49 protein-coding genes, 1 rRNA gene and 1 other annotated feature (1 of these 51 running past the window's edge) are annotated in these 57,671 nt (G+C 44.4%); of the genes, 29 read left to right on the top strand and 21 right to left on the bottom strand.

Annotation, left to right across the window (positions count from 1 at the left end):
* A protein-coding gene (locus tag ACQEXT_RS06240) for a tRNA1(Val) (adenine(37)-N6)-methyltransferase (RefSeq protein ID WP_426951092.1) crosses the window boundary here: on the bottom strand, nt 1–646 show its 5' portion. 62 nt of this gene lie to the left of the window's left edge; 646 of the gene's 708 nt are visible here — the first part of the coding sequence; its start codon is at nt 644–646; its stop codon lies off the left edge, out of view.
* A gap of 316 nt (nt 647–962) precedes the next feature.
* Between ACQEXT_RS06240 and brnQ the strand changes: the two genes are divergently transcribed.
* From brnQ to ACQEXT_RS06215, 5 genes are all read left to right on the top strand, one after another.
* Nucleotides 963–2,276, top strand: a complete 1,314-nt coding sequence (gene brnQ / locus ACQEXT_RS06235; RefSeq protein ID WP_138972127.1) for a branched-chain amino acid transport system II carrier protein — start codon at nt 963–965, stop codon at nt 2,274–2,276.
* Nucleotides 2,277–2,437: 161 nt separating this feature from the next.
* Nucleotides 2,438–3,536, top strand: a protein-coding gene (gene prfB / locus ACQEXT_RS06230) for a peptide chain release factor 2 (protein ID WP_138972126.1) whose coding sequence is annotated in 2 segments (ribosomal slippage) — nt 2,438–2,512 and nt 2,514–3,536 — 1,098 coding nt in all. Because the reading frame shifts where the segments join, the coding sequence is not laid out codon by codon here.
* Between the two features lie 38 nt (nt 3,537–3,574).
* Nucleotides 3,575–5,092 carry a lysine--tRNA ligase gene (gene lysS, locus ACQEXT_RS06225; protein WP_426951091.1) on the top strand — a complete coding sequence of 506 codons (1,518 nt, stop codon included), beginning with the start codon at nt 3,575–3,577 and terminating at the stop codon, nt 5,090–5,092.
* A 306-nt stretch (nt 5,093–5,398) separates the two neighbouring features.
* A complete protein-coding gene (gene vpsR / locus ACQEXT_RS06220; RefSeq protein WP_426951090.1) occupies nt 5,399–6,733 on the top strand; it encodes a cyclic-di-GMP-binding transcriptional regulator VpsR in 1,335 nt (444 codons plus the stop codon).
* Nucleotides 6,734–7,235: 502 nt separating this feature from the next.
* Nucleotides 7,236–7,487: a DUF1127 domain-containing protein gene (locus ACQEXT_RS06215; protein ID WP_138972123.1), complete on the top strand. Its 252-nt coding sequence runs from the start codon at nt 7,236–7,238 to the stop codon at nt 7,485–7,487.
* Between the two features lie 37 nt (nt 7,488–7,524).
* Here ACQEXT_RS06215 and ACQEXT_RS06210 read toward each other — a convergent pair whose 3' ends face one another.
* The gene (locus ACQEXT_RS06210) at nt 7,525–8,559 is read right to left on the bottom strand and encodes an NADP(H)-dependent aldo-keto reductase (RefSeq protein ID WP_331417574.1); all 1,035 of its coding nucleotides are present in this window, start codon (nt 8,557–8,559) and stop codon (nt 7,525–7,527) included.
* 128 nt (nt 8,560–8,687) lie between these two features.
* Here ACQEXT_RS06210 and ACQEXT_RS06205 point away from each other — a divergent pair, with 128 nt between their 5' ends.
* On the top strand, nt 8,688–8,999 hold the full coding sequence (locus tag ACQEXT_RS06205; RefSeq protein ID WP_138972122.1) for a DUF6482 family protein: 312 nt from the start codon (nt 8,688–8,690) through the stop codon (nt 8,997–8,999).
* Here the strand turns inward: ACQEXT_RS06205 and mutH are convergent.
* Nucleotides 8,996–9,661, bottom strand: a complete 666-nt coding sequence (gene mutH / locus ACQEXT_RS06200) for a DNA mismatch repair endonuclease MutH (protein WP_138972121.1) — start codon at nt 9,659–9,661, stop codon at nt 8,996–8,998. The two genes, ACQEXT_RS06205 and mutH, sit on opposite strands and share 4 nt — an antisense overlap.
* Before the next feature lie 632 nt (nt 9,662–10,293).
* Between mutH and rppH the strand changes: the two genes are divergently transcribed.
* From rppH to ACQEXT_RS06175, 5 genes are read left to right on the top strand one after another with little or no spacing between them, the layout of a single operon-like run.
* On the top strand, nt 10,294–10,812 hold the full coding sequence (gene rppH / locus ACQEXT_RS06195) for an RNA pyrophosphohydrolase (protein WP_138972120.1): 519 nt from the start codon (nt 10,294–10,296) through the stop codon (nt 10,810–10,812).
* Nucleotides 10,813–10,814: 2 nt separating this feature from the next.
* Nucleotides 10,815–13,061 (top strand): phosphoenolpyruvate--protein phosphotransferase, encoded by a 2,247-nt coding sequence (gene ptsP, locus ACQEXT_RS06190; RefSeq protein ID WP_426951088.1) that lies wholly within the window; start codon nt 10,815–10,817, stop codon nt 13,059–13,061.
* Nucleotides 13,062–13,096: 35 nt separating this feature from the next.
* A complete protein-coding gene (locus ACQEXT_RS06185; RefSeq protein WP_419723652.1) occupies nt 13,097–13,861 on the top strand; it encodes a sulfite exporter TauE/SafE family protein in 765 nt (254 codons plus the stop codon).
* Nucleotides 13,862–13,919: 58 nt separating this feature from the next.
* A complete protein-coding gene (lgt, locus tag ACQEXT_RS06180; protein WP_269377394.1) occupies nt 13,920–14,741 on the top strand; it encodes a prolipoprotein diacylglyceryl transferase in 822 nt (273 codons plus the stop codon).
* A 9-nt stretch (nt 14,742–14,750) separates the two neighbouring features.
* The gene (locus ACQEXT_RS06175; protein ID WP_426951087.1) at nt 14,751–15,602 is read left to right on the top strand and encodes a thymidylate synthase; all 852 of its coding nucleotides are present in this window, start codon (nt 14,751–14,753) and stop codon (nt 15,600–15,602) included.
* 64 nt (nt 15,603–15,666) lie between these two features.
* Here ACQEXT_RS06175 and ACQEXT_RS06170 read toward each other — a convergent pair whose 3' ends face one another.
* Together ACQEXT_RS06170 and ACQEXT_RS06165 are read right to left on the bottom strand one after the other, a co-directional pair.
* Nucleotides 15,667–16,815: a flavohemoglobin expression-modulating QEGLA motif protein gene (locus tag ACQEXT_RS06170; protein WP_331427575.1), complete on the bottom strand. Its 1,149-nt coding sequence runs from the start codon at nt 16,813–16,815 to the stop codon at nt 15,667–15,669.
* Nucleotides 16,816–16,936: 121 nt separating this feature from the next.
* A complete protein-coding gene (locus tag ACQEXT_RS06165) occupies nt 16,937–18,082 on the bottom strand; it encodes a Na/Pi symporter (RefSeq protein ID WP_331417577.1) in 1,146 nt (381 codons plus the stop codon).
* Nucleotides 18,083–18,492: 410 nt separating this feature from the next.
* On the opposite strand from ACQEXT_RS06165, the gene nhaR reads away from it, so the two are divergent.
* Both nhaR and ACQEXT_RS06155 read left to right on the top strand, forming a co-directional pair.
* Nucleotides 18,493–19,383, top strand: a complete 891-nt coding sequence (nhaR, locus tag ACQEXT_RS06160; RefSeq protein ID WP_138972114.1) for a transcriptional activator NhaR — start codon at nt 18,493–18,495, stop codon at nt 19,381–19,383.
* Nucleotides 19,384–19,557: 174 nt separating this feature from the next.
* Complete coding sequence (locus ACQEXT_RS06155; protein ID WP_138972113.1) at nt 19,558–19,854, top strand: ArsR/SmtB family transcription factor; 297 nt, start codon at nt 19,558–19,560, stop codon at nt 19,852–19,854.
* A gap of 98 nt (nt 19,855–19,952) precedes the next feature.
* Here the strand turns inward: ACQEXT_RS06155 and rpsT are convergent, their stop codons facing one another.
* The gene (gene rpsT / locus ACQEXT_RS06150) at nt 19,953–20,213 is read right to left on the bottom strand and encodes a 30S ribosomal protein S20 (protein WP_038206410.1); all 261 of its coding nucleotides are present in this window, start codon (nt 20,211–20,213) and stop codon (nt 19,953–19,955) included.
* 247 nt (nt 20,214–20,460) lie between these two features.
* Between rpsT and murJ the strand changes: the two genes are divergently transcribed.
* From murJ to ispH, 6 genes are all read left to right on the top strand, one after another.
* Nucleotides 20,461–22,029, top strand: coding sequence for a murein biosynthesis integral membrane protein MurJ (gene murJ / locus ACQEXT_RS06145; RefSeq protein WP_426951086.1), 1,569 nt, complete (start codon nt 20,461–20,463; stop codon nt 22,027–22,029).
* Between the two features lie 85 nt (nt 22,030–22,114).
* A complete protein-coding gene (gene ribF, locus ACQEXT_RS06140; RefSeq protein WP_426951085.1) occupies nt 22,115–23,059 on the top strand; it encodes a bifunctional riboflavin kinase/FAD synthetase in 945 nt (314 codons plus the stop codon).
* A 55-nt stretch (nt 23,060–23,114) separates the two neighbouring features.
* The gene (ileS, locus tag ACQEXT_RS06135) at nt 23,115–25,943 is read left to right on the top strand and encodes an isoleucine--tRNA ligase (protein WP_426951084.1); all 2,829 of its coding nucleotides are present in this window, start codon (nt 23,115–23,117) and stop codon (nt 25,941–25,943) included.
* A gap of 74 nt (nt 25,944–26,017) precedes the next feature.
* Nucleotides 26,018–26,527 carry a signal peptidase II gene (gene lspA / locus ACQEXT_RS06130; RefSeq protein WP_331417582.1) on the top strand — a complete coding sequence of 170 codons (510 nt, stop codon included), beginning with the start codon at nt 26,018–26,020 and terminating at the stop codon, nt 26,525–26,527.
* Nucleotides 26,528–26,668: 141 nt separating this feature from the next.
* Nucleotides 26,669–27,100: an FKBP-type peptidyl-prolyl cis-trans isomerase gene (gene fkpB, locus ACQEXT_RS06125; RefSeq protein WP_138972108.1), complete on the top strand. Its 432-nt coding sequence runs from the start codon at nt 26,669–26,671 to the stop codon at nt 27,098–27,100.
* A 24-nt stretch (nt 27,101–27,124) separates the two neighbouring features.
* Nucleotides 27,125–28,090, top strand: a complete 966-nt coding sequence (gene ispH, locus ACQEXT_RS06120; RefSeq protein WP_171052205.1) for a 4-hydroxy-3-methylbut-2-enyl diphosphate reductase — start codon at nt 27,125–27,127, stop codon at nt 28,088–28,090.
* Nucleotides 28,091–28,196: 106 nt separating this feature from the next.
* Here ispH and ACQEXT_RS06115 read toward each other — a convergent pair whose 3' ends face one another.
* The gene (locus tag ACQEXT_RS06115; RefSeq protein WP_426951082.1) at nt 28,197–29,681 is read right to left on the bottom strand and encodes a carbon starvation CstA family protein; all 1,485 of its coding nucleotides are present in this window, start codon (nt 29,679–29,681) and stop codon (nt 28,197–28,199) included.
* A gap of 205 nt (nt 29,682–29,886) precedes the next feature.
* On the opposite strand from ACQEXT_RS06115, the gene ACQEXT_RS06110 reads away from it, so the two are divergent.
* Nucleotides 29,887–30,228 (top strand): DUF2799 domain-containing protein, encoded by a 342-nt coding sequence (locus ACQEXT_RS06110; RefSeq protein WP_426951081.1) that lies wholly within the window; start codon nt 29,887–29,889, stop codon nt 30,226–30,228.
* Between the two features lie 61 nt (nt 30,229–30,289).
* On the opposite strand, the gene murQ is transcribed toward ACQEXT_RS06110, so the two are convergent.
* Nucleotides 30,290–31,216 carry an N-acetylmuramic acid 6-phosphate etherase gene (gene murQ / locus ACQEXT_RS06105; RefSeq protein WP_426951080.1) on the bottom strand — a complete coding sequence of 309 codons (927 nt, stop codon included), beginning with the start codon at nt 31,214–31,216 and terminating at the stop codon, nt 30,290–30,292.
* An 8-nt stretch (nt 31,217–31,224) separates the two neighbouring features.
* Nucleotides 31,225–32,340, bottom strand: coding sequence for an anhydro-N-acetylmuramic acid kinase (locus ACQEXT_RS06100; RefSeq protein ID WP_426951078.1), 1,116 nt, complete (start codon nt 32,338–32,340; stop codon nt 31,225–31,227).
* Between the two features lie 99 nt (nt 32,341–32,439).
* Here ACQEXT_RS06100 and nagZ point away from each other — a divergent pair, with 99 nt between their 5' ends.
* Nucleotides 32,440–33,426, top strand: a complete 987-nt coding sequence (nagZ, locus tag ACQEXT_RS06095; protein WP_426951077.1) for a beta-N-acetylhexosaminidase — start codon at nt 32,440–32,442, stop codon at nt 33,424–33,426.
* A gap of 41 nt (nt 33,427–33,467) precedes the next feature.
* Here the strand turns inward: nagZ and btsR are convergent, their stop codons facing one another.
* Both btsR and ACQEXT_RS06085 read right to left on the bottom strand, forming a co-directional pair.
* A complete protein-coding gene (btsR, locus tag ACQEXT_RS06090) occupies nt 33,468–34,187 on the bottom strand; it encodes a two-component system response regulator BtsR (RefSeq protein ID WP_138971371.1) in 720 nt (239 codons plus the stop codon).
* An 8-nt stretch (nt 34,188–34,195) separates the two neighbouring features.
* Nucleotides 34,196–35,872: a sensor histidine kinase gene (locus ACQEXT_RS06085; RefSeq protein ID WP_138971370.1), complete on the bottom strand. Its 1,677-nt coding sequence runs from the start codon at nt 35,870–35,872 to the stop codon at nt 34,196–34,198.
* A 240-nt stretch (nt 35,873–36,112) separates the two neighbouring features.
* Here ACQEXT_RS06085 and ACQEXT_RS06080 point away from each other — a divergent pair, with 240 nt between their 5' ends.
* On the top strand, nt 36,113–37,186 hold the full coding sequence (locus ACQEXT_RS06080; RefSeq protein WP_138971369.1) for a 3-deoxy-7-phosphoheptulonate synthase: 1,074 nt from the start codon (nt 36,113–36,115) through the stop codon (nt 37,184–37,186).
* 24 nt (nt 37,187–37,210) lie between these two features.
* Nucleotides 37,211–38,338: a bifunctional chorismate mutase/prephenate dehydrogenase gene (tyrA, locus tag ACQEXT_RS06075; protein WP_269377372.1), complete on the top strand. Its 1,128-nt coding sequence runs from the start codon at nt 37,211–37,213 to the stop codon at nt 38,336–38,338.
* A gap of 49 nt (nt 38,339–38,387) precedes the next feature.
* Here tyrA and ACQEXT_RS06070 read toward each other — a convergent pair whose 3' ends face one another.
* The 3 genes from ACQEXT_RS06070 to ettA all read right to left on the bottom strand — a co-directional run bounded on the left by ACQEXT_RS06070 (nt 38,388) and on the right by ettA (nt 41,613).
* On the bottom strand, nt 38,388–39,392 hold the full coding sequence (locus ACQEXT_RS06070) for a peptidoglycan DD-metalloendopeptidase family protein (RefSeq protein ID WP_138971367.1): 1,005 nt from the start codon (nt 39,390–39,392) through the stop codon (nt 38,388–38,390).
* 12 nt (nt 39,393–39,404) lie between these two features.
* Nucleotides 39,405–39,776 carry a PilZ domain-containing protein gene (locus ACQEXT_RS06065; RefSeq protein WP_138971366.1) on the bottom strand — a complete coding sequence of 124 codons (372 nt, stop codon included), beginning with the start codon at nt 39,774–39,776 and terminating at the stop codon, nt 39,405–39,407.
* Between the two features lie 169 nt (nt 39,777–39,945).
* On the bottom strand, nt 39,946–41,613 hold the full coding sequence (ettA, locus tag ACQEXT_RS06060; protein WP_138971365.1) for an energy-dependent translational throttle protein EttA: 1,668 nt from the start codon (nt 41,611–41,613) through the stop codon (nt 39,946–39,948).
* 259 nt (nt 41,614–41,872) lie between these two features.
* Here ettA and sltY point away from each other — a divergent pair, with 259 nt between their 5' ends.
* Together sltY and trpR are read left to right on the top strand one after the other, a co-directional pair.
* A complete protein-coding gene (gene sltY / locus ACQEXT_RS06055) occupies nt 41,873–43,828 on the top strand; it encodes a murein transglycosylase (RefSeq protein ID WP_426951073.1) in 1,956 nt (651 codons plus the stop codon).
* Between the two features lie 15 nt (nt 43,829–43,843).
* Nucleotides 43,844–44,140 carry a trp operon repressor gene (gene trpR, locus ACQEXT_RS06050; protein WP_331417590.1) on the top strand — a complete coding sequence of 99 codons (297 nt, stop codon included), beginning with the start codon at nt 43,844–43,846 and terminating at the stop codon, nt 44,138–44,140.
* Between the two features lie 24 nt (nt 44,141–44,164).
* Here the strand turns inward: trpR and yjjX are convergent, their stop codons facing one another.
* The 7 genes from yjjX to ACQEXT_RS06015 form a co-directional block, all read right to left on the bottom strand.
* Nucleotides 44,165–44,698: an inosine/xanthosine triphosphatase gene (yjjX, locus tag ACQEXT_RS06045; protein ID WP_331417591.1), complete on the bottom strand. Its 534-nt coding sequence runs from the start codon at nt 44,696–44,698 to the stop codon at nt 44,165–44,167.
* Nucleotides 44,664–47,009: a putative bifunctional diguanylate cyclase/phosphodiesterase gene (locus ACQEXT_RS06040; RefSeq protein ID WP_426951072.1), complete on the bottom strand. Its 2,346-nt coding sequence runs from the start codon at nt 47,007–47,009 to the stop codon at nt 44,664–44,666. Before ACQEXT_RS06040 ends, yjjX begins: the two co-directional genes overlap by 35 nt.
* Nucleotides 46,993–48,027 carry a polyamine ABC transporter substrate-binding protein gene (locus ACQEXT_RS06035; RefSeq protein ID WP_426951071.1) on the bottom strand — a complete coding sequence of 345 codons (1,035 nt, stop codon included), beginning with the start codon at nt 48,025–48,027 and terminating at the stop codon, nt 46,993–46,995. Before ACQEXT_RS06035 ends, ACQEXT_RS06040 begins: the two co-directional genes overlap by 17 nt.
* A gap of 147 nt (nt 48,028–48,174) precedes the next feature.
* The gene (gene pheA, locus ACQEXT_RS06030) at nt 48,175–49,353 is read right to left on the bottom strand and encodes a prephenate dehydratase (protein ID WP_138971359.1); all 1,179 of its coding nucleotides are present in this window, start codon (nt 49,351–49,353) and stop codon (nt 48,175–48,177) included.
* A 13-nt stretch (nt 49,354–49,366) separates the two neighbouring features.
* Nucleotides 49,367–49,486: a sequence feature (Phe leader region), on the bottom strand.
* Between the two features lie 115 nt (nt 49,487–49,601).
* Nucleotides 49,602–49,928 carry a ribosome hibernation-promoting factor, HPF/YfiA family gene (hpf, locus tag ACQEXT_RS06025; protein WP_138971358.1) on the bottom strand — a complete coding sequence of 109 codons (327 nt, stop codon included), beginning with the start codon at nt 49,926–49,928 and terminating at the stop codon, nt 49,602–49,604.
* Between the two features lie 343 nt (nt 49,929–50,271).
* Nucleotides 50,272–51,696, bottom strand: a complete 1,425-nt coding sequence (locus tag ACQEXT_RS06020) for a transglycosylase SLT domain-containing protein (RefSeq protein WP_426951070.1) — start codon at nt 51,694–51,696, stop codon at nt 50,272–50,274.
* Between the two features lie 114 nt (nt 51,697–51,810).
* Nucleotides 51,811–52,536, bottom strand: coding sequence for an outer membrane protein assembly factor BamD (locus ACQEXT_RS06015; RefSeq protein WP_269377360.1), 726 nt, complete (start codon nt 52,534–52,536; stop codon nt 51,811–51,813).
* A 134-nt stretch (nt 52,537–52,670) separates the two neighbouring features.
* Between ACQEXT_RS06015 and rluD the strand changes: the two genes are divergently transcribed.
* The 4 genes from rluD to ACQEXT_RS05995 form a co-directional block, all read left to right on the top strand.
* Entirely contained in the window at nt 52,671–53,651 is a 981-nt protein-coding gene (gene rluD, locus ACQEXT_RS06010) for a 23S rRNA pseudouridine(1911/1915/1917) synthase RluD (protein ID WP_331417594.1), read from the top strand.
* A gap of 2 nt (nt 53,652–53,653) precedes the next feature.
* Nucleotides 53,654–54,382 (top strand): peptidoglycan editing factor PgeF, encoded by a 729-nt coding sequence (gene pgeF / locus ACQEXT_RS06005; RefSeq protein WP_426951069.1) that lies wholly within the window; start codon nt 53,654–53,656, stop codon nt 54,380–54,382.
* Nucleotides 54,383–54,493: 111 nt separating this feature from the next.
* Nucleotides 54,494–57,067 carry an ATP-dependent chaperone ClpB gene (gene clpB, locus ACQEXT_RS06000; RefSeq protein ID WP_138971354.1) on the top strand — a complete coding sequence of 858 codons (2,574 nt, stop codon included), beginning with the start codon at nt 54,494–54,496 and terminating at the stop codon, nt 57,065–57,067.
* A gap of 537 nt (nt 57,068–57,604) precedes the next feature.
* Nucleotides 57,605–57,671, top strand: a 16S ribosomal RNA gene (locus ACQEXT_RS05995); the annotation flags it as partial.

The following is a 57,671-nucleotide window of genomic DNA, read 5'->3' as shown; positions in this document are numbered from 1 at the left end:
GGTGAATTGTTAGGTTTTGATATTGGGTCGCAACGGATTGTTTACTCAGTTCAAATAATAATCGGCTCACCGGCTTGTTGGCGGTTGGTTTGATAGAGCAGCATCTTTTTATAGACCAACCGAGCGATAGCGCGATAGCGATAAAGTGTTCACCTTCAACAATCGGTAGAACAAAACTGGCACAACCTGTCGGGGTTAGCAGTGACCAACAGCGCTCAATGAGGTGAGTGTGATTTAAGCTGTCGGTGTGTCTCGCCAAGGCCCGAGCGCTATTTACTGCTTGTTCTCCATTATTAAAGTAAGGTGGATTACAGATGATGGCATCGAATTTACGATCAAATTGATGTTTGAGAACATCGTTATGATGGAGTGTTATTCGATCAGACCAAGGCGAAGATAAGAAGTTAAAATTCGCGGCTGCAATGGCATTTTTTTCTATGTCGATCGCTTCGATAGACAATGTCGGTTTACGTTGAGCGCACATCAAACTTAGTAGACCTGTTCCCGTGCCTACATCGAGTAGTGATGCGCACTCGCTAAGATCCATCCACGCACCAAGTAAGACTCCATCAGTACTTACTGGCATGCCAGAATAGCCGCCATCAATTTTAAATTGTTTGAACTCAAAGCTTTTAGTTTTATTCATTAATTTTATCTTTATCGTCAATTGATTGTTTTTTGAGTTAATTGATCTGTTGTTAATAATTTGTGTGGTTTATTGTGCTGTTTGTTCTCGGTGTGTAACGGTTTTTGGCTAGTTTATACGACTGTTCAATCTGTTTGATGTAGTGATATATGCTGCTTTTTACTTGTGATTATAAATTTATATGGTGTTTTTCGCCTTTGGGTTGCGAGTTGATGAGGTTTTCGTCATTATGCGCGCCTTAATTTAAAGAGTGGACGGCAATTATTGACCATCCAACAAACACAACATTCATTAGATTATAAGTAAAGGGTCGACAGTGAATCAGACTTTAAAATTAACAGATATTCTTGCGGTAGGCTTTATGCTATTCGCTTTCTTTTTGGGTGCAGGTAACATCATCTTTCCACCTCTAGCTGGTCAATTGGCTGGTGAAAACGTTATTCCTGCAATGTCAGGCTTTCTTCTAACTGCAGTAGGTCTACCTCTTATTACTATCGTTGCTATTGCAGTTGCTGGAGGCTCGTGGGAGCACCTGACTAAGGATCTTCCGCAACGCGGTGCCATGATTATGGCTGTGTTGATTTTTATCATCATTGGCCCAGCATTCGCGGCACCACGTACAGGCTTGGTTGCATACGAAATGGCGGTGAAACCTTTCTTTGCTGACGCGGCGCAGTCTCATCTGACTCTATTTTCAATCCTTTTCTTTGCTGTTGCTATGTTCTTTGCATGGTCACAAGGCAAGCTGATTGATGTGATTGGTAAAGTTCTAACACCTGTCTTGTTCCTAGGTCTGATCGTATTGGCTGTTGCGGTATTCATTGATCCACAAGGTCAGTTAATCGCGGCTCAGGGCGAATATCTTACTCATCCGTTGCAAAAAGGTTTCCTTGAAGGTTACAACACCATGGATACCTTCGGCTCATTAATGTTCGGTGTATTGATTGTTGATGCACTTCGCCAGAAAGGCATTACAGAGCAAAAAGCAACGTCTAAGTACTTGATCAGTGCAGCTTGTATTGCTGCGGCTGGCCTGACATTTGTGTACGTATCTCTGTTCTATCTTGGTGCGACAAGTGCAACGGTTGCATCAGGTGCAGATAACGGTGGCGTGATCTTGAGCCTCTATGTGCAGTCTCTGTTTGGTCCTTACGGTCAGCTTGTGCTTTCTGTGATTGTATTGTTAGCGTGTTTGACAACGGCTATTGGTCTTGTGTCAGCGTGTTCAGATTACTTTAGTTCACTGACGCCAATTTCATACAAGACTTGGGTTATTATCAACGGTGTAGCCTGTGCGGTTGTTGCTAATGTGGGTCTTTCACAACTGATCGCTCTGTCGGTACCAGTTCTATTCGCACTATACCCAGTTGCTATTGCGTTGGTTGCATTGACTTTCCTTCGCAAGAAATTACCAAACCCTAAAGCGGCATACCGTGTGGTGATCCTTGTTTCTTTACTGTTTGCATTGATCGACGCTGCGAAGGTTGCGGGTGTTGATGTGTCAGCACTAAACATGTTGCCGTTATTTGATATCGGTATGGGTTGGTTACTACCAACGGTTGTGGCTATGGTTGCAATGCTATTTGTTGGCAAAGTTGAACAGCCAGTATTGGCGGAAGAGAACGCATAATTTCTCATCTTATCTAGTTAACAATCCCCTGTCGCGTAAGGCGTGACAGGGGATTTTTTTTGCATTTGAGTTTTTATGCAGCGATAAAAAATTCCTGTATCTTCATCACACTTTTGAGTACAATTCCTCGGTTAAATTCTACTCATAAATGTTGAGCAAACATGTTTGAAATCAATCCTATTAAAAACCGCCTAAAGGATGTGTCTGAGCGCACGAATATCCTGAGGGGGTATCTTTGACTATGACGCAAAACAAGAGCGTCTAGAAGAAGTCAACGCAGAATTAGAACAGCCAGATGTATGGAACGAACCTGAACGTGCTCAAGCACTAGGTAAAGAGCGTTCATCATTGGAAGCGGTTGTAGAAACTATCGACCTTCTCATTCAAGGTGTGGAAGATGTTGAAGGGCTACTTGAGCTGGCTGTAGAAGAAGAAGATCAAGAAACGTTTGATGAGATCGAGCCTGAACTTGCTGAGCTTGAATCTAAGTTAGAAAAGCTAGAATTCCGTCGCATGTTCTCTGGAGACCATGACGCTTCGGATTGCTACATTGATTTGCAATCAGGCTCTGGTGGTACAGAAGCGCAAGATTGGACTTCAATGATGCTGCGCATGTACTTGCGTTGGGCTGAAGCAAAAGGCTTTAAAACTGAGGTTATTGAAGTATCAGAAGGCGAAGTTGCAGGTCTAAAAGGCGCGACGGTTAAGATTTCTGGTGAGTACGCTTATGGTTGGTTACGTACCGAGACAGGTGTTCACCGTTTAGTTCGTAAATCGCCATTTGATTCAAGTGGCCGCCGTCATACTTCGTTTGCTTCTGCGTTTATTTATCCTGAGATTGATGACAACATCCAGATCGACATTAACCCTGCTGATCTGCGTATTGATGTTTACCGTGCATCTGGTGCTGGTGGTCAGCACGTCAACACGACAGAATCTGCGGTACGTATTACTCACGTACCAACCAATACGGTTGTGCAGTGTCAGAATGACCGTTCTCAACATAAGAACAAAGACCAAGCAATGAAGCAGCTTCGCGCCAAGCTTTTTGAACTAGAGATTCAGAAGCAAAATGCGGAAAAACAAGCGAACGAAGACGCTAAATCTGACATTGGTTGGGGGAGTCAAATCCGTTCTTACGTATTGGATGATTCTCGCATTAAAGATTTACGTACTGGCGTTGAAAACCGTAATACTCAAGCGGTTCTTGACGGCGATTTAGATAAATTTATTGAAGCTAGCCTGAAATCAGGTCTTTAAGCTTTTCACCGACACTTACGAAACAGGATACATCGAAAATGACTGATGCTGTTCAAAACGACAACGTACAAGAAGAAAACAAGCTGATTGCAGAACGCCGCTCTAAATTGGACGAGATCCGTAAGAGCTGTAAAGCAAACGGCCACCCAAACGACTTCCGTCGTGACGCGCTAGCGGGCGACCTTCAAAAAGAGTTCGCTGAAAAGACCAAGGAAGAGCTAGAAGAGCTAAACCATGTCGTCGCGGTTGCAGGCCGTATCATGGCTAAGCGTGGTCCGTTCCTAGTGATTCAAGAAACGTCTGGCCGTATCCAAGCATACGCAGATAAAGACGTTCAAAAAGTTCTAAAAGACAAATACCAAGGTCTTGATATCGGCGATATCGTTGGTGTTAAAGGTGCGCTACATAAATCTGGTAAAGGCGATCTTTACGTGAACATGGAAGAATACGAATTGCTAACTAAGGCACTTCGTCCACTTCCAGAGAAGTTCCACGGTCTGACTGACCAAGAGATGCGTTACCGTCAGCGTTATGTTGATCTTATTGTTAACCAAGATTCTCGTGAAGCATTCATCATTCGTTCTAAACTGGTTTCAGCGATTCGTAACTTTATGAGCTCAAAAGGCTACTTAGAAGTTGAAACACCAATGATGCATGTTATTCCTGGTGGTGCGACGGCTCGTCCATTCGTTACTCACCATAATGCACTCGACATCGACATGTACTTGCGTGTTGCGCCTGAGCTATACCTAAAGCGTTTAGTTGTTGGTGGTTTTGATCGCGTATTCGAGATCAACCGTAACTTCCGTAACGAAGGTCTATCTCCACGTCATAACCCTGAATTTACTATGATGGAATTCTACCAAGCATACTCTGATTACAAAGATCTGATGGATCTGACTGAAGAGATGTTAAGTACGGTTGCGATGGACGTGCTAGGTTCGACATCAATGCCTTACGGTGATGAAACGGTTGAGTTTGGTGGTAAATACGCTCGAATGAGCATGTTTGAAGCGATCAAACATTACAACCCTGAGCATGCAGAAATTCAAGCTCTAACCGAAGCGGATCTTCAAGATCGCGACAAGATGGTTGCGATTGCCAAGTCTGTTCATGTTGAAGTGGAAACTTTCTGGACGTGTGGTCAGTTACTTGAAGAGATCTTTGGTGAAACAGCAGAACCTCAGCTAGTTCAACCTACCTTCATTACTGGTTACCCAGCTGACATTTCTCCGTTGGCTCGTCGTAGTGATGATAACCCGTTCTTTACTGACCGTTTTGAGTTCTTCATTGGTGGTCGTGAAGTAGCAAACGGCTTCTCTGAGCTTAACGATGCACAAGACCAAGATGAGCGTTTTAAAGCTCAGGTAAATGCAAAAGATGCTGGTGACGATGAAGCTATGTACTACGATGCAGACTACATCACCGCTCTTGAGCACGGCCTACCACCAACAGCTGGCCAAGGTATTGGTATCGACCGTCTAGCGATGCTATTTACCAATACTCATACGATCCGTGACGTAATCTTATTCCCTGCGATGCGTCCTCAAGCGTAAGTACCAATTAGTTTAAAAGCCACCTTCGGGTGGTTTTTTTATTTCTATCGCCAGTTTGGTGATTTTCTGTCGCTAAGTTATTCAGAGATAGGGGGGGGATGCCATTCGGTAAGATAATGAAATTTTATTTATGGCGGTAAAATAGTTTGAATCTACTCTCACAATGTATGGAAAAAAGGCGATTCAACCTCTAGTCTTATTATTGAGACAGATTCTCTGCCAGAGTCTCTATAATGTAACCAAATAGATTTATATGTGCCTAAGCACACATTGTATTCATATTATCAATAATAAGGAATATGCTTCATGGGTAGTCAATTCCGAATGGATTCCATTCCGGGTTCTTTGGTCGTAGTGGGAGGGACCTACGAACCGTGGCTTTCAGTGTTAGAGCAGGTAGGTTGGAGATGTACTCAGTGTGGAGATTTACGAAAGGCCGATGCGTTGTTTACTGAAACAGGCCCTTGTATTGGCATCGTCGATCTAAGCCATGATGAGTTTAGTCTTAACGGTATAGCAAACCTAGTTAGCAAACATAAGCAAGTTCGCTGGTTAGCGTTTATCAGAGAGTCTCAATTGAGTTCAGATACTATCTGTCAGTTCATTGTTAACTTCTGTATCGACTTTTTTACTGCACCAATTCCAGATGCGCAGCTTCTTAGTACAATCGGACACCAGCTTGGAATGCTCAAGCTAGAGAAGAAAGTATGGCCTCATTATGGCAATCAAAGTGACATGGGAATGATTGGTGATTCTATCCCAGTAAAACGTCTCCGTGATCAGATTAAACGTATTGGTCCAACTGACGTCAGCATTCTTATATATGGTGAGAGTGGTACAGGAAAAGAGACGGTGGCTCGAGCTGTTCATCGAACGTCTGCCCGAGCAAACAAAGAATTCATCTCTGTGAACTGTCGAGCGATGTCAGAGCGCCGTATTGAGAGCGATCTATTTGGTATCAATCGTGATGATTTAAGTGAGCCCTCGATTCTTGAAAAAGCGCACGGAGGAACGATCCTCCTTAATGATATTTTGACTTTACCGAAATCTCAGCAGTTCAATCTGCTCAGATTCCTTCAAGAAGGTATGGTTGATACAGCATCAGGCCGTAAAGAGGTCGATGTGCGTGTTTTAGCTGCTAACTCAGCCGATATCGAAAAAGCATTGATTGATGGTGACTTCAACGAAGAGCTTTATCACTATATCAATGTATTGCGCATTAATGTCCCTAGCCTGAAAGAGCGTGCAGGAGACGTTGCAATTTTGGCTCGCCATTTCTTGCAGGAGTACTCGAAAGAGTACAATGCTCAGGCCCGCAGCTTTACTGAAGAAGCGACCCGTGCATTAACTCGCTACCATTGGCCTGGTAACGTTCGTGAACTCATGAACCAGATTAAACGAGTGGTGCTAATGTCGGATACCGTGATGTTAGATGAAGTTCACCTCGATTTACCAAAGCGCAGTGATAGCCGCCGCAGCCTCAAGAGCATTCGTGAGCGCAGCGAGCGAGATGCACTACTTTTGGTTCTTGAATCGCATGCAGGGCAAGTGTCTATGGCAGCCAAAGAGCTCGGTGTATCACGTGCAACAATGTATCGTTTGTTGAACAAACATAACCTGATCTCTGACATTACTGTCTAATTGTTTGTTTTGTAAATAAAAAGCCACGCTCTTCCCGAGTGTGGCTTTTTTATTTGGCACGGATAATGCTCTGTCATACAGATATAACTAAGTTGAATATATTATATCTAACCATCCATTTTGGTTATTTTTGGGTTAAAAAATTGTTTTAATCTTATCGACAAAAAAGGGTTGAATTTATAACCTTCATGGTTAGAATTTAACCATGAGCTAGAGCTCATACCCATCAAACTTTGGATTATTACATTAGCTAGGAGGCACACAATGAAACATATCACTGTTAAATCATTTATTTGTGTCTCTATCGATCTAACCATCTCTAAGATGGCTGACTTCAAATGCAGTGCGTTTGGCGCCGATCGAAAACTAACTGACCTAATGTAATTAGTCCGTATCCACATTTTTTAATTGGCTGCGGGAAAGCAGCGAATTAAAACACCCTATTGATCTTTATCGATTCGTTGATCTTTTCCCAGCTACCAAACTCAACTGGAGAAAACTCATGAGTCATTCTGTATATCTAAAACTAGCAACGCTATTGGTAAAAGCGGATCTACGTCGTGAAGAGAAGCAATGGAAACGCAAATTACGTCGCAGTGCATTCGATATTCCATGGAATAATGAGCATTTGTTACGTGATATTGGTCTTGAGCTAGATGGACGCCCAATCGGCTTTTCTGAGCCAGACAGTGTTAAAGCCGAACGTCGCATTCGTCATCTTCGTCGTGTGCTAAGCGCGCGAATACCGACGTAATCAAAAGGGCAGGTGGCTTCGCCTGCCCGACTCAATACTATGGACAAGGATTGGAGTAAGTCGTCCCAATTTCTTGAATACCTTGAAGCAACTCATCGGTTAAAACGACATCTAAACTATCAATATTTGATTTAAGCTGATCCAAGTTTGTCGCACCAATGATATTGGCTGCGACAAAAGGTCTTTGATTGACAAAAGCTAACGCCATTTGAGCAGGATCTAAGCCATGATTTCTCGCCAGATTTACGTATGCTTGAGTGGCTTCAATACCTTGTGGAGTAAAATAGCGGACAAAGCGTTCGAACAAAGAACAGCGAGCCCCTTCTGGTTTATGTCCATTTAGATATTTTCCACTTAAGCAACCGAAGGCCAATGGTGAGTAGGCGAGCAGCTGAACACCTTCATAGTGGCTGATTTCTGATAAGCCAACTTCGAAACTACGATTGAGCAAGTTGTAAGGGTTTTGAATTGATACGATTCGCGGAAGCTCATGTTTTTCCGCTAGCCTCAGCAATGTCATCACACCCCAAGGCGTTTCATTCGATACGCCGATATAGCGAATTTTCCCAGCCTTAATTAGCTCAGCTAGCGCTTCAAGTGTCTCTATTAGCGTTACCTCTTCCTGTGTGTCAGGATAAGGGTAATTCAGCTGACCAAAACAGTTAGTTTTTCGTTGTGGCCAATGCAGTTGGTAAAGATCAACATAGTCGGTTTGCAGACGTTTTAAGCTATCGTCAATGGCTAAGTGGATATTGCGACGATCTAAGCTCATATTTTCGCGGATGTAGGGAACATTACGCGGGCCAGCGACTTTTGTTGCGAGGACGACTTTTTCTCTTTTTCCGGATTTCGCTAGCCAATTACCAATGAATTGCTCCGTTAGACCCTGTGATTGTCCTTGCGGTGGAACAGGATACATTTCAGCGGTATCAATGAAGTTCACACCACGTTCCAATGCATAATCCAGTTGGCTGAATGCTTCTTGCTCGGTGTTTTGTTCACCAAATGTCATCGTGCCAAGACAGATCTTACTAATCTCCAATGTGGAGTGAGGTAGCTTGTTGTATTGCATCGACCTTCCTTGTTGTAAAGAGAGATATGATCCCACTATAGGGGAATCGAGTATCAATAGAAAAGGGGACAGCTAACAAATTCGCAAAATTGCGCAAGTTGACTACTATTGAATACTGGAGGTGAAGAATGCAAAAAACTCAATTACATAAGTGGATTCATGGTGAACACAAAGAAAGTTACCAACCCCCTAAGGTGTTTGTTATAAGCTGTTCAGACCTATCTCAATACTTGCTCGCAGTTGAATACAAGCACAAACTCGAACCAATAAGAATCGACGATGACCCCGTTCACTTTGACTCACTAGAACAAGTCAAAGATGAACTCAATCGTTTGGGAGTGGAGAGGGCATATCTTCGTTTACACAATGCTTATGATGAATGTGGTTTAGGTGATGGCCCTTCGTATCATGATCAAGAGATATTGATCACAACCCACTAAATGAAGTTGTTCTCCAAAATCTTTGCCGTAAATTGGGTTCTTAAATAAAAACCTCGCGGCAGGGTTTTTATTGGCTTTCCACTGGCACCATAGGCCTCTGTTAGAACACGACTGTTTGCTGCTTTCGGACGAAGTTGTAGTACTTCTCCGTGGCGTGCGGTGATCTGTTCAACACGACCGAGCACGATCATTTCCATTAATTCTTCCCAGTCAGTGCGCAGTTGCTGTTCTTCTTCCTCCGTTGGGGACCAGATAAGAGGAGAGCCCACTCGCCTTTCCGAAAGGGGGATCTCTCGTTCTCCTTCAACTGGCACCCAAAGCACGCGTGACAGTTTATTACGCACGTGGCTGGTTTCCCAAGTCAGGCCGTGAACACCGATCAGCGGAGCGACACAAACAAAAGTCGTTTCGAGTGGTTTTCCGATATAGCTGATCGGGATTGTCTTTAGTTCAATTCCCAGCTGTTCAAAATCTTGTTGTGGCTTGCTGCCCGCGGTTGCTCCTAGGTGCCACTCCAATAGTTGTCCAACCCATCCTTTATCTCGGCGTAGATCGGGTGGCACATCAATGTCGGCTTCTGCCGCTAACTCTTGAAAGGACATCCCCGCAATATCGCAGGCTCTGGAGAGTAACTCTTGCTCGGACTTAGGCTCTGATTTCATATCGGTTGGTGTCGATTGGTTTAATGTGCTTATTGTAGCGAATTACTTTCAAATTACGACCAACAAGCAAAGATCGAACAGTTCGAAAAATTGGTGAAAAGATCAACGTTCAACTAGTTATCCACAGGTGATGACGAAAAAAAGTGATTTTTTTGCAAGTATGTATGAATTAACAGGGGTTTAGGCAGACAAAATAGCTTGAGTTTTGGCTCGGATGGTGACTATTGATGATAGTGGTGTGGATAAATGCACTGCTGGTGGATCTTTGACCGATCTGATCATGAAGATGAATTGCTCTAACGATAGGCCTTTATGATATTTGGTTTGAATGTTTAAGTTGTTGTTTTTATTTTATTTGTTTCTATTGTTTTCATGTTTTTTATGTGTTTTCTTCTCAAGCTGTATGCTTATTGATCACTTTCTCATTGATTCTTCACATACTTATACACAGAAAAGGTGAATAAATGTGGGCTATGTCTCACAACTGTGTGAGTAACCTTTGGTTTGATTAAAAGTTATCCATTTTGGGTGTCCAAAGTAATATTTTCTGTGTTAGTCACACTAGTAAGTTTGCTCATATTGGGGATATGTGGAAAAATCACTGTAATTAAGAATTTAATAGAGGTTGGCCAGTGATAGATGGCGATGGTTACCGCTTAAATGTGGGTATTGTAATCTGTAACAGCCATGGTCAGGTCTTCTGGGCAAAACGATACGGACAACACTCTTGGCAATTCCCTCAGGGAGGGATTGATGAAGGTGAAACCCCTGAACAAGCAATGTACAGGGAGTTATATGAAGAGGTTGGTCTTAGCAAAAAAGACGTAAAAATCGTAGCGACGAGTCGTCATTGGCTGAGGTACAAGTTACCTAAGCGGCTAGTTCGTTGGGATTCTAAGCCTGTTTGTATCGGCCAAAAACAGAAATGGTTTCTACTGCGTTTAGATTGTGATGAATCAAGGATCAACATGCAACGTGGTAGTTCCCCTGAATTTGATGGTTGGCGTTGGGTAAGTTATTGGTATCCAGTCAGACAAGTGGTTTCTTTTAAGCGCGATGTTTATCGTCGGGCAATGAAAGAGTTTGCATCAATGGCAATGCCATTTAAAGAACGCAGAGTGAAAGGCAAACGTAAACACAAAAGAGGATAGACATGCTTTCTCAACTAAGGGAAATAGTTGAACAAGTTTCTAAAGTCGATGAAGTTCATCAGGCTTTAGATATCTTGGTTAAACAAACATGCAGTGCGATGAGCACTGAGTGTTGCACTGTCTATCTCGCCAATGAAGAGATGCAGCGCTTAGAGTTAATGGCGACTCAAGGCCTGCGTTTCAAAGGCGACAAAATCCACATTCGCTTTAGTGAAGGTCTCGTTGGTTTGGTTAAGCGTAGTGCCGAACCTCTTAACATTGCTGAGGCCTCAAAACACCCCGATTTCAAGTACTTTTCTGAGCTTGGTGAAGAGATTTATCAAAGCTTCCTTGGCACGCCAATTATCTATCGTAAGCAAGTTCTCGGTGTATTGGTGGTTCAGCAAAAAACGCCTCGCTTATTTAATGAGATGGAGGAGTCATTCCTAGTCACGCTGGCTGCTCAGCTTGCGGTTATCATTGCGCATGCCCAAACTCAGGGACATTGGCGTCTTGAGAAAAAACAGCAAGCAATACGTGGCGTACCCGCTTCATCAGGGGTAGCGATAGGTGATTTTTGGTGGGATGACACCCAGCCTGATCTGACGAATGTTTATCCTGCATCGACGTTGGATATTGAGCGCGAACAAGAGTGGTTACTGTTGGCGATCGAAGAGGCGTTGAATGATTTTCGCCGAATGCGTAAGCGACTTGATAACGAGATCAATAAAGATGCGCTAGCGATTTTCGATCTGTTTACCCACCTGCTTAACGATCCTATGTTGCGTAAAGATTTAAAGGCGCAGATTCACAAGGGAGACCGAGCGGACTGGGCATTGCGTCAAGTGGTCGAATCCTACTCTAACCGTTTTGCTCGTATGTCGGATGTTTATCTCAGAGAACGAGCTCAGGACATCCGCGAATTGGGGCAACGGTTATTGTTCTTCTTGTACAACACGGATCAAGATAGAACGGTCATTGATAAACCCGTTATTTTAGTCGTGAGGGAGTTGACAGCAAGCTTACTCGCTTCGATTCCCAAAGATAAGTTACTCGCGGTTATCTCACTGGAAGGAGCGGCCAATTCTCACGCTGCGATTCTTTCCCGTGCATTAGGCATTCCCGCGGTTATGGGGGCTAACCTTAACCCTAAAGCGATAAAAGGCAAGTTGGGTATCGTCGATGGTTACAGCGGAAAAATACTGATTTCACCAAACAAACAGTTACTACGCGAGTACCGTGCTTTAGCTAATGAAGAGCGTGAATTGGCTAACAAGGTTAATCAACGCATCGAAGACCCCGCTTTTACCAAAGACGGTGAGCGAATTGAGGTGATGTTGAACGCGGGTTTGAGTGCTGATGCCAATATTGCGATTAACCAAGGTGTCGACGGCGTAGGGCTTTATCGAACCGAGATTTCTTTCTTACTTCAACACAGGTTTCCGTCAGAAGAAGAGCAGACTCAGCAGTATCAAGCTGTGTTAGACACCTATCCAGATAAACGTGTGGTGATGCGTACCTTGGATGTGGGTGGTGATAAGGCATTGCCATATCTACCCATTGAGGAAGACAACCCATTTTTAGGCTGGCGTGGGATTCGTTTTACATTGGATCATCCAGATATTTTCTTGATGCAGATCCGCGCTATGATGCGTGCGAGTGCCACTCATCAGAATTTAAGTATCTTGTTACCTATGGTTTCTGGGGCTCAAGAGCTTGATGATGCGATTGCTCTAATAGAACGCGCTCACCAAGAAGTGGTGCTATTAGATGAACGCATTCGTATGCCACAAATCGGAGTGATGATCGAAGTTCCATCGATGATCTATCTGCTGCCGTTGATTGCCAATAAAGTCGACTTTGTTTCTATCGGGACTAATGACTTAACTCAGTATCTACTAGCGGTTGATCGCAACAACTCACGTGTAGCGGATGTTTATGAGTCAATGCACCCTTCGGTGATCATGGCCCTTAAGCATATTCATTCGACCTGTCAGGAATTAAATATTCCAGTCTGTATCTGTGGAGAGCTCGCCGGTGACCCAATTGGCGCTTTATTGATGGTCGGTTTAGGTTATCGAAGTCTAAGTATGAATACCTCAAACGTTGCTAAGGTGAAGTACTTGTTGCGTCATACCGAAACTGGAGAATTGCAACAACTGGCTGACAAAGCTCTGATGCAACCTTATGGTCATAACATTTATACTATGATGCAGTCATTTTTTGAGGATAAGGGCTTCGCAGGCTTTATTCGAGCAGGTAACAAATAGGGTTCAATGTGTCGATAGCATTACTTTTGTCTTTTATGGCTCTCGGTGCCGTGGTCGGCGTCATGGCTGGTTTGTTGGGGATTGGTGGTGGGCTCATTGTTGTTCCAGCCTTATTGTTCATGCTCCCTGCGGCCGGTATCGATGCAAATATTAGTATGCACATTGCTCTGGCTACGTCATTAGCGAGTATTATTGCGACCTCTGGTTCATCTGCACTCAATCATTTTAGACTTGGTAATGTCGATATGTTCGTGGTCAAGTGGTTGATGCCAGGTGTGGTTGTTGGCGGGTTTTTAGGCGCGAATGTCGCCGAATGGATTCCGTCTCAACACTTACCGAGAGTCTTCGGGGTTATCGTATTGTTACTGGCTATTCAGATGTTATTTTCTATTCATGGTAAAGCATCTAAGAGCATGCCAGGCAGCACTGCCACTATGTTTTATGGCACGGGTATTGGTGTTATTTCGAGTCTCGCTGGTATTGGTGGCGGTTCTCTCTCGGTTCCGTTCTTAAACCGCCATGGCATCGAAATGCGCAAAGCAGTGGGTTCGTCGTCAGTGTGTGGTTGCCTTATCGCCATTTCAGGAATGGTGGGCTTTATTCTCCATGGTTACAAGATTGAGGATTTGCCAGCGTATAGCATTGGTTACGTTTATTTACCTGCTTTAATCGCAATTGCATCCACCTCTATGCTCACCACGCGCATTGGTGCTAAGCTTGCTACCTCATTACCTACACCTACATTGAAAAAAATCTTTGCACTATTTTTAATGTTTGTTGCCGGAACTATGTTGCTATAACGCGCTCTCATCTTATACGTTTCGAAATAATCTGAACTTTATAAAGAGTATTAATCCTATGTCTCAGGGATATCTAACTTTTCCAAATATTGATCCAGTGCTTGTCTCCATTGGACCGCTATCTATCCGTTGGTATGGATTGATGTATTTAGTCGGCTTTGCTTTCGCGCTCTGGCTTGCCAATAGACGAGCTGATAAAGCCGATAGTGGCTGGACGCGAGAGCAGGTATCTGACTTGCTATTTGCCGGTTTCTTAGGGGTTGTGATCGGTGGCCGTGTTGGCTATGTAATTTTCTATAACTTTGACCTTTTCCTTCAAGACCCACTTTATTTATTTAAGGTCTGGACGGGGGGAATGTCGTTCCACGGTGGTCTCCTTGGTGTGATTAGCGCCATGTTCTGGTACGCAAAGAAAAACGGCCGTACCTTTTTTGGTGTCGCTGACTTTATCGCGCCGTTAGTGCCATTTGGTTTAGGTATGGGACGCTTGGGTAACTTTATGAATAGCGAACTGTGGGGACGTGTAACCGATGTGCCATGGGCGTTTGTCTTCCCTAATGGTGGTCCTTTGCCTCGCCATCCGTCTCAGCTTTATGAGATGGCGTTGGAAGGTGTGGTACTGTTCTTTATCTTAAACTGGTTTATCAAAAAACCTCGCCCGCTCGGTTCGGTGTCTGGATTGTTTCTCGCGGGTTACGGAACCTTCCGTTTCCTTGTAGAATACGTGCGCGAACCGGATGCCCACTTAGGTCTATTTGGTGGATTTATCTCAATGGGACAAATCCTCTCACTACCTATGGTGATTATCGGGATTCTGATGATGGTTTGGGCGTATAAACGTGGCCATTACAAAGATGAATTACCACAACAAGCGAAGTAAGGAATTGGTGTGAAACAGTATTTAGATCTCTGTCAGCGAATCGTTGACCAAGGTGAGTGGATTGAAAACGAACGTACTGGCAAACGTTGCCTGACAGTTATCAATGCGGATCTAACGTACAACGTGGCAAATAACCAGTTTCCATTGGTGACAACGCGAAAAAGCTTCTGGAAGGCCGCCGTTGCTGAGCTACTTGGCTATATTCGTGGTTACGATAACGCTGAGGACTTTCGCAAACTAGGTACGAAAACGTGGGATGCAAATGCGAATCTGAATGAAGCTTGGCTAAATAACCCTTACCGTAAAGGTGACGATGATATGGGGCGCGTTTACGGTGTTCAGGGGCGAGCATGGGCCAAACCTGATGGCGGTCATATCGACCAACTGCGTAAAATTGTAGATGATCTGACTCGTGGTGTTGATGATCGCGGTGAAATTCTAAACTTCTACAACCCTGGTGAGTTCCATATGGGTTGCTTGCGCCCTTGTATGTACAGTCATCACTTCTCGTTACTGGGTGATACGCTTTATTTAAACAGTACTCAACGCTCCTGTGATGTTCCTCTTGGGCTTAATTTCAATATGGTTCAGGTCTACGTCTTTTTAGCCATTATGGCGCAAATTACCGATAAGAAGCCGGGTCAGGCGTATCATAAGATTGTTAACGCACATATCTATGAAGACCAATTGGAGTTGATGCGTGATGTGCAGTTAAAACGTGAGCCACTAAAAGCGCCGAGCTTCCATATTAACCCTGAGATTAAGAGTCTAGAAGATTTAGAAACTTGGGTGACACTGGATGATTTTTGGGTTGAAGGTTATGAGTACCATGATCCGATTCAATATCCGTTTTCGGTGTAACACGGTTTAATTTTGAATAATGAGAAAAGGGCTCCAAGAGCCCTTTTTTTTGTTTTTCAGATGGTTATTTCAGCGCGTTGGCGACAAACTTGTAGATAGGATCCGTAAGCGCAGGATTAGCGATAGCCGGACTAATAAACTTAGGAGGAATAAGGATACCGTCCTCGACTAAAGATTTTATGGTAGAGAAATAGCGTATCTCCGTTTTACCTGCCAGCAGCAAATTAAAATCCTCACCGAGTTGCTCATAGGCGTTGAGAATCTCTCTAAACCCTCTGAGATAGAGGTAATCTTTGGTATAGCCTCCGCCACGGTATACACGGCTTGTAATCGTAAATGCCGTCATATCGTCCGCTTTATACTGCTCTTTAAGTAGCATAAAGGTATTTCTAAAATCGCGGTCAACGATCATCGATTCTACTGCGACAACACGAAGTGCCAATGTTCTGAGGCGTTGCAGACTAAAGTGACCAGAAAGAAACTCACATAAGATAGCCAGCCCTTCTTGAGTAGTCGTATTGACAGGACAACCTAGACTCAGCAACTTCAGTGGTTGTGCTTGACCATTCAAAGTGGTTAACAGATGGACACCTAATTCATGGTGGGCGAGGGCGTGAAGTTCATTCGCAGAGATGCTTGCCGACGCATTAATTTTTACTTTGGTGCCTGACACTAATGCATTGGCGATCATGCTATCGTTGATTTCTATCTCCCCTGAATAGCCATGCTGGAAGCAAAACTGCTGCATAAACGCGGCAATCTCTTCACTGTTGTGGCGTGGAGAAGTATCTTCGTCAATGGGCAGATGTAGCAAGAAATGCGCATTTCGCACGTCCTTACTGCTTGGCTCACCAAAATAGCGTAGCGAGTTATACAAGAAGTCCGCACAACCAATAGAACTGAGCTGATCAAGCTTATCGGCATAGGATTGAATCACTTCAGCATAGAGTGAACGGAGTTTTTCATTATCGATATTTTCGATAGGAAGAGAGTAAAGATCACGCTTGGCTTGATGAACATCAAACGTCTGCTCTTTATAGACAAAGTTAGGCTCGACAGAAAATCGATTATCGAAAAAACGCTGCCTCTCTTCGGCATAATTTTGTGGCGTTACGCTGCTTAAGATATCGATATCTTCAACGAGTGATGACAGTTGTTGATCTATTTGCCCTGCCACGGCGAGTAGTTGTTCGTTTTCTTTATGGTCCATCATAGTGTACGTCGCTGTTTTTCTTCAGTGTGTATCAGCTGATGATTTTTTACCAATGAAAACCGATCCATAAATAACAAAAAAGGAGAGCATGGGCTCTCCTTTCAGAAATCGTATTGGCTGATTATGCAGTCATTGCCAGAATCACACCAGGTAGCAAGATAAATACGGATAGTAAGTAACCTATAACGACCGTTTTATTCTTAACTGCCATATCAGAAATGAAGTCAGCACCTTTAAGAGGAATTTCACGTAGGAATGGAATTCCGTAGATTAATACTGTTGCCATGATGTTGAATACTAAGTGAACCAGAGCAATTTGAAGAGCGAATACTGCGAACTCGCCAGATACTGCTGTTGCTGCTAGTAGAGCGGTAATACAAGTACCGATGTTAGCACCTAGTGTAAATGGGTATACATCACGAACTTTTAGTACACCAGTACCAACCAGTGGAACCATCAGGCTTGTTGTTGTCGATGAAGACTGAACCAGCACAGTAACAATTGAACCAGACGTGATGCCGTGAATTGGACCACGACCAATCGCATTTTTTAGGATCTCACGCGCACGGCCAACCATTAGACTCTTCATCAACTTACCCATTACAGTAATTGCGACGAAGATAGTTGCGATACCCAGTGCGATAAGCAGGACACCACCAATCGTGTCACCAAATGTGCTTAGCGGTTCTTTCACTGCGCTAACAACGGGTTTAGTGATTGGTTTGATGAAGTTAAGACCTTTGATGCTCATATCACCCGTTGCTAGGAACGGAGAAACTAACCAATGAGAAATCTTATCTAAAATACCAAACATCATTTCAAGAGGTAGGAAGATCGCAACCGCAAGAAGGTTAAAGAAGTCGTGAATAGTTGCACTGGCAAAAGCGCGCTTAAACTCTTCTTTGCAACGAACGTGTCCTAATGAAACAAGCGTATTTGTCACTGTTGTGCCGATATTCGCACCCATCACCATAGGGATAGCTGTTTCTACCGGAAGACCGCCGGCAACGAGGCCCACGATAATTGAAGTTACTGTACTTGAAGACTGGATCAGTGCTGTTGCGACTAAGCCGATCATCAAACCTGCTACAGGGTGAGAGGCAAATTCAAATAGAACTTTAGCTTGATCGCCAGTCGCCCATTTAAAACCACTGCCAACCATCGATACCGCTAGAAGTAGCAGATACAACATGAATGCCAAGTTAGCCCAGCGCAACCAGCGAGTAGTGCTCGAAATTGGCGCCGCTGTAGTAGTAGCTTGGTTCATAATCATTTTCTCCGTGGACCGTTAATGTCTTTGTTTTGGTCTGTTGTTGAAACTGAGGCTGATGGTAGAGATGAAATATTTCAGTAATATTACAGTTCCGTGTAACCGCTTTGTTTTTCATCATTACAAACGAATATAGCTGTATTTTGAACTTTACAATTTATGTAAGATTCTGATTTTAAAGTTATTTTCGCTTAGACCGTTAGTGGTTGTTCAATGTGAGAAAAATCAAAAAAAAAGGAGAAAAAATCCTTTTGGTGAATCATTTATTACATTGGTTTGTAATAATTGAATTTAAAAGCTCGGTAAAACATACGGTAATCTGTAAATGTGTAAGTTTTTCCGAGTTATTGTTGTCATGCTCAGCATTTGTTATAACCTTATCCATTCGAACCAAAAGAGTCATCGCGATGTCGCATTTAAATTACAACCACCTCTATTACTTCTGGATGGTCTGCAAGCAAGGTTCTGTAACAAAAGCGGCCGATGCTCTGTTTTTGACCCCGCAGACGGTTACTGGCCAAATTAAAGCGCTTGAAGATCGAATGGACGGTAAGTTAACGAAACGCAATGGTCGCAGTATTGAACCTACAGAGCTTGGCCAATTGGTATTTAAGTATGCCGATAGAATGTTTGGCCTAAGTTATGAGATGCTCGACATCGTTAATTACAGCCAACGAGCCAACATACTCTTTGATGTTGGTGTGGCTGATGCGCTTTCTAAACGTTTGGTGAGCAAAATTTTGTTAACCACTGTGCCTGATGACAATAGCATCCATTTACGGTGTTTTGAGTCGACTCATGAAATGCTACTTGAACAGCTTTCCCAGCATAAGCTGGATATGATTTTATCTGATTGTCCGGTTGACTCGAGCCAAAGCCCTGGCCTCTATAGTAAGAAACTTGGTGAATGCAATATGAGTTTCTTCTGTTCAGGTAATGTGGATAGTGTCAGTTTTCCTGCTGTATTAGAGCAGCGTAAATTGCTTATTCCTGGTAGTCGTACCGCAATGGGCCGCAAAGTATTACAGTGGTTTGATCGACAGGGTCTTCAAGCGAATATCCTTGGTGAGTTTGATGATGTGGCATTAATGAAAGCATTTGCCCGTTACCATCATGATGTCATCTTCTTAGCGCCGTCTATTTACGTTAAAGAAGTAGAAAGTGATCTCCCATTGCAGTTGATAGGCCATATTGATGAACTGAAAGAAGAGTATTATGTGATATTCGCTGAAAGGATGATTCAACACCCTGCTGTAAAGAATGTTTGTGATGTAGATTTTACGAGTTTATTTAATTAAACCAGATGGTTAATTAAACTGAATAGATTATTTTTCTCAGTTGAATTAATATTTGAATGATTCGCTTAAACATAATTATTAATCGTGCGAATCTGGTTAGTACAGAAGGTTAGTTATTTCTGTAAGGCTGAAAATTTTTGTCAAAGTTATGCTTGTATCAAGAGGTCATTGGTGATGGATTTACAAGAGATGGAAAAAAACTCTGCAAAGGCAGTGGTGCTACTCAAGGCGATGGCGAATGAACGACGTCTTCAGATTTTGTGCCTGCTCCATAACCAAGAGTTATCCGTTGGAGAGTTGTGCTGCAAACTGGAATTGAGCCAGTCAGCGTTGTCGCAACATTTGGCTTGGTTAAGAAGAGATGGACTGGTTCATACTCGAAAAGAAGCTCAAACGGTTTATTACACATTAAGCAGTGAAGAAGTGAAGTCTATGATTCAGTTACTACACGAGCTTTACTGTGATAATTAAGAACAGGTGATGAGCAATTAATTGCTCATTTACAAATAGCAGATATAAAAAAACCGGCCAAGGCCGGTTTTTTCTTTCACTGTATAATCAGAGTTCTATTAAAGAGCTTTGATTGCAGCAGAGAAACGAGACTTATGACGTGCAGCTTTATTCTTGTGAATAAGGCCTTTAGTAGCCATGCGGTCTAGGATTGGTGTAACTGTAGCAAAAGCTTCAGTTGCAGCAGCTTTGTCGCCTGCTTCGATAGCAGCAACAGTTTTCTTCATGTAAGTACGCATCATTGAGCGACGGCTAGCGTTGTGCTGACGACGTTTCTCAGCCTGGATAGCGCGCTTCTTAGCAGATTTACTATTTGCCAAGGGTCTAACTCCCAAAAACTTAGTTCAGTGACAATTTAAGGGCGAGGAATATCCCCTATTTGCTCTTAAATGTCAAATAATTTGTGCAAAAACCAATCGAGCCAAACAAATTTTGGATTGAAAGGTCTTCACGGTTAAGATGGCGGGGATTCTAACAGTATTTTTTTTTCAATGCTAATACTAATCTGCTCTGGTTATGACATTCCTAGTGTAAAGTAGAGCGAAATTTTTGATTCCCGAGGTAATTGTGAGTAAACGCCTACTCAAGTCTGGCATGATAGTGAGTGCCATGACCCTGATTTCTCGCGTACTTGGCCTAGTGCGAGATGTTGTTGTTGCCAACCTGATGGGGGCGGGTGCAAGCGCTGATGTTTTCTTCTTTGCCAATAAAATTCCCAACTTCCTCAGGCGTTTATTTGCTGAAGGTGCATTCTCTCAGGCATTTGTTCCTGTTCTGACGGAGTATCATGCTGCGGGAGATATGGATAAAACTCGCCAACTTATTGCGAGGGCCGCAGGTACCTTAGGGGTTCTTGTCTCGATAGTGACATTGTTTGGTGTCTTAGGTTCGGGAATCGTGACGGCTCTATTTGGTTTTGGCTGGTTTTTAGATTGGATGCATGGCGGCCCGTCGGCAGAAAAGTTTGTTCTGGCCAGCCTGATGCTCAAAATTACCTTTCCATATTTATGGTTCATCACCTTTGTCGCTCTTTCTGGGGCAATACTTAACACCATGGGGAAATTTGCCGTTTCTTCATTTACCCCAGTGTTCCTCAATGTGATGATCATTTTATCGGCCTGGTTTATTGCTCCTCAGCTAGCTCAACCAGAAATTGGTTTGGCGATTGGTGTGTTCCTCGGTGGTTTAGTCCAGTTCCTTTTTCAAATCCCATTTTTGATAAAAGCAGGAGTGATGGTTAAACCTCAGTGGGGATGGCGAGATCCTGGTGTGGTCAAAATTCGCACGTTAATGATTCCAGCGTTATTTGGCGTATCAGTGAGTCAGATAAACTTGCTGTTTGACACTTTTATCGCCAGCTTCCTTCAAACGGGATCGATCAGTTGGCTTTATTACTCAGACCGCCTGCTTGAATTTCCTCTTGGCTTATTTGGTATAGCCATTGCGACAGTCATCCTACCCGCGCTGTCACGCAAACACGTCGATGCTCACAACGAAGGTTTTGCCCAGACAATGGACTGGGGCGTACGCATGGTGACACTACTGGGTATTCCCGCGATGTTGGGCTTGATGGTGCTAGCAAAACCTATGTTGATGGTGCTGTTCATGCGTGGGGAATTTACGCCACAAGATGTCGAGTTTGCTTCGATGTCATTGATGGCTTATGCGTCTGGTTTACTCAACTTTATGCTGATTAAAGTTCTCGCCCCTGGTTATTATTCTCGCCAAGATACAAAAACGCCAGTGAAGTACGGCATTATCGCAATGGTAACGAACATGGTCTTCAATGCTATCTTCGCTTATTTTTATGGCTATGTCGGTCTGGCTATTGCGACGGCACTATCGGCTTTGGTCAACATGACTCTACTATATAGAGGTTTGCATATCGCAGGTGTTTACCAGTTAACACGCAAAACACTCATCTTTGTTGGCAAGCTAATTATTGCGGGTGGCTTAATGGTCACAGCGATCATGTGGCAGTTGGAAGAGATGAGTATTTGGCTGAGCTGGAGTTTAGCTCATCGCGTGATGTGGTTGTCTATGCTGATTGGTTTAGGTGCAGGGGTTTATTTGGTGACACTTCTGGTTATGGGTATACGTTTAAAAGACTTAAAAGCAGCGACAGAGCGAACCTGATTAGTATATAATCCGTCAGTTTCACGCAATGTTAACTCTTTTAGACAGTATTTATAGCCAATAGATAGGTTTTTAGCAGTCCCCAATGGAATTGATTCGAGGTATTCACAATATCAAACCCCACCATCAAGGGTGTGTATTGACGATCGGAAACTTCGATGGTGTTCATCTTGGACATCAGGAAGTATTACGACAAGTGTCTGAACAGGCAAAGGAATTAGGTCTGCCCTCGACGGTAATGACATTCGACCCTCAGCCATTGGAACTGTTTGCTAAAGATAAAGCACCAGCGAGGCTGGCACGCCTCAGAGATAAGTTTGTGCAACTGAGTAAATTGAATATTGAAAGGTTGCTTTGTGTAAACTTTAACCTTAAGTTCGCCAATCAAACCCCTGAGGCATTTATTAGTGACTTGTTGGTAGCGCGTTTGGGTGTTAAGTTTCTCGTCGTAGGCGATGATTTCTGCTTTGGTCATGGTCGTAAGGGGAACTTTGCGATGCTGCAAGAAGCAGGAAAAAAGTACGGCTTTGAAGTGGTCAGCACACAAAGCTTTCGCTTAGCTGAGTTGCGGGTTAGCAGCACAGCAATACGTCGGGCATTAGCGCAAGATAAGCTTGATGAAGCTGCGCAAATGTTAGGACGTCATTATAGTATTAGTGGTCGAGTCTCTCATGGTCGTAAATTGGGTAGAACCATTGGTTTCCCTACGGCAAATATCCCACTAAAGCGTTGCGTATCTCCAGTGTCAGGTGTTTATACCGTTGAGGCATTAGGTCTTGATGATGGGCCTATCGGAGGTGTGGCGAACATTGGTAACCGACCGACGGTTAACGGTGTACGTCAGCAACTAGAAGTACATTTATTCGACTTTAAAGCCAATTTATATGGCAAACAGTTGGAAATCGTACTTTTAGATAAGATTCGAGATGAGCATAAATTTGAGTCATTCGAAGCTTTGAAACAACAAATTGAATTGGATGCTGAAGCAGCAAGGGTGTGGCTGCGTCAGCGTAAAGACCAAGCGGTTTAGTTCGCTGCTTGGCATAATGTCTAACTGTCACCCAACACAACGGAATTAAGAATCGATGAGTGAGTATAAAGATACCCTGAACCTTCCTGAAACAGGGTTTCCGATGCGCGGCAATCTGGCCAATCGTGAGCCAGAGATGCTTGAGCGTTGGTACAAAGAAGACCTTTACGGTGAAATCCGTAAAGCGAAGAAAGGCAAAAAATCTTTCGTTCTACACGATGGTCCTCCATACGCGAATGGTGACATTCACATTGGCCACGCACTAAACAAGATTCTTAAAGACATTATTATTAAATCCAAAACACTTTCTGGTTTTGATGCACCGTACATTCCAGGTTGGGACTGTCACGGCCTACCAATTGAACTAATGGTAGAGAAGAAGAAAGGCAAACCAGGCCAAAAGATCTCTGCGGCAGAGTTCCGTGAAGAGTGTCGTAAATACGCTCAAGGTCAGGTTGAAGGTCAAAAAGAGAGCTTCAAGCGTCTAGGTATCATGGGAGAGTGGGATAAGCCTTACCGCACGATGGATTTTGCTACCGAAGCAAATATCATCCGCGCGTTAGGTAAAATCGCTGACAATGGTCATCTACTGAAAGGCTTCAAGCCAGTTCATTGGTGTACGGACTGTGGTTCGGCACTTGCTGAGGCTGAAGTAGAGTACAAAGACAAAGTTTCTCCTTCGATTGATGTTCGCTTCAAAGCGACAGATGCTGCGGCTCTACTGTCGAAGTTTAATCTTATTGAAGGTCATGAAGGCGAAGGCGATATCTCAATTGTTATCTGGACGACGACACCGTGGACACTGCCAGCAAACCGCGCAGTATGTTTACGCGGTGATCTAGAGTATGTACTTGTCCAAATTGAAGGTGAGTCTAAAGAGCGTATCATCGTTGCGTCTGAATTAGCGAAAGATGTCATGGACCGTGCTGGTATTGAGCACTTCCACAACCTAGGTTTTGCTAAGGGTAGTGATCTTGAATTGCTTCAGTTCAATCACCCATTCTATGACTTTACCGTGCCAGCGATCTTAGGTGATCACGTGACTACTGATTCGGGTACAGGTGTTGTCCATACCGCGCCAGGTCACGGTCAAGAAGACTTCGCAGTAGGTAACCAATACAACCTAGAAGTGGCTAACCCTGTAGGTTCAAACGGCGTTTACCTACCAGATACTGAGTTGTTTGCTGGTCAACACGTATTCAAAGCGAACGATGCGGTCGTTGAAACGCTCAAAGAAAAAGGCGCGCTTCTTCATCACCACGCTTATGAGCACAGCTACCCACACTGTTGGCGCCATAAGACTCCAATCATCTTCCGTGCAACACCTCAGTGGTTTGTATCGATGGACCAAGCAGGTCTACGTGCTAAAGCACTAGAGTCAATCAAAGGTGTGGAGTGGATGCCTGAGTGGGGTCAAAGTCGTATCGAAGGTATGATTGAAGGTCGTCCTGAGTGGTGTATCTCACGCCAACGTACTTGGGGTGTGCCGATCGCTCTATTCGTTCACAAAGAAACTGCAGAGCTTCATCCAAACACAATTGAACTGGTTGAGAAAGTTGCTCAACTTGTTGAAGAAAAAGGCATCCAAGCTTGGTGGGATCTAGAAATTTCAGATCTACTTGGTGATGACGCTGATAAATACGAGAAAGTACTTGATACTCTAGACGTATGGTTCGATTCAGGTGTTACTCACTATTCAGTGGTTGACGCTCGTGAAGAGTACAACGGCAACAGCGCAGATCTTTACCTGGAAGGTTCTGACCAACACCGTGGTTGGTTCCAGTCGTCATTGATTTCATCTATCGCGATGAAAGGTGAAGCGCCATACAAGCAAGTGTTAACGCACGGCTTCGTTGTAGATGGTCACGGTCGTAAGATGTCGAAATCGATTGGTAACGTAGTTGCACCGAAAGATGTCACGAACAAGCTAGGTGCAGATATTCTGCGTCTATGGGTTGCATCAACAGACTACACTGGCGAAGTCGCGGTATCTGATGAAATTCTTAAGCGCTCTGCTGATGCGTACCGTCGTATCCGTAACACAGCACGTTTCTTCCTTGCGAACCTAAGTGGTTTCAACCCTGCAACGGATATTGTTCCTGCAGAAGAAATGGTTGCACTTGATCGTTGGGCTGTTGGTCGCGCACTAGCGGCTCAGGAAGAAATTGTTAAAGCATACGGCGAGTACAACACTCACGCAGTGACTCAGCGCTTGATGCACTTCTGTTCGATTGAGATGGGTTCATTCTACCTAGACGTGATCAAAGACCGTCAGTACACAGCAAAACGTGGCGGACACGCTCAACGTAGCTGTCAGACGGCGCTTTACTACATCGTAGAAGCGTTGGTACGTTGGATGGCTCCTATCATGTCGTTTACAGCGGATGAAATCTGGAATGAAATGCCAGGTGAGCGCGATAAGTTTGTTTTCACTGGTGAATGGTTCGATGGCCTGTTCGGATTGACTGAAGGTGAAGAGCTGAACAACGAGTTCTGGGCTGAGATTCAGTTGATTCGTGGTAGCGTGAACAAGCTGCTAGAAGACGCTCGTAAAGACAAGACAATCGGTGGCTCTCTACAAGCTGAAGTCACGCTATATGCCGACGATGCACTACTGGCTAAGCTAGGTAAGCTAGAAGACGAACTGCGTTTTGCACTACTGACATCAACCGCAGTGGTTAAGTCTCTAGGTGAAAAATCTCAAGCAGCACAAGCGACCGATGTTGAAGGTCTGTTTGTTGAAGTTAAAGCGACTGAAAACGAGAAGTGTGACCGCTGTTGGCACCATACTCCAGACGTTGGTACGATCGAAGGCCATGAGAAGATCTGTGGTCGTTGTGTATCGAACGTAGATGGTGAAGGCGAAGTACGTAAATTTGCATAATTCGCAGTAGCGTAACTGAACTTTTCAGAAATTAAATAGCCCCAGTATCTACTGGGGCTACTTTTAGGAACTGTATGAACGAGCAAACATTAACTCTTAAACAATCAGGTGTACGTTGGCTATGGCTAGCGTTGGTTATCTTCCTTGCGGACATCGGTATTAAACTGTTTGTGATGGATAATATGGGTTATGGATGGGCAAATCGAATAGAGGTACTGCCTTTCTTCAATTTCCTTTATGTTCATAATTACGGCGCTGCGTTTAGCTTCCTGAGCGATCAGGCTGGCTGGCAACGTTGGCTATTTACTGGGATTGCATTTGCAGTCACCGCAATGCTGACTTACTGGATGAGTAAACTTCCAGCGGCCGAAAAGTGGAACAATATCGCCTACGCTATGATTATTGGTGGTGCGGTAGGTAACGTCTTCGATCGTGTCGTCCATGGTTATGTGGTCGATTACCTCGACTTTTACTGGGGTAATTATCATTGGCCAGCATTCAATCTGGCTGATACTACTATCTGTATTGGTGCTGCGATGATTATCTTAGATGGCTTTCGTAAAAAAGACGACGCCAAAGCTTAATTCGTGATGAATTGAATAACCCTAAGCGCTGTCGGTTGATTACGGTGGCGCTTTTTAGTATACCCGTCTAGTTTGAATCCGAGCGCCAATTTGACGGCGACACATCTATTAAAACAATAACGACACCAAGGAAGCAGTAACGTGACTACAATCGCCCAAGATTCAGCAGTAACTTTGCACTTTACGATCAAAATGAAAGACGGGTCTGTTGCCGACAGTACCCATAACATGGGCAAACCAGCCAAACTAGTGATTGGTGATGGTAGCCTTAGTGAAAACTTTGAACAGTGTTTGCTGGGTCTTAACTCAGGTGACCAAAAGGCCATTGAACTTAAAGCTCAAGATGCGTTTGGTTTGCCAAATCCAGACAATATTCATCATATGGACCGTGCTAAGTTTGTTGGTGACGCGGAAGTGGAAGTGGGCACCATCATGGCTTTTTCTGGTCCAGACGGAATGGAAATTCCTGGCATTATTACCGAAATAGCTGGCGACTCTGTGACCGTAGATTTCAACCATCCGCTAGCAGGACAGGATGTGACTTTTGAAGTTGAGATTTTGTCAGTAGAATAACCGCCCAAAGAAGAAAACAACGCCATGAGCAATGAAATGAAAATTCTATTAGCCAACCCTCGCGGTTTTTGTGCCGGTGTTGATCGTGCGATCAGCATTGTTGAACGTGCATTAGAAATGTACCAACCACCAATCTACGTACGCCATGAGGTGGTTCACAACCGTTTTGTCGTGGAAGGCCTCAAGCAGCGTGGTGCGATCTTTGTTGAAGAGTTGCATGAAGTTCCAGATGACAATATCGTTATTTTTTCTGCTCATGGTGTGTCTCAAGCAGTACGCAAAGAGGCCAAAGAGCGTGCTCTCACCGTTTTTGACGCAACTTGTCCCTTAGTGACTAAAGTGCACATGGAAGTAGCTCGTGCGAGTCGTAAGCATATGGAAGTCGTGTTGATTGGTCATGCTGGACATCCTGAAGTTGAAGGTACAATGGGGCAATACGCCAGTGATAAAGGCGGTATGTACTTGGTGGAAACGCCAGCGGATGTAATCGCTCTTAAAGATAAGGTGCGTGATCCAAGCCACCTGCACTATGTGAGCCAAACAACGCTATCAGTGGATGAGACTGCAGATGTCATTGACGAGCTGCGTCGTGTCTTCCCTGACATTCAGGGTCCGCGCAAGGATGACATCTGTTATGCAACGCAAAATCGCCAGGACGCGGTGCGCGAAATGGCAGAGGATGTGGATGTTATGATTGTCGTCGGGTCTAAAAACTCTTCAAATTCTACTCGCCTTAAAGAACTGGCAGAAAAGCTGGGAACGCCGGGCTACCTCACTGACTGCACGGAAGACATCAAGTCGGAATGGTTTGAAGGCAAAACGAAAGTCGGGGTGACCGCGGGTGCTTCTGCTCCAGAGGAGTTGGTCAACCAAATCCTAGACCGAATAAAAGAGTTGGTCGGTGCTCGCTCGGTAGAAGAGATTCAAGGGCGTGAAGAGAATATGTTCTTTGAAGTACCGAAAGAGCTACAGATTAAGCAAATCGATTAATGATCACAACAACAAAAAGCCAGCGTTAAAGCTGGCTTTTTTACGCGCTTTACAATAGAAAAGGCTCCCGAAGGAGCCTTAGTTTTCATTACGTTTTTGTTTTGAGCTACGCAGTTTCTGTGACTGCTTGTGGTTTCTCTTCGTCAGCAAGGTCAGTTTCACCTTTACCTTTGGATCTCTTAATCACGTAAGCGGTAAAGGCTAGAGCAAACAGTACTCCAGAAATCGTTGAAATTTGAATTGGCAGACCAAAACCTAGTGAACTGTTATTGAGAATGAAGGTAACACACACTGTCGTCATGAACATTGCAGGGATAGTGGTAATCCAGTGCAGCTTGTTATGGCGTAGTAGGTACGCGGATGCAGTCCATAGCATCATGACCGCGGTCGTTTGGTTAGCAAAGCCGAAGTAACGCCAGATAATGCCGAAATCTACTTGAGTCAAGATACCACCGATAACGAATAGTGGAACTGCCATCAATAGTCGGTTGCGCAGTGTTTTTTGCTCCATGTTGAAGTATTCAGCTAGGATCAAACGGCTAGAGCGGAATGCAGTATCACCAGAAGTGATAGGTAGGATGACGACACCGAGGAAAGCGATTACACCACCAAAGACACCGAGTAGGCCAAATGATGCGCTGTAAACGACATTACCAGGACCACCGTTTTTCACAGCTTCAGAGAGTGATTCTAGTGAGCCAAAGAAAGATAGAGCGATCGCACACCAGATTAGCGCGATGACACCTTCACCGATCATTGCACCGTAGAAGACGAAGCGACCATTCTTTTCATTTTCCATACAGCGAGCCATCAGCGGAGACTGGGTTGCATGGAAACCTGAAATGGCACCACATGCGATAGTGATGAATAGCGCTGGCCATAAAGGCATATCATTTGGGTTAAGGTTAGTTAGCATATCGCTGACTTGGAAATCACCCATTACAGTGTGTTCGCTAGAGAAAGCAATCGCTGTCATTAGACCGACCGACATGAAGATAAGTAGGGCGCCAAATAGTGGGTAGAAGCGACCAATGATTTTATCAACAGGAACAATTGTAGCGATGATGTAGTAAGCGAAAATCGCGATAACCATGGTCGTCATGCTAACGTTCAGGCTAGTTTGATCGTTAATTAGGTTAGTGATCATTCCCGCAGGTGCTGAAACAAATACCACGCCGACTAGCAACAGAAGAACAATGGCAAAGATGTTCATAAAGTGTTTTGCGCCATTGCCTAGGTAGAGGCCTGTGATGGTCGGCACTGAAGCACCACCATTACGTACTGATAGCATACCTGAGAAGTAGTCATGTACCGCACCAGCAAAAATACAGCCGACCACAATCCATAGCATTGCTGCTGGGCCGTAAAGGGCTCCCATGATTGGGCCAAAGATAGGACCCACACCAGCAATATTCAGTAGTTGAACCAAGTAGACTTTTTTCGTCGACATTGGAACGTAGTCAACACCATCTTGCATAGTATGCGCAGGGGTTTGACGTTTTTCGTTAATACCAAAAATCTTCTCTACGAATGCGCCGTAGAGAAAGTAGCCACCTATCAGGGCCGCGACACAGGTTAGAAACCACAACATAGCACTTGTTCCTTAGTGAAATTAATTAAGCTCACCATGGATACTAAGTCTTTCTCGGGCAATCATCATTCGCTTCTGAAGTGAGTGGTCGTATAGAAAAATGAGTGGTTTTCTGGGCTATTAAGTGGTTTTTTCTGTCAGTGAGTGGCAATTGTTGAAGTTTAGTGGTTTGATTAATCACTGGAGATAAAGTCAAGGAAAAACAATGAGGAAGATAATTGTCGTAGCCATATTGACGGTTCTGACTGCGTGTGTGAGTAGCCCTGAGCAACTCGCAAAACAAGGAGACTGGTATCAAATTGGTTTTCAAGATGGAGTCAGTGGTCACACTCAGCGTTCTTATAAAGAGCTGACAAGTTTAGGCGCAGTTAAGCAGGCAGATTATGAAACGGGTTACTCGGAAGGTATCGGCCAATACTGCAACCCAGATTTCGCCTATCAGATAGGATTGTCTGGTCAATATTACGAAGGTGTGTGTGAAGGTACAGAGAGTGCGCAAAAGTTTCGAATGGAATGGCAGCGTGGCTGGAATGAATACCAGAACTAGCCATTGTTAATCGCATATAACAGAGGGGAGCAAGTTAGCCTCTGCTCCCCTAGTTATTCAATTAATCGTTGTGGTGAAGCTGAACCGCTTTGCGCAAAAAACCGTCTTGTTTATCGAGTTTACTTTTTGCTTCAGCAACGTCCATTCCAGTGAGAATCATCAGAATGGCTAACTTAACGTCATAGTGAGTTTGTTCGAGCGTTGCAATCGCTTCACTGTTATCACAATCAGTTGCCTGCATAACGATGCGTGCAGCGCGTGCAACCAGCTTTTTGTTGGTCGCTTTCACATCAACCATTAGGTTCTGATAACTCTTACCTAAACGAATCATTGATGCTGTCGTTAGCATATTCAGCACAAGTTTTTGCGCTGTTCCGGATTTTAATCGAGTCGATCCTGTAAGAGCTTCTGGCCCCACAATTGGGCTAATCGCTATTTGTGCAATATCGGCGATGGGAGAGTCAGGATTACAGGACAGGGCAACGGTGGTTGCGCCAATTTGGTTTGCGTATTCGAGCGCTCCAATCACGTAGGGTGTTCTGCCGCTGGCAGCAATACCAACCACCACGTCATTGTGAGCAAAATTGATCGCTTTAAGGTCTTCGATGCCTAAGGTAAATGAGTCTTCCGCGCCTTCTTTCGCTTTTAAAATCGCCTCTGGTCCACCAGCGATAAGTCCAATCACCATCTGATCGGATACGCCAAAAGTAGGAGGGCACTCTGAGGCGTCTAAAACACCCAAACGACCACTGGTTCCTGCCCCCATGTAGATCAAACGCCCTCCGCTCTTAAATGCCTCTGTGATTTTGTCGACGGCTTGAGCGATTTCAGGTAACACTTTCTCGACCGCCAGAGGAACCTGTTGGTCCTGTTGATTGATTCGCTTGACGATTTCACTTGAAGGCAAGAGGTCGATATCCATGGTCTCAGGATTACGCCCTTCAGAAACTAAATGTGAAAGTGCAGCGATAAGCGCATCATTAGTCATAGTTGTCCTTATTTATCAGCAAAGTACATCACACCAAGGCTAGCCAGTTTGGAGGCTCCGGTGACTTCAGGCAGATTGCTTGGCAGATTGTGAATACGGCGATAGGCCAGCCAAGCAAAGGCCATCGCTTCGATATTATTACTGTCGACGCCTTTGTCATCGGTTAGCATCACCTGCCAATCTGGCAATAGCTCGGCTAAGCGTTGCATGAGTAGTGGGTTATGAGCACCGCCACCACAGGTTAATAACTCTGGCCTATCGCCTAGTTTGAATTTTTTGACTTCATTAGCAATAGTTTGCGCGGTGTATTCACACAAGCTTCTTTGCACATCAGCAACCTTCGTTGAGTAACGGTTGAGGATGTTTTCTAACCAAGGCAAGTTGAACAGTTCGCGTCCGGTGCTTTTAGGTGCTGGAAGTGTTAGGTAAGGTTCATCAAGGAGTTCTGACAGTAGGTCAGTATCAATCTTGCCTTGATTAGCAAGCTGAGCATCTTTATCGAACGCGATACCTTGATGTTTATAACACCACGCGTCCATCAACATATTGCCAGGGCCTGTGTCGTAACCAATGACGGGGTGATCTGGTCTTAACACCGAAATGTTGGCAATGCCGCCGATATTGAGTACCACAACGCTTGAGCCATTCGATTTGAAAATTGATTGGTGGAAAGCAGGAACCAGAGGGGCACCTTGTCCACCCAGTGCAATATCTTTGCGTCGAAAATCGGCGACCGTATCTATCTGCGTTAGGGCTGCAATGATATTGGCATCACCAAGCTGGATGGTAAAAGGCGCGTCCCCATTAGGTTGGTGGAAGACGGTTTGACCATGATTGCCGATGGCAGTGATTTCTTTTGCTGTTCGTCCGCTTTTGGCCAACAGCGCTTGTACTGCTTCCGCATAAAGTTTGCCGAGTTGATGATCTATGTGACCAATTTCTGGAAGCGTAGTTGATTGACCCAGTGACACATTTAGGATTCGTTGTTTAAGTTGCTCTGGAATAGCATGATCATGGTTTTCCAACAGGCGAATATGACAATCGTCAATCTCGACCAGTGCAGTATCGATTCCATCAAGGCTAGTGCCTGACATAATGCCAATGTATAACTCTTTAGTGGTCATGCTCAATTTTCGCTAACAGTGAAGTTTAACCGTTGTAAACAGAGAATAATCCTAATAACCTCGGGAGCATAGCGAAATTCAGCTGGATGTGGAGAAATTATGGGACCGTTATGGATCGATGTGGCTGGTTGTGAACTGACTGCAGAAGATAAAGAAATTCTTGAACACCCAACCGTCGGTGGTGTGATTCTTTTTTCTCGCAACTACCATGATAGTGCGCAATTATTGGCGTTAAATAAAGCTATTCGTCACGCGGCTAAGAGACCTATTCTGATTGGTGTTGATCAAGAAGGTGGACGAGTACAGCGCTTTAGAGAGGGGTTCTCCCGAATTCCCGCTGCGCAGAGATATGCCCAGTTTGAAAACAGTGAGCAGTTAGCTCAGCAAGGCGGTTGGCTGATGGCTGCTGAGCTGGTGGCCCATGATATCGATCTTAGTTTTGCGCCTGTGTTGGATCAGGGGCATGAGTGTAAAGCGATCGGAGACCGTTCGTTTGGTGAGGATATGGATACCATCGTTTGCCATAGTCTCGCTTACATGAAAGGAATGAAATCGGTAGGAATGGCGACAACCGGCAAGCACTTCCCTGGTCATGGTGGTGTGATTGCTGACTCACATCTAGAAACCCCATTTGATTATCGCGATAACATTTTCGAACAGGATATGGCGATATTTAAAGCGCAAATCGAAGCCGGCATTCTTGATGCAATGATGCCAGCTCATGTTGTTTTTCCCCATTACGATGATCAGCCAGCGAGTGGTTCTGAATACTGGCTCAAACAAGTACTGCGTCACCAACTAGGTTTTAAAGGCATCGTTTTTTCTGATGACTTAAATATGGAAGGTGCGGCGATTATGGGGGGGCCAGCAGAGCGGTCTCATCAAGCATTGGTCGCAGGCTGTGACATGCTGCTGTTATGCAATAATCGACCAGGTCAGATTGAGGTGTTAGACAATCTGCCGATCATGGAAACGCCTGAAGCGGTTAAACTGTTGAAGACGCAAAGTTTTACCTTGGAAGATCTGCAACGCAGTGAGCAGTGGCGACAAGCGTCAGATGCGATGAAACGTATTTTAGAATCCTAACTGAAAGAGCCGCGACTGCGGCTCTTTTATTGATTGCTCAGTCAGTGAAAACCGAGTTTCTCCTTGAGGGTTTTAAGGTAACGACGACTCACTGGAAGAGGGTGATTGCTGACTGTGATAATTTCGGCCAAGCCATTTTCCAGTAGTTTAATTTCTTTAATGGCACTGATGTTGACGAGAAACTGTCGATGACAGCGAACAAGAGGTGTTTTCTCTTCTAACACTTTAAGTGTTAACTGAGACGTCGCTTTCTGTTCATGGGTCTGAACATGAACACCGCTAATGTCACTATAAGCAAACTCGACATCTTTAGTCGGAATAATAACGATTCTGTTGAGCCCAATACACGGCACCTGATCCAAACAAGGAGGAGCGATAGCGGCAATTTGCTCCTTATTGACTCGTTGTGTTTTCAGTAGTCGGTTAACTGTCTTAGTAAGCCTTTGGGTATCAACTGGCTTCAACAGATAGTCAAAGGCATTATCCTCAAATGCCTGAACGGCAAACTCATCATAAGCCGTAACAAACACGACTTTTGGCATCGTTTCGGGGTCGAGCATCGCCAGCAGCTCAATTCCCGTTATTTGTGGCATTTGGATATCGAGAAACACCACGTCAGGTTTAAGCTGATTGATTTTTTTTAACCCTTCGATTGCGTTGCTGGCTTGTTCGATAACTTGAATATGCCCAGTTTCTTCTAACAACTCTGTCAGTTCTTCGCGAGCAAAGAGTTCGTCATCTATGACTAATGCTGAAAGCATGGTGTTCCTTAATGAGAGTGTTCGTTGGGAATGATAAAGCTCATTCGCGTAAGTCTGTCCGGTTCTACTTCAATAGTGAGAGCCGAAGCACGACCAAATTTATTCGTGAGACGTTTGTCTACGATTTGCATACCTAATCCTAGATGGTCATCAGCTGGGGGAGAGTAACTGCCCGCGTTATCTTCAACAACGATACGATAACCCTCTTGCTCGACCTGACTGTAGACGCGAACAACGCCTCCGAATAGCAGATTTGATATCCCATGCTTGATGGCGTTTTCTACTAGTGGCTGAAGGGTAAATGTTGGCACTTTGCGACTGAGTAAACTTTCTTCGATGTCTATCGTTACTTCAAGCCTGTCGGTAAAACGCGCCTTTTCGATGGTCAGGTAGGCGTTCACATGGGCAAGCTCTTCTTTGAGGGTGACGGTTTCGATATCTTGCTTGAGATTGCTACGGAAGAAATGAGAAAGATGCTGAATAAGCTCTCTTGCTTTCGCGGGGTCTCGGCGAATAACTGCACTGATAGTATTTAGAGCATTGAACAAGAAATGCGGGTTGACTTGAGCATGGAGTAGTTTGATTTCCGCTTGAGATAATAAGGTTTGTTTCTGCTGGTAGTCACCAAATAGAATTTGGCTTGAGAGTAATTGGGCAATCCCTTCAGCCATCGACATATTGATGGTAGAAAACAGTTTTCGCTTGGGTTCGTACAACTTGATTGTTCCAATCACTCGTTCTCCCGCACGTAAGGGAATAATCAGTGCCGAACCAAGCTTGCATTCAGACGACAAAGAACACTGATAAGGCTTTTCCTTACCGTCGAGGTAGATAATGTCATTTTGTTGAATCGCATCTAATGTGCTTTGTGAAGAGATCGGGGTATTAGGTTTATGGTGATCATCCCCGATGCCTACAAAGGCTAGAATCTTTTCATCGTCGGTAATAGATACAGCACCAACGTTGGTTTCTTCGTAGATGATTCGAGCGATTTTCTCTGCATTTTGGCTGTTAAATCCTAATGCCAGGATACCCACTGAACGTTCAGCTATGTTGAGTGCACGCCGTGAAAACGTGGCTGAATACTCTTCGAAGATGGTTTTCCTGTCATGCAGAATACTCATAAATAAGGCTGCGCCGACAGAGTTAGCAATGATCATCGGAGCTGCAATAGCAGATACCAAGTTATACGCTTGATCAAAAGGTTTGGCGACGATCAGGATGATCAGCATCTGGACGATTTCTGCCACTAAGGTAACGGCAAAAACCACACTCGGATTAAAGAGTTGTTCAGACTTTCCTTTACGAAGTAGGTAGATATGCAGTAAGCCACCAATCAATCCTTCGGCAGTGGTTGATATTGCACAAGCCACGTCGGTGAAGCCACCGAGTGAGTAGCGGTGTAAGCCTCCGGTTAGTCCGACAAAAAAACCAACAATAGGCCCACCAAAGAGTCCACCCATTACCGCGCCTATCGCTCGGGTGTTGGCAATGGCATCATTGATCTGTAAACCAAAGTAAGTCCCCATAATACAGAATAGAGAGAACAGCACGTAGACGCTCAACTTGTGGCTAAGTCGGTTGGATATGTTCAGCAATGGCAGAAATATAGGGGTCTTACTAAGCATGTAAGCCAGCACTAAATAGACACACATCTGCTGTAGTAGGGAAAGAATCAGATCCATAGCAATAAAATTAGGTGTGGATTTATCCCTTATTCTAGATAACAAACCGCAGAGAAAACATGCTTATCTCATCATTCTTCGCTAAAACCAGCTAAAACCTCACGTGTAAATTTAAATTTACATTGGTGTTTTTTTTAGTTTACATGTTGCAATCTAAATTTGGGCTGTTATTTTATGTTTATTCAAGACCAAGTGATACGGATGAATCTTGGTGTAAAAATAAATATACAGGTTTAGGTTATGCAAAAAAGTGAATTGAGCAATATCAATATTAGTGATGAACAGGTTCTGATTACGCCAGAAGAGCTCAAGGCAAAATTGCCTCTTAGTGACAAAGCTCGTCGCGCTATCCAAGAATCACGTCAAACCATCGCGAATATCATCCACAAGAAAGATCACCGTCTGCTTGTTGTATGCGGGCCATGTTCAATCCACGATATCGATGCTGCGAAGGAATACGCTAAGCGTCTTAAAGCACTTTCAGAACAACTGAGTGATCAACTGTATATTGTTATGCGTGTTTACTTCGAAAAACCACGTACAACGGTTGGCTGGAAAGGTTTGATCAATGACCCACATCTAGATGGCTCTTTTGATATTGAGCACGGTCTTCATGTTGGTCGTGAGCTACTTGTCGACCTGGCTGAAATGAATATTCCATTAGCCACTGAAGCTCTGGATCCAATCAGCCCACAATACCTAGCAGATACCTTCAGCTGGGCTGCGATTGGTGCCCGCACCACTGAATCGCAAACTCACCGTGAAATGGCGAGTGGTCTTTCCATGCCAATTGGTTTTAAAAATGGTACAGATGGTAGCTTAGCAACGGCAATTAACGCGATGCAAGCTGCTTCTTCAAGCCACCGCTTTATGGGTATTAACCGTGAAGGTCAGGTTGCTTTACTGACGACTCAAGGCAACCCAAATGGTCATGTGATCCTACGCGGTGGTAAGCAGACCAATTACGATTCAGTTTCTGTGACTGAATGTGAGCAGGATATGGCCAAGCATGGTTTGGAAGCTTCGCTGATGGTGGATTGCAGTCACGCCAACTCACGTAAAGATTTCCGTCGTCAACCTTTGGTTGCAGAAGATGTGATCCACCAAATCCGTGAAGGGAACAAATCGATTATTGGCCTAATGATCGAAAGTCATATTAACGAGGGCAATCAGTCATCTGATATTCCGTTAAGTGAGATGCAATATGGTGTTTCTATCACCGACGCTTGTATCAATTGGGATACAACTGAGGCACTATTACGCCATGCACATGAAGAGCTAGTCCCTTTCCTAGAGAATCGTTTGAAAGGCTAATGTAGAAGAGTACAAGGAACATCAATGGCCGTTGAATTGAATGAGTTGCGTGATCAGATTGACGCAGTCGATAAACAGATTTTGGATTTGTTAGCCCAGCGACTTGCGTTAGTCGAGAAAGTCGGTGAAGTGAAAAGTAAACACGGCTTACCTATCTATGCCCCAGATCGTGAAGCGGCAATGCTGGCTTCACGTCGTCAAGAAGCAGAGAAGAAAGGCGTGCCCCCTCAACTCATTGAAGATATTCTTCGCCGCACAATGCGTGAATCTTATGCCAGTGAGAAAGATTCTGGTTTCAAATGCCTTAATCCTGAGCTTCGCTCTGTGGTGATTGTCGGCGGTCACGGTCAGCTTGGTGGCTTGTTTGGTCGTATGTTTAAGCTTTCTGGTTACGACGTTAAAGTGCTTGGGAGCAAAGACTGGGATCGAGCTGATGAAATGCTTGAGAATGCTGGGATGGTTGTGGTGACGGTTCCAATTCATCTTACCGAAGGTGTGATTGAGAAACTGGGTCAGTTACCTAAAGATTGTATATTGTGTGATTTAACCTCGATTAAGTCTAAGCCACTGCAAGCGATGCTTAACGTGCACCAAGGGCCGGTGGTTGGTCTGCATCCAATGTTTGGTCCTGATGTTCCAAGTTTGGCTAAGCAGGTGATTGTTTACTGTGATGGCCGAGGCGAAGAGAGCTACCAATGGTTGCTGCAACAGTTTTCTATTTGGGGTGCGAGCTTATGTCAGATTGATGCGAGTGAGCATGATCATGGTATGACCTTGATTCAGGCACTACGCCACTTCACTTCATTTGCATACGGTCTTCACCTTAGCCGTGAAAACCCCAATATCGATAAGCTACTCAAGCTGAGTTCACCTATTTATCGCTTAGAGCTCGCTATGGTTGGGCGACTATTCGGTCAAGATCCTAATTTGTACGGTGACATCATTCTCTCTTCTCAAGAGAATATCGACATGATCAAGCGTTTTCACCGTTGTTTTGGTGAAGCCTTGGAGATTCTTGATGGCAAGGACAAACAGGCATTTGTTGAGAGTTTTGACAAAGTCAGTGACTGGTTCGGTGACTACTCGCAGCAGTTCCTTGAAGAGAGCCAAAATTTGCTGAAGCAAGCCAATGACTCCATCCACAGAGGATAGAGTTAGGGATGTAAAAAGAGCGACTGAACGTCGCTCTTTTTGATCGCTATTATTGAATCACCACAGGTTCTGCTTGTGAAGCCTGTTCGTTTTTCACCGTGCTCACCGAGTTATCACTATACGGTGTATTGGTCAGATTGACCTGTAAGCGCACTGTTTCATCGATGATTTTTACCAGTGGAGCCCATTTGACTCCGTTCTCGTTTTCGAAAAGATAGTTAAAGTTCTCTGGCGTCCAATCCATGGTGTATTGCGGGTTGAGTGCTCGTCCTAAAAAGCGTACTTCGTAATGCAAGTGAGGCCCTGTTGAATTACCCGAGTTACCACAAGTGGCGATCAGATCCCCTTTACTTACAAACTGACCACTGCGAACTTTAAACTTGGCGAGGTGAGCATAGGAGCTCATAAAACCAAACGAGTGTCGAACGGTGAGAAAGTTACCAAATCCTTTTGAACTCGGGCGCACGGTTTCTACAACACCATCCGCAGGAGCATAAATCTCTTCACCGCGTTTACATGTCAGGTCGATGCCCGTATGAGTATGACGTTTGCCGGTAATTGGGTTCGTACGTCTGCCATATGGAGAAGATATGCGCTGGTAGTTGAGCGGCGAATCGTTCGGGATCATACGGAACATGGTCGCACGTACTGCTGAGTCAACCGCTGCGGCATCAAGTCGGTCTTCAAGATTCTGTTCATCGCTGAGTGTTTCATCAGCGAGTCCCAATACAGACTCTACGTCAAAGACACGTTTACCGAGAACTTGAATCTGGTTACGCTTATCTTCCAACTCCTGAGACAGTGAATGGGTGGTGTCCACTTGCTCTTCGTAGAGCATCTCGAGTTCGTTTTTAGCTTGTTCTACTGAGCTGAGTTGATCGAGCAGAGCATTGTAGTTTTGTTGCGTTTTCTGCTGTTGTTGCCAGAAATAAACCCCACCAGAACCTAGCGTACCGATCAGTAGCATAGAGGAAACAACGAAGTTTTTTCTTGAGATATAGAAGTGTTGTACCCCTGAGGAGTCAGGGATAGAAATAGTAATTTTTTTTGACATAAGCTAGTTAGGCTAGGTGTACTCACCTAAATCAGATAAGTGTTCGATGTCTCGATGTAAGAGCTCATCATCACCTACGTTTAGTTCGACCAACCGCTTCAAATGCCCGATACTTTCAATATCAATGTGATCAATACTCAGACGAATCACATTGTTATTAAGGCCAACAATATTCCCTACAAGTTGGATCGTAACATCACTTCCTGGAAGCGAAAATTCAACATCAACTTGTTTACCTACATCGAGTAAATCCGATTGGTCACTGGTAAGCAATAAACCGTGTAGCGAAAGATCGCTGACAAGGGCGATCACCTCAACGGACTCTTGTGTCAGTACTGCTTGAGCTTGGTAAACAATACGCGAAAAACGACGGCGTTCGATCATAACTTTCTCTCTTAATTGCAACTCGTAAGAGTATCAAAATTAAAGTGGCCACTATACGCGCTTGTTCGCATTCTTCGCGATCGCAACACGGACAATTATCCGTATTGTGAGCTATATAATAAAGGCCGCTATATTAGCGGCCTTTGCACAAATTTCAAGCTGTATCACATTATTTAGCAATACGCTTGTATTTGATTCGATGCGGTTCCGCAGCTTCTGGACCAAGGGTTTTCTTCAACCAATCCATATACTCAGTATAGTTACCTTCGTAGAAGTTAACCTGACCTTCGTCGCGGTAGTCAATGATATGAGTCGCGATACGGTCTAGGAACCAACGGTCGTGCGAGATAACCATTGCACAGCCAGGGAACTCAAGTAGAGCTTCTTCCAGTGCACGTAGCGTTTCAACGTCAAGGTCGTTGGTTGGCTCATCGAGTAGCAGCACGTTACCGCCAGCTTTGAGAAGCTTAGCCAAGTGAACACGGTTGCGCTCACCGCCTGATAACTCACCGATGATCTTCTGTTGGTCTGAACCTTTGAAGTTGAAGCGAGAGCAGTAGGCACGTGCAGGAATTTCGAAGTGGTTGATTTTGATGATATCCGCGCCTTCAGAAATCTCTTGGTAAACGGTTTTCGAGTCATCCATTGAGTCACGGAACTGGTCAACAGAAGCAAGTTTAACCGTTTCACCCATTTCAATCGTGCCTGAATCTGGTTGTTCAGTGCCACTTAGCATCTTGAACAGCGTCGATTTACCGGCACCGTTAGCACCGATAATACCAACGATCGCACCTTTAGGGATGCTGAATGAAAGGTCATCAATCAGTACTCGGCCGTCAAATGACTTAGTCAGGTTATTCACTTCAATAACTTTGTCACCTAGGCGCTCGCCTGGCGGGATGAATAGTTCGTTAGTCTCGTTGCGCTTCTGACGATCACCGCTTTGTAGTTCCTCAAAGCGAGCCATACGTGCTTTAGATTTTGACTGACGACCTTTCGGGTTTTGACGTACCCACTCAAGTTCTTTCTCAATCGTCTTTTGACGAGCTTTTTCTTGTGAAGCTTCTTGTTGTAGACGAGCATCTTTCTGCTCTAGCCAAGAAGTGTAGTTACCTTGCCATGGAATACCTTCACCACGGTCTAGCTCTAGAATCCAACCAGCAGCGTTATCTAGGAAGTAACGGTCGTGGGTGATTGCCACAACAGTGCCTGAATAATCAACTAGGAAGCGTTCTAGCCACGCGACAGATTCTGCATCCAAGTGGTTAGTTGGTTCGTCAAGAAGAAGCATATCTGGGTTTGATAACAGTAGGCGACAGATCGCTACGCGACGGCGCTCACCACCGGATAAGTGTTGGATCTTTTGATCCCACTCAGGCAGACGCAGTGCATCCGCAGCACGTTCTAGCGCGTTATCTAGATTGTGACCGTCTTTTGCTTGAATCAGTGCTTCAAGTTCACCTTGCTCTTTTGCTAGCGCATCAAAGTCGGCATCTGGCTCCGCGTACGCAGCGTATACTTCGTCAAGACGCTTCATTGCACCGGCTACATCAGAAACCGCTTCTTCAACGATTTCACGAACAGTCTTCGACTCATCCAGTACAGGTTCTTGAGGAAGGTAGCCAACATTTAGGCCTGGTTGTGGGCGTGCTTCACCATCGATATCGGTATCAATGCCAGCCATGATGCGCAGTAGGGTTGATTTACCCGCACCGTTTAGACCCAAAACACCAATTTTTGCGCCTGGGAAGAAGCTTAGAGAGATGTCTTTAAGAATTTGTCGCTTTGGTGGCACAATTTTGCTCACGCGCGACATGGTATATACGTATTCAGCCATTGCCGATCGTTCCTAAATAGTCAATTCACGGAAATGGTTATTTTATACTAAGAGCGAGCAGTTTGTTACTAGATAAACGGTGTGCTTCGCTGTCGGTGTCATTTATTGGTGATTTAACGTGCACTGCTTCACTTAAAGCAAGCCAAATGTCACAGTTATGTGAATTTATTATTATTTACATCTCCGCGCTTTACAGGTCTGATTACAATGAGTCTTAATAAGGAACATCATAGCTTTCTATTCTCTAGGACGAGCCTTTATGACGCAGACTTTCCGAAAGTCGCTGCATCGCATTTCTTCATCGCTAGCTCTTGTTTCTTCGATGATATGCAGCGCAACCTTTGCCACATCTGTGGTGGCTGCTGATTTAAAACAGCAAAGAGATTTGTATGACCAAGCTCAAGAGTTTTTAGATGCCAAGCAAGTCGCTCAGTATCTTAAAATTCGTCCACAAATCGCTGACTACCCGCTGACGCCTTACATCGATTACCGTACCTTTCTCGTTGACATTGCACAGCGCTCGCCAACGGAGGTTGAGTCATTTATCCAACAGCATCACAGTTTCCCTTTTTCAGCCCGGATTCGAGCCCCGTATCTGGATGAATTGGCAAAAAAAGGTGATTGGAAGACCATGTTAGCGTTCCAAACGAGTGAGCCTCGTGGCGAAACGTATCAATGCCATTATTACAATGCACATGCTCAACAAGGAAATGAAAAGATAGCATTCGAGGGGGCAGAAAAACTCTGGTTATCTGGGCACAGTATTGCGGATGCTTGTGATCCTTTGTTTGAGGCATGGGACAAAGCCGGGCTGAAAAGTGATCAAATGGTCGTTGAGCGCATGCTTCTCGCTTTTGAAGCACGCAATGGTACCTTGATGAGCTACCTGAAGAAACAGGTCAAGTCGTCGCAGGCGACAGGCCAAGCGGAACAGATGCAGGATCTATTTGGGAACCCCGAACGAGTCGGAGCGTTTGCAAAAAAACAGCAGGTAACGCCTGTTAATCAGAAACTGGCTGAACTGGCTCTGAAGAAACTTGCCCGTAAAGATGTCGAACAAGCTCAGCAGCAGTTCAGCTTGGTGGCTCAAGGACAAAAGCTGACGGAGGATACTCAGCAATCATTGGCGGACTACATCTCGTTTCGACTCATTAATACGGACTCTTCATCATTAGCTAAATGGCGTGATAAGCAGATAGTAAAGTCATCAAACGTCGCATTGATAGAGCGTCGTGTACGGCTCGCTATCCAAATGGCAGATTGGCCAAGTGTTGATAAATGGATTCACAAGTTACCTCAGCCTTCTCAGGAAACTCTCCGTTGGCAGTATTGGTTAGGGCGCAGTGAGATAGAGTCAGGTCAGAAAGCTCAAGGCCATCAGCGCTTAGAGAGATTAATTGGTCAGCGTAACTTTTACAGCGTGGCTGCTGCGAAAGAGCTTAAGCGTTCGGTCGAGTATCCAACCTCAGAAATTTCACTCGATAAGAGTCTGCTTAAAGGGTTTTCTACCGAGCTGATAAGAATAGAAGAACTGATTGATCGCGATAAGATTACCGCAGCGAAAAGTGAGTGGCGTTGGCTACTTGAACGAGCAGATAAAAAACAGCAAGAGATGTTGGCTGCATTTGCTTCTTTCAAAGGCTGGCACCATTTAACCGTTGCAGCGAGCATCAAAGCACAAATGTGGGATAATTTGCAGATTCGTTTCCCAGTCGCTCATCGCTGGTGGTTTGATTTCTATGCAGATAAACACAGCATCGACCCAATAACATTGATGTCTCTGGCTCGCCAAGAGAGTGCGATGGATATCGAAGCAAAATCCCCCGTTGGTGCTCGTGGAATTATGCAGATTATGCCCTCAACCGCTAAGTACACGGCGAGAAAGTATAAGCTGACCTATCAGGGCAAAGATGATTTGTACCAAGTGGGCAAGAACATCGAAATTGGCAGCCATTATCTTGATGGACTGCTAAAACAGTACGATAACAATCGAATTTTTGCGTTAGCCGCGTATAATGCAGGACCTCATCGAGTGAAAACCTGGCGAAGTCAGACCCAGGGAAAACTAGACGCTTATGCATTTATCGAGGCGATACCATTCAATGAGACACGTGGATATGTGCAGAACATTTTAATGTTTGAAACTTATTATCGCGAAGTCTTAGGAGTGGATGGAGCGTTCTTGAATCAGCATGAGCTGAACGCGAAATATTAGCGAGCACCTTATCAAATGTCATTGGAACCAGAATACAAAGAGTGGCAGCAGATCTTAGACCTGATTGACCAAAGCACTCAATCTCAACAGCATGAAATGTTACTAACCATGCTACTGACTCCTGATGAGAGAGAGGCTTTAGTGGCGAGAGTCAACATCTTCCGTGAGTTACTGAAAGGGGAGTTGTCACAGCGACAGATAAGCCAGATGCTAGGTGTTGGCATTGCAACCATCACACGTGGCTCCAATGAACTAAAATCAAAAAGTTCTGATGAAAAACAGGCGATTGCTCAGTTGCTGAATAAAAAATAAGGATGCATTTGCATCCTTATTTTTTTACAGATTCGCTGGAAAGTGGTCAGGATTGGCAAAAGGAATCAAGGCGAGAATCAGCGCTTGATGATATACGGAGCTGCGGGTCAGCAGATTATGAGTAAGTAAGCTGATCGCTCCTCCTTTTTGCTTAATATTTTCAGTCGCGAATACCTCGTCCATCACATCGCCCAATTCATTCGCATCTTTGAGCTTCTCTATGACCAGTGGTGGCAACATCAAACTGGCAGAGCGCGACTCGCCACGCTGAGTCGCCGATTCAATGACCATCCAGGCAAACGTGACATTACTTTCGATCCCCGCCTCTAAACCAACATAATAATCGGCATCAGGGACAACTTGTTTGGCGTTACGGACTCGGTTTATGGCACCGGTATACGTTTCTTCATTGCTCATCGGTTGGTCTGCAACTTCGCTTGGAACACTTGTACCGACAAAATCAAACTTCTCAGTTGGAAAAGTGGCTTCGAAGGCACTTTTAACCGCATTGATTTTGGCAGGATTAAGCGATGCTACAATCACCTTCTTTTTCGACATCTCGACTTCCTTTGGATTGAGTTTGAGCAAACTGTAACTGGGATAAAGGCAGAGGAGCAGAGAGATAGTAGCCTTGCATATAGTCGCATTTATTGTCTGCTAACCAGCGGTGCATCTCTGGTGATTCAATCCCTTCCGCGGTCACCATCATAGATTGAGAATGACAAAGATCAACCAGTGGTTTCACAACTTGTTGATTATCGGTTTTGATTAAGGTTTCCAAAAACTCGCGGTCAAACTTAATTTTCTGTACAGGGTATTCGACTAGCTGAGTAATAGAACTGTAGCCGGAACCAAAGTCATCAATCGTCAACTTAAAGCCCATCTGCGTCAAAGCGTAGAGCAAGCTATAGCTTTGTGAATCGGATGCAAATGTTTCTGTGATTTCAAAATCAATCAAATCAGCCTGAATCGGATACAAGGACATCAGTTCTTCAATGTCGTTCGCTAACTGTAGTGAATCAAGCTCCGCAGAAGAAAGGTTGACTGATAGCTGGATCGGCTCGTCAAAGCAAGCCTGCAATTGGGTAAAATCTTTGAAAGCTTGTTTTATAACCCAACGGTCTATCATGCCAAATAGCCCAATCTGTTCAGATATTGGGATAAATTCAGTTGGTGTCACCTTGCCGAGTTTCGGAGAATCCCAGCGTAATAAAGCCTCGACACCTTTTATCTTTTCACCTAGGCGATCATAGTAAGGTTGGTAGAGCAACGTGAATTCATTGTCTAAGTCACCGTTGCGCAGCGCTCGTTCTACCTGAGTTCGACGTTGGACAATATCATCAAGCTCCTTCGAATAGTGAGCGATTTGGTTTTTACCTGCTCGCTTGGCTTGATACATCGCCGTATCGGCGTTTGAAAGTAGTTTTGCAAGCACCATACCGTCATCTGGGTATGAAGCGATACCGATACTGGCGGTAATAGGGAAGCGACCTAGTTTAGGATCCGCATAATTCTGAATCGGTTCTAATACCGCTTGTGCGATGTGATCCGCATATTGACCGTTGTGGTCGGCGGCGATGAAAATGGCAAATTCATCACCAGATAGACGAGATGCCATGCATTCAATGTCATGGTGTTGCTGTTTACTTTGGCTAAGCGTGCGAATGTGCTCGGCAAAATTGACCAGCAATGAGTCCCCAATATGGTGGCCATATTTATCGTTGACGTATTTAAAATTGTCCAAATCGATGTACAGAATCCAAGCGTGAGTAAAGCGATGTTTGTTTGCCAGTGTGCGCTCAACATACACTTGGAATTGGTAGCGATTGGCAAGCTGAGTCAAATGGTCATTTTCAGCCATTGCTTTGGTTTTTTGGTAGCTTGAATTGAGTTCTTTATACATATCGTAGAAACGAACAGAAAGGCGACCAATTTCATTTTTACTAGTGAGTTTCTCGATATTAACCCGTTGACGCAGTTCGACCTCTCTCAGTTGACGATCAAGGTGGGTGATCGGACTGATGACGTGACGGTAAAGTAAGAACAGTAGGATTAGCACCGTGGCCGCGGAAGAGGCGCCAAAGGAGAGCAGCAAACGCTGTTCAATTTTAGCGAGCTTTTCTGTTATTAGGTATTGTGCGGGATCTAACGTTGCGTACAGCCCTGTTTTAAGCTCAATAGATTGCGTTAATCCGGACTTGGTCACTGGCTGAGAAGAAAAGAAAATACTGCTGTCGTTGTCGAATTCCAGACTACTTTTGAGCTGATCAAACTTGCTCAATGAAAGAGACACAACAACAAAGAAAACTTGATCCTTGTTGTAACTCAAGGGTGAGCTAAGAGTATGAGCATCAAGCACATCATAGCGAATCAGGATACTTTGACCTTGATAACCTTTGGCGAAACCAGTGTGAGAATTGTCACCAGTGTTTTGATAGAAATACTGCACATACTTTAAGACGTTCTCATCGAGCTTGGCAAAAGGATCACTCTGATTGTCCGCATAAAAACGAACATTCTGTTGACCATCTATAATGGCAACAGCAATGTCATCTTCTTGATTAGGTTGCAGGCTCTGTATGGTGTCTTGCAGGCTTTCAATCATTCTCATCTCGCGATAAGGATTATCCGGCTGACCGAAGTAACGTCGAATAATGTCGCTCTTAGTTAAGGTGAGCGAGTAACTATTGATCAATGAGATAGATTGACGAAAATGGCTGGCAAGCTTCTCCATAGAAAACTGCAAGTAGCTGTTTTCACGCTTTATGAATGCGTCCTTTTGATTCATATAGATGCTATAGCTAGAGATAGCCGCACTTAATAGGATGACGGGTGCAACGAGTAGCAGGACTCTAGTGTTTAACTTCATGTTGACTTAGTAACCTATTAATTATCTTTGCTCTTAGACTGATGTTTTCTGCCGAGAGTTCGCTATCTATAAGAGCATGCTCTAACCGGTTGGCTGGTGGAAATAATGTTGTATCGTTTAGGTACCAGTCGGGTAAGAGCTCCATTGCTCTAATGTTCGGAGTCGCAGCTTTTATATCAATTGCATTTGTTGCGGCGACATCTGGCGTCATTAAATACTCTAAAAATTCCACTGCTTGTGCTTTGTTCTCAGAGTGGCTGCTTACAGCCAGACAGTCTACCCAAATAAACATCTCCCCTTCAGGGATGACGTATTCCCATAGATTTTGACCAAGATAGCGGTTCAACGAGTGCTGATCGCCACTGTACGCTAAGGCCATTTCTAAAGGGGCATCGTCTGATTGGCTTCTGATATGGCTGAGAACATATTCGTAGGTGTGAACGGCTCGATTGAAATCGAGCAGTTTAGGGTAGGCTTCTTGCAAATCAGCAGGGTTAGCGGTTGTCGGTGACATGTTTAGGCTATAAAGAACGGGTAAGAACGTTTCAGTACTGTCATTGATCATCCCGATTTTACCCACTAGCTCTGGTGGAGGAGTCACAAACCCTTGCCAAGTTTTTGGTGGTAAAGAGATGCGATCTTTGCGGTAAGCGATGCCTACCGAACCCCAGAAGTAAGGAACGGCGTAGTCACCACACGCTTGGTTCCAACTCTCTGCATTATTCGTTCTGTTTTTTAGCTGGGTTAACTCTTCAAAAGCGCCAATTCTTCCGTAAATTTGTGCCGACACATTGTCAAGTACCACAACATCAAATGGTAGCTGGAAACTTTTCATCATCAATAGACTACGTTCGTCATCATTATCGAAATGAGAGAGATGTAGTGGCACACCTGACAGGGCTTCCCAATTGTTCCGTACGGTTGGTGAGAGAGAGTCTTCCCACATGTAAACGCTTAATGAAGAAGCGCAAACTGAAGAACTGATCAGAAACACTAGGGATAACAACGAAGTTCTCATGCTGACTGGGCGATACCTTAAAAGAGTACTTAAGATCAGCTGAATAGAGCTGACACAACACTAATATGCAACTAAATGTTAGATACTAAGAATATTAGTGAAAAGTGTCAGCTGTTAGATAAGATTTCTTTGAGCTACGTAGACTAATTATTGTAATTTAACCTGAGTGGGCTTCACATTTTCGCTTGGGTAACACCCCAACACTTTCAGATGTTTAGTGATCTTAGTCAATTCATTCAACGCATGCTGCATTTGTTGAGAGTCTAAATGAGCTTCGAGATCGACGTAGAACATCTCTTCCCACGGATTACCCATGATTGGACGTGATTCCAGTTTAGTCATATTGATGCCGTAACGTTGCAGTATCAACAGTGTTTCAACCAGTGAGCCCGCTTCTTGTGACGTTGACATGATTAAAGTGGTCTTCGCAGGGATTTGCGCAGATACCTCGACAGGCTTACGAGCAACGACAATAAAGCGAGTATGGTTTTCTGTCTGGTTGGCGATATTACTTTGGATAGGCTGTAGACCGTACAGCTTACCGCTAGACGCATTGCCAATCGCTGCGACATCATTGCGGTTTAGTTCCTTTACTTTTCTCATTGCGTCGGCGGTGCTGGCACAAGATTCAAGCTTAACGCCTTCGAGTTTACTCAAGAACTCACTGCACTGTGCATGTGGTTGCGGGTGTGAGTAGAGCGTTTTGATCTCTTCAAGACGTAGATCGGAGTTCGCGACTAAGCAATGCTCGATAGGCAGCGTTAGCTCGCCGACAATGTATAGAGTAGTGTGTTGCAGTAGGTCATATACTTCGTTAATTGAACCTGAACTGGTGTTTTCGATAGGAAGTACACCAAAGTCTGCATGACCTGACTCAACAGTATTAGTGACTTGCTTGAAGTGTTCACAGTTCAGTTCGATGAGTTCTGTGTTCTTGCGACTGAAGTACTCTCGACTGGCGAGATGTGAGTATGAGCCCTTTGAGCCGAGGAAAGCAACACGAGCCAGAGGCTTGCGGCTCAGCTCTGGGTTGGCCAAATTTTGCAGGTATGATTGCTGTAGTAAAACAGAGTCTTCGATGATGGTGTGGAATAATTTGGTGATGTACTGAGCATCAAGTTGGTACTTATCTTGTCCGTTATTGATCAACTTAACTAATAGCTGTTGTTCTCGATCGGCATCTCGCACAGGTTTGGAGGTCTGCACTTTACTTTTCGCGACCTCTATACTCATTTTACGACGTTCAGATAACAGTCTTAGCAGCTGATCATCCAGTTCGTTTAAACGCAGTCGTATTTCTTCAAGTGAGTATTTTTGGTCAGTCATCCTAGTATTCCTCATAAAAAAAGCCTCCCGTGGGAGGCTTTCTGTTCGTTTTTGACTTATCTTTCGAAAACGCGAGAGCCCCCAAGTTTAATGGAGAAAAAAGAAGTCAAAAAAGAACAGAGTGAGTTGGTGCATAACAATTTACTTTGTTGTGAATCTTTAAACACAATAAGCAACGGAGTATGGAGCGTCAACAAAAAAATAGCGCCCCTAGGCGCTATTTTTAATTGCTGGTACAAAATTCGATTTTATTCCGTTTCTTCTTCAAGCTCTGGCTTATCGGTACGGCGCGCTTCAGGTTTGTGGCGCAGTTTGTTTAGCTGGCGTTCTAACTTTTGTTCTACCTCATTAACGGCAGCATATAAATCTTCGTGAGTAGCAGAAGCAACTAGTTGTCCTTTAGGCACGGTGATAACAGCTTCAAATTTTTTCTGTTTATTTGGCTCCTCGCTGAAGGTCGCCTGACAACCGATGATGTCTACTTGCCACTTTTCTAACTTCTTAAACTTGCTCTCAATATGAGTGCGGATTGCAGAGGTGATGTCGATATTTTTACCAGTGATATTTACTTTCATAGATGTTTTCCTCTGTTTAATCCCTCATGGGTTAACTCCAGATTACTTATTCAAAGATAAAATAATGTGATCTAGATCACTTATTGATAGGTGTTTTTCGTGCTTAAAACTAAACGTGATCCAACTCAAAGAGTACGTGAATTTTAGTGTGAAAAAGCTTGTGCTAGATGAAAAACCGATTAGATTGGTAGGGGTAACGTGCTAAAAATTCAATGCTTTTTAGGGACGTTGTTCGACCTAATAAAAGTCTTTGCCTATCATTTAGCCACCTAGCATTTGTGAATTAAATCCCAGATTTTCTTCAGCTTTATTTCTCTAACTAACTTCAAATAACTCTTGAGCTCTATTCAATGGTCACTAATTGGGCTTGTGCCGCTTGATGCTCCCTCAGCTGCTTTAGAGATTTGAGCTGTTTGTAGATGACAAAGTAGCGATTGATATTGGATACGTAGTGAACGGGCTCTCTGCCGATATTTCTTCGAGCCATAATTTCTACGTTGCGAAACCATTTGTTCGGGTCATAACCATTCTGTTCAGCGAGTCGTCGCATTTTCCTAATATTGGCTGGCCCTGCATTGTACGCGGCTAATGTAAAGTAGACCTGATCATCAGGAAGGATATTGTCGTCATTGAAATATCGGTCCTTGATAAAACGCATGTATTTCACACCCGCATGGATATTGTTATCTACTTGATAGATATCAGGAATATTTACATTGGGATCTTTTGCCGTGCTGGGTAGTACCTGCATCACGCCGACAGCCCCTTTGTGCGAGACCTTACTCTGATCCAGCCCTGATTCTTGAAAACCTTGAGCCGAAATCATTAATGAATCGAAACGGTATTGTTCTGAGTAGAGATCAAAGATCGGCGAGAGAGAGTCAAGTTTATTGATGTGATTGGGGTTGAGAATTCGTTTAAGCCAGTTCGTATTGTCAAGATATTTGGCATAGATGACATTCCCAAGCAAAGTGCCGGAGCGATAATCCTTGAGGTACTGGTTTACAAAGGCCGCAAGCTGGGGGCTTTGTTGGCGCATCGCCCATGCTACTTCACCATCTGTTCTGAGAGGAAGAGATGAGTGAATCTGAATATTCTCCATCACTTTCAACCATAACTCACTTTTATGACTGTCTAGCACGGTGGCTGGAACATGTCCCTGGTTGACCATTTCAATGAGTTCGTAGTCTTGAAGTGTTTCTTCGACAAAACGGACTGTGATTGGAGGGAGTGACTGCTGTTCTAGCTTCTGGTTGAGTTTTTGTATGCTCTCAAAGTAGCTCGAACTTGCACGTACCCAAATATCTCGACCGCTTAGCTGCGATAGCTGTTCTATTGGAGTCTCATCTTTGTGGGTGATGAGTAACTCCTCAACGCCAGTCAGCACAGGATCACTAAAGGCGACTTGCTCGATTCGTGTTTCGGTCACGGTTAAATTGGCGACGGCTAAGTCACCGTAACCGTCAACTAGCGCAGGAAGCAGTTCATCACGGTGAACAGGGATCACTTGTAAATTGAAGTAGGAAGAACGTTGCCTAAGTTCTTTTTCAAAATGGTAAAGGAGCTCCGCAAGGATACCTTTTGGCCGGCCATCCTCTATATAGTAGAAACCTAAATCCGCAGCGACCAATACTCTAATGGCCCCTTTTTTCTCCAACTGAGAGAGATCACCAAAATAGGGTTGTTTTTGTAGTGGTGAAAGTGACAAGGCATGTGCGTTTCCGATGAAAAAGCACAGTAAAGAAATAATAGCAACGGTTCGTAGCATGCAACACCTCAACAATACACTGAATAAAATGTAGTTCTTTAGTTCAACATGCGCAAAGTTCGCCAATAAAAAAACCTCCATGTCGGAGGTTTTTTTGCTTTATTTAATAGACGCTTACTGAGGGTTAAGCTCAATCAGTTGCTCAGTTCTTTTGATCGCATCTTCAAGTCCTAGTTGCTTGTAGGCTTCCAATTGAATCTCAAGTGATTTGCGAGCGGCTTCAGTATCTGGATAGGTTTTTTGCAATTCTTGGGTGCGGTTAATCGCGGCAATCCAAGCCTCACGGCGTAGATAAAAGTCGGCCGTTGCTAAATCATATTGAGCAAGACGATTTTTTAGCGCATACATGCGTTTTTGTGAGTCTTCTGCGTAAGGGCTATCTGGGTAGCGCTCAAGCAGTTTCTTAAAGTCAGCAAAGGCTTTTTTCACAGGCTCAGGATCACGATCGCTACGATCAGTATTAAGCAAGTCATGCATAAAGTTGCGGTCTTGTGCCATGTGTGTCAAGCCACGCATGTAAAGAACCCAATCCAATTTTTCGTGAGTTGGGTTTAAGCGTGTAAAGCGTTCAATCGTCGCGAGACCTAATGCTAGGTCATCATTTTTGTAGTACGCATAAATTAGGTCTAGCTGAACCTGTTCTGAGTAAGCACCAAATGGGTAACGAGAGTCGAGTGCTTCAAGCTTATCAATGGCAGTAAGCCAGTTACCACTTTGAAGCGAAACCTGTGCTTCTGAGTAAAGCTCAGATGGTGGCACATCTGGAACAACCTCTTCGCTGCTAGAGCAGCCTACCAGTACTGATAATGCCAACAAGCCAGATAAAGTATGCTTTTTCATGTCAGGATTCGATTCCTTGAGATAAATATTTCTGTTGCTTCCGTTACTTTCTATTCCGTAACAGATACAATGTCCAATAGTACATTTTTCCACAGTAGTGACAATTAGTCTCACAGTTTTTAAAAAAGTTCGATATGGCCCAGCAGATTGAGTTAACAAACACAGTAAAAGATAGCCAACTAGGGCAGCGCCTAGACCAGGCTATTGCGGAATTATTCGCTGATTTCTCTCGTTCACGCCTCAAAGAGTGGCTATTAGACGGGAAAGTTCAGGTGAATGGTGAAGTCGTCACCAAGCCTCGTACCAAAGTGATGGGCGGTGAAGAGATTATTCTGCAAGCGGAACTTGAAGATGAGCAGCGTTGGGAAGCGCAAGATATTCCATTAGACATCGTTTATGAAGACGATGACATTCTAGTGATCAATAAACCACGTGGTTTTGTTGTTCACCCAGGAGCAGGCACGCCAGATGGCACTGTGCTGAATGCTTTACTCCATCATTACCCAAATATTGCCGAAGTACCTCGTGCAGGTATCGTTCACCGTCTAGATAAAGACACAACGGGCTTGATGGTTGTAGCAAAAACAGTTCCGGCACAGACACGATTAGTTCGTGCTTTGCAGAAAAAGCGTCACTTTACTCGTGAGTATGAAGCGATTGCTATTGGTCGAATGACCGCAGGTGGGCGAGTAGAACAACCTATTGGTCGTCATTCAACGAAGCGTACTCTAATGGCAGTAAGCCCAATGGGCAAACCCGCCGTAACGCATTACCGAGTGGCAGAACACTTCCGCGAACATACCCGTATCCGTCTACGTCTTGAAACTGGTCGTACGCACCAGATTCGTGTGCACATGTCATACCTACAGCACCCTCTGTTAGGTGATACTGCCTATGGTGGACGTGCGCGTATTCCGGCGGGCGCGACAGAAGAGTTGGCGACAATGATTCGTTCATTCGACCGTCAAGCGCTTCACGCTGTGATGCTAAAGTTTGAACATCCAATTACAGGCGAAGAAGTCGAATTCCATGCGCCTGTACCAGATGACATGGTTGCCATGGCAGAAGCTCTGCGACAAGACGTTCGTGAACATGGTTTAGGCGACGAGATCTAACCATGGAGATGATCATCCCCAACTGGCCAGCTGCGAAACATATAAAAGCGTTTTCCTCTACTCGAGGAGAAGTTTTTTCTGTTGGCGCTTATCAAGGACTTAACCTTGGGACTCATGTTGGTGATGATTATGCGATCGTTGAGAAAAATCGTCATTGGTTGGCGCAGAAAGCGTCTATGCCTTCTGCGCCAGTATGGCTGAATCAGACCCACTCAACAGTGGTGGTTAACTTAGATGCTCCAACCAATGAAGTACTGGATGCTGACGGAGCGTTTACTGAGCACCAAGGCGTCGTCTGCTCGGCAATGACAGCTGACTGCTTACCAGTACTACTGACCAACGTGTCAGGCACTCAAGTCGCCGCGGTTCATGCCGGATGGCGAGGACTAGCGCACGGCATTATCGAAAATGCTGTTGAAAAGTTTGAGGGTGAGGTTATGGCGTGGATTGGCCCTGCCATTGGACCGCGTGCATTTGAGGTTGGTCAAGATGTCGTAGAGGCATTTACTTGTATTGAACCACGAGCCATTGATGCCTTTGAACCCCGAACTCAACAGGGGAAATGGCTAGCGGATATGAACCTACTTGTTACCCAACGACTGCGTCGAGTCGGTGTTGAGCAAATCTTTTATAGTAATTTATGTACTTACTCTGACTCTGAACGATTCTATTCCTACCGCCGAGATGGCATCACAGGCAGACAAGCGACCTTTATCTGGATAGAAAAATAATCGCTTTATTTCCTACCGTAAACTCTATTCCTCCCCTTGAAAAACTCTATTGGCGTATCCATCTTTCATACTGATTAGTTATTTTTTCTCAGTTGAGATAGGAAGGTAGATATGCGTCTTGACAGATTCACAAGCAAATTCCAAATCGCCATATCTGACGCTCAATCGTTGGCATTGGGCCGCGATCATCAATACATTGAACCAGTGCACCTGATGGTGGCATTAATGGATCAGAATGGCAGTCCTATTCGTCCCTTGCTCACCATGCTAAATGTAGACATTACACATTTGCGCTCGAAATTGAGTGAGATCCTTGACCGTTTACCGAAAGTGAGTGGTATTGGTGGCGATGTACAGCTCTCTAGCGCTATGGGAACCATGTTTAACCTGTGCGACAAAGTGGCTCAGAAGCGTCAAGATGCCTACATCTCATCAGAGATTTTTCTATTAGCGGCATTGGAAGACCGAGGCCAGTTGGGCTCACTACTGAAAGAGCTAGGCTTAACTGAAACTAAAGTATCTGACGCCATCGATCAGGTTCGAGGTGGACAGAAAGTGAATGATCCGAATGCGGAAGAGCTTCGCCAAGCACTGGAAAAATTCACCATTGATCTGACAGAGCGTGCTGAGCAAGGGAAACTCGATCCAGTGATTGGCCGCGATGACGAAATTCGCCGCACCATTCAAGTTTTGCAGCGTCGTACCAAAAACAACCCTGTCATAATTGGTGAGCCGGGGGTTGGTAAAACAGCGATTGTTGAAGGTTTAGCGCAGCGTATCGTTAATAACGAAGTACCCGAAGGCTTGCGCGGTCGTCGCGTGCTCTCGCTCGATATGGGAGCGCTGGTGGCAGGTGCTAAGTATCGTGGTGAGTTTGAAGAGCGTCTGAAATCGGTTCTCAATGAACTGTCTAAAGAAGAGGGTAACATTATTCTCTTTATCGACGAAATTCATACGATGGTTGGTGCCGGTAAGGGAGAAGGCTCTATGGATGCAGGCAACATGCTTAAGCCTGCATTAGCGAGAGGTGAGTTGCATTGCGTTGGTGCGACGACACTTGACGAGTACCGACAATACATAGAGAAAGACCCAGCGTTGGAGCGTCGATTCCAAAAAGTCATCGTTGATGAGCCAAGTGTTGAAGATACCGTGGCGATTTTGCGAGGACTTAAAGAGCGTTATGAACTTCATCACCACGTTGAAATTACCGACCCAGCGATTGTTGCTGCGGCGAGTTTATCGCATCGCTACGTATCAGATCGTCAGCTACCCGATAAAGCCATCGACTTGATTGACGAAGCGGCTTCCAGCATCCGTATGCAAATCGACTCTAAACCGGAATCTTTAGATAAATTAGAGCGTAAAATCATTCAGCTCAAAATCGAGCAACAGGCTTTGATTAATGAACATGATGATGCCAGTGAAAAACGACTAACTATCTTAAACGAAGAGTTAGCGGATAAAGAAAGAGATTTTGCGGAACTGGAAGAAGTCTGGAACGCAGAAAAAGCGGCTCTGTCGGGAACACAGCATATTAAGTCAGCACTAGAACAAGCACGCATGGATATGGAGTTTGCCCGTCGAGCTGGTGATCTTAACCGAATGTCTGAGTTGCAATATGGGCGTATCCCTGAACTAGAAAAACAGCTAGATCTTGCGACTCAAGCTGAAATGCAGGAAATGACCCTACTGCGTAATAAGGTCACAGACAATGAAATTGCCGATGTTCTGTCTAAGCAGACGGGGATACCGGTATCGAAAATGCTGGAAGCAGAAAAAGAAAAACTGCTACGTATGGAAGATGTACTGCATAAGAGCGTCATTGGTCAGACGGAAGCGGTAGAGGTAGTCTCCAATGCCATTCGCCGTAGCCGTGCAGGCTTGTCGGATCCAAACCAGCCAATTGGCTCATTCCTATTCTTAGGCCCAACAGGGGTAGGTAAAACCGAGCTATGTAAGACACTGGCTAAATTCATGTTCGATAGTGAAGATGCGATGGTTCGTATCGACATGTCTGAATTTATGGAAAAACACTCAGTGGCGAGATTGGTAGGTGCGCCTCCAGGTTACGTCGGTTACGAAGAAGGTGGTTATTTGACAGAAGCGGTTCGTCGCAAACCGTATTCAGTAATCTTGTTGGATGAAGTCGAAAAGGCGCATCCTGATGTCTTTAACATCTTGCTGCAAGTGCTTGATGATGGGCGTTTAACTGATGGGCAGGGTAGAACGGTCGATTTTCGCAATACTGTGGTGATCATGACCTCTAACCTAGGTTCGACTCGAATCCAAGAAAACTTTGGAACGGTCGATTATCAGGGTATGAAACAGCAAGTAATGGATGTAGTGAGCAAACACTTCCGCCCAGAGTTCCTAAACCGAGTTGATGAAAGTGTGGTGTTCCACCCATTGGGTCAAGACCACATTAAAGCGATTGCTTCTATTCAATTAGCGCGTTTATCTAAACGAATGGAAGAGAAAGGTTACTCGCTAGAAGTCTCAGACAAAGCGCTGGAACTTATTGCTCAAGTTGGGTTTGACCCAGTATATGGCGCAAGACCACTCAAACGAGCGATTCAGCAAAGTGTTGAGAACCCGCTGGCGAAAGCCATTTTGGCAGGTAAAGTTGTCCCGGATCTGCCAGTTAAATTGCTGGTGAACAACGATCAGATTATTGCTCACCAATAATTACAGCTATTACAGCACTTGCAAAAGGGCCCTTTTTAAGGCCCTTTTGCTCTGTTTTTAGGCTTATTGTTTGTTATGTGAGCGAACGATGCGAAAAACGATATTTTTTTGAATTTAGCTCTTGTACTCATTTGGAAACTCCCTATAATGCGCCTCCGTTGCCACGGGATACCGAGCTAATAAGCGCTGGCAATAACGACGGTGAAAGTTAACTAATAACTTTCGAAGAAATAACGAAAAAAGTGTTTGACACTGAAAGTTATCTCGATAAAATGGCCGTCCGTTTTGAGAAGACCTCAAAACAAAAGCTCTTTAAAAATATAGACCTATCAATCTGTGTGGGCACTCGTTGATGATAATCCAATTAGAAGCTTAGGCTTCAAATTAGGTTTCAATGAAACGAAGTGACCATTCGAATTGGGCAACAGCCTTGAGCTGTTTTGTTTTACTTTTTCAAAAGTAAAGACCAATAAGAGCACAGTCAATTCAAACATTACTTATGTAATGTTCAGTATTCATTGAGCCGAACAAAATCTTAAATTGAAGAGTTTGATCATGGCTCAGATTGAACGCTGGCGGCAGGCCTAACACATGCAAGTCGAGC

The organism is Vibrio sp. TRT 29B02 (assembly GCF_050113655.1).
Classification (GTDB): Bacteria; Pseudomonadota; Gammaproteobacteria; order Enterobacterales; family Vibrionaceae; genus Vibrio.
Note: the sequence above shows the minus strand (reverse complement) of the source record. Positions and strands in the feature narration are given on the sequence as shown.

Excerpts from the sequence above, each read along its gene's own strand:
- yjjX (WP_331417591.1), bottom strand. The coding sequence starts at position 44,698 with ATGTCGAAAAAGAAGGTGATTGTAGCATCGCTTAATCCTGCCAAAATC.
- murQ (WP_426951080.1), bottom strand. The coding sequence starts at position 31,216 with ATGACTAATGATGCGCTTATCGCTGCACTTTCACATTTAGTTTCTGAA.
- ACQEXT_RS06210 (WP_331417574.1), bottom strand. The coding sequence starts at position 8,559 with ATGCAATACAACAAGCTACCTCACTCCACATTGGAGATTAGTAAGATC.
- ACQEXT_RS06110 (WP_426951081.1), top strand. The coding sequence starts at position 29,887 with ATGAGGAAGATAATTGTCGTAGCCATATTGACGGTTCTGACTGCGTGT.
- ispH (WP_171052205.1), top strand. The coding sequence starts at position 27,125 with ATGAGCAATGAAATGAAAATTCTATTAGCCAACCCTCGCGGTTTTTGT.
- ribF (WP_426951085.1), top strand. The coding sequence starts at position 22,115 with ATGGAATTGATTCGAGGTATTCACAATATCAAACCCCACCATCAAGGG.
- ACQEXT_RS06100 (WP_426951078.1), bottom strand. The coding sequence starts at position 32,340 with ATGACCACTAAAGAGTTATACATTGGCATTATGTCAGGCACTAGCCTT.
- ACQEXT_RS06185 (WP_419723652.1), top strand. The coding sequence starts at position 13,097 with ATGGCTCTCGGTGCCGTGGTCGGCGTCATGGCTGGTTTGTTGGGGATT.
- btsR (WP_138971371.1), bottom strand. The coding sequence starts at position 34,187 with ATGCTTTCAGCATTAGTCATAGATGACGAACTCTTTGCTCGCGAAGAA.
- pgeF (WP_426951069.1), top strand. The coding sequence starts at position 53,654 with ATGGAGATGATCATCCCCAACTGGCCAGCTGCGAAACATATAAAAGCG.
- ACQEXT_RS06040 (WP_426951072.1), bottom strand. The coding sequence starts at position 47,009 with ATGAAGTTAAACACTAGAGTCCTGCTACTCGTTGCACCCGTCATCCTA.
- ACQEXT_RS06020 (WP_426951070.1), bottom strand. The coding sequence starts at position 51,696 with ATGCTACGAACCGTTGCTATTATTTCTTTACTGTGCTTTTTCATCGGA.
- ACQEXT_RS06015 (WP_269377360.1), bottom strand. The coding sequence starts at position 52,536 with ATGAAAAAGCATACTTTATCTGGCTTGTTGGCATTATCAGTACTGGTA.
- lgt (WP_269377394.1), top strand. The coding sequence starts at position 13,920 with ATGTCTCAGGGATATCTAACTTTTCCAAATATTGATCCAGTGCTTGTC.
- ACQEXT_RS06070 (WP_138971367.1), bottom strand. The coding sequence starts at position 39,392 with ATGTCAAAAAAAATTACTATTTCTATCCCTGACTCCTCAGGGGTACAA.
- vpsR (WP_426951090.1), top strand. The coding sequence starts at position 5,399 with ATGGGTAGTCAATTCCGAATGGATTCCATTCCGGGTTCTTTGGTCGTA.
- ptsP (WP_426951088.1), top strand. The coding sequence starts at position 10,815 with ATGCTTTCTCAACTAAGGGAAATAGTTGAACAAGTTTCTAAAGTCGAT.
- trpR (WP_331417590.1), top strand. The coding sequence starts at position 43,844 with ATGTCATTGGAACCAGAATACAAAGAGTGGCAGCAGATCTTAGACCTG.
- rluD (WP_331417594.1), top strand. The coding sequence starts at position 52,671 with ATGGCCCAGCAGATTGAGTTAACAAACACAGTAAAAGATAGCCAACTA.
- ACQEXT_RS06115 (WP_426951082.1), bottom strand. The coding sequence starts at position 29,681 with ATGTTGTGGTTTCTAACCTGTGTCGCGGCCCTGATAGGTGGCTACTTT.
- nagZ (WP_426951077.1), top strand. The coding sequence starts at position 32,440 with ATGGGACCGTTATGGATCGATGTGGCTGGTTGTGAACTGACTGCAGAA.
- ACQEXT_RS06085 (WP_138971370.1), bottom strand. The coding sequence starts at position 35,872 with ATGGATCTGATTCTTTCCCTACTACAGCAGATGTGTGTCTATTTAGTG.
- lysS (WP_426951091.1), top strand. The coding sequence starts at position 3,575 with ATGACTGATGCTGTTCAAAACGACAACGTACAAGAAGAAAACAAGCTG.
- ACQEXT_RS06155 (WP_138972113.1), top strand. The coding sequence starts at position 19,558 with ATGGATTTACAAGAGATGGAAAAAAACTCTGCAAAGGCAGTGGTGCTA.
- clpB (WP_138971354.1), top strand. The coding sequence starts at position 54,494 with ATGCGTCTTGACAGATTCACAAGCAAATTCCAAATCGCCATATCTGAC.
- sltY (WP_426951073.1), top strand. The coding sequence starts at position 41,873 with ATGACGCAGACTTTCCGAAAGTCGCTGCATCGCATTTCTTCATCGCTA.
- ACQEXT_RS06065 (WP_138971366.1), bottom strand. The coding sequence starts at position 39,776 with ATGATCGAACGCCGTCGTTTTTCGCGTATTGTTTACCAAGCTCAAGCA.
- ileS (WP_426951084.1), top strand. The coding sequence starts at position 23,115 with ATGAGTGAGTATAAAGATACCCTGAACCTTCCTGAAACAGGGTTTCCG.
- ettA (WP_138971365.1), bottom strand. The coding sequence starts at position 41,613 with ATGGCTGAATACGTATATACCATGTCGCGCGTGAGCAAAATTGTGCCA.
- ACQEXT_RS06170 (WP_331427575.1), bottom strand. The coding sequence starts at position 16,815 with ATGATGGACCATAAAGAAAACGAACAACTACTCGCCGTGGCAGGGCAA.
- ACQEXT_RS06205 (WP_138972122.1), top strand. The coding sequence starts at position 8,688 with ATGCAAAAAACTCAATTACATAAGTGGATTCATGGTGAACACAAAGAA.
- ACQEXT_RS06035 (WP_426951071.1), bottom strand. The coding sequence starts at position 48,027 with ATGAGAACTTCGTTGTTATCCCTAGTGTTTCTGATCAGTTCTTCAGTT.
- lspA (WP_331417582.1), top strand. The coding sequence starts at position 26,018 with ATGAACGAGCAAACATTAACTCTTAAACAATCAGGTGTACGTTGGCTA.
- ACQEXT_RS06215 (WP_138972123.1), top strand. The coding sequence starts at position 7,236 with ATGAGTCATTCTGTATATCTAAAACTAGCAACGCTATTGGTAAAAGCG.
- ACQEXT_RS06080 (WP_138971369.1), top strand. The coding sequence starts at position 36,113 with ATGCAAAAAAGTGAATTGAGCAATATCAATATTAGTGATGAACAGGTT.
- mutH (WP_138972121.1), bottom strand. The coding sequence starts at position 9,661 with ATGAAATCAGAGCCTAAGTCCGAGCAAGAGTTACTCTCCAGAGCCTGC.
- nhaR (WP_138972114.1), top strand. The coding sequence starts at position 18,493 with ATGTCGCATTTAAATTACAACCACCTCTATTACTTCTGGATGGTCTGC.
- pheA (WP_138971359.1), bottom strand. The coding sequence starts at position 49,353 with ATGACTGACCAAAAATACTCACTTGAAGAAATACGACTGCGTTTAAAC.
- hpf (WP_138971358.1), bottom strand. The coding sequence starts at position 49,928 with ATGAAAGTAAATATCACTGGTAAAAATATCGACATCACCTCTGCAATC.
- tyrA (WP_269377372.1), top strand. The coding sequence starts at position 37,211 with ATGGCCGTTGAATTGAATGAGTTGCGTGATCAGATTGACGCAGTCGAT.
- ACQEXT_RS06165 (WP_331417577.1), bottom strand. The coding sequence starts at position 18,082 with ATGAACCAAGCTACTACTACAGCGGCGCCAATTTCGAGCACTACTCGC.